This is a genomic window from Streptomyces pinistramenti, from assembly GCF_020564935.1.
Taxonomy (GTDB): Bacteria; Actinomycetota; Actinomycetes; order Streptomycetales; family Streptomycetaceae; genus Streptomyces; species Streptomyces pinistramenti.
On sequence record NZ_JAJCXB010000056.1, the window covers coordinates 1 to 43,182 of the forward strand.

Below are 43,182 nucleotides of genomic sequence, written 5' to 3' on the forward strand. Positions count from 1 at the left end.
GCCGACGGCCGTCTCGACCGCGCGCCGTCGTACCACGCTGCCGGTGGCGCTGCGGCTGGAAGCCACCGGGCGGTCGGACGACGGACTGTGCGGATCAACGCGTGAACATCCGCCCCGGCACGGGCAGGATCGTTCATTCGCTCATTGGTGGGAGCGGCCTCCGCCGGGGGTTTGAAGTGGCGCGGAGGGCTCGGCCAGGGGCGGCGTATGGCGTCCGTGGCGGGGAAGCGATGCGGCGGCGGACGGGGGGCGGGGCGGTGTCGGGTGGGGTGTGGGGAGGTGCCGGGACGGATCGGGTGACCTCTGGGAGGATGGCAGGAGGAAATGCCGCAAAAGGTGATGAATGGGTGAGGTGCGGCGATGCGGATAGCGCTGGCGCAGACGGACTGCGTCCTGGGGGACGTCCCGGAGAACCTTGCCGTCGCCCGGGAGCAGATCGAGCAGGCCGCAGCTCAGGGTGCGGATCTGGTGGTGTTTCCCGAACTCAGCCTGCACGGCTATCACTTGGGCGCCCTGGAGCGTGACATGTCCGTCGAGGCGCGGGATCCGCGGCTGCTGGAGCTGAGCACGCTGGGCCCGGATGTCCAGGTCGGTTTTCACGAGCACACCAGCCTGCGGGCGTACAACACGTCGGCGCACTATGCGGGCGGGGCGCTGGTGCACGCGCACCGGAAGCTCTATCTGCCGAACTATCTCGCCTGGGAGGAGCGCAAGCATGTGAGCCCTGGGCAGTCGCTGCGGGCGTACGACCTGACGAAGTCGCCGAGCGGCGGGCGGGGCGCGACGCTGGTCTGCAACGACGCGTGGCAGCCGGTGCTGCCGTGGCTGGCGGTGCAGGACGGGGCGGAGGTGCTGTTCGTGCCGACGAACAGTGCGGCCAGCCTGGATCCGGAGGCGATGGACACCGGCCTGTACTGGGACACCCTGCTGTTCCATACGGCGAAGATGCTTCAGTGCTGGGTGGTCTTCGTCAACCGGGTCGGCAACGAGAACGGGGCGTCCTTCTGGGGCGGCTCGCGGGTGGTGGATCCCCGGGGGTCGGTGGTGGCGCAGGCGCCCAAGTGGGAGCCCGCGCTGGTCACCATCGACATCGATCTGTCCGAGGCACGCCGGCAGCGCCGCTCCGTGCCGTTGGTCGCCGAGGCCCGGCTGGGGCTGATCGACCGCGAGGTGCGGCGGCTGATCGAGGAGGGTGGGGACAGCTGAGCGCTGCCGCCTCCGGGCGGCCGTGTGCGGTCAGTGGCCGGTGGCCGACTCCGGGCGCGGGGTGGTGGCGGCCGGGGTGTGCGGCTCGTCGGTCTGCCGTTCTTCCTTGAGCGCCTTGGTCTCGGACTTGAGGATGCGCATCGAGCGGCCGAGGCCGCGGGCCATGTCGGGCAGCTTCTTCGAGCCGAAGAGCAGCACGAGTGCCGCGATGATCAAGATGAGGTGCCAGGGTTCGAAGGCGTTCCGGAGCATGTCGCGCTCGCTTTCGTCGGGGGTGCCTGCGGACGTTCTGCCCAGTATGACCGGAACGGTCCGGCCGTCCGGCCAAGGGGTCGCACCCCCCGGTCCGGACGGCCGGGCGGGGGCTACCAGCTGGGCTTGCGCACTCCCGGGAGGTGGCCGGCGTGGGCCTGCTCACGCACCCTGGCGCGGGAGAGGCCGAAGGCGCGGAGGTAGCCGCGGGGGCGGCCGTCGACGCTGCCGCGGTTGCGTACCCGGGTGGCGTCGGCGTCGCGCGGCCGGCGGGCCGGTTCGTGCCGGGCGGCCAGCCGCTCCTCGTCCGGGGTCTGCGGGTTGCGGATGACGGCCTTCAGCAGGGCGCGGCGGGCGGCGTAGCGGGCCACGGTCGCGCGCCGCTTCTCGTTCTTGGCGATCTTGCCCTGCTCGGCCATCAGATCTTTTCCCCTCGTGCGCGGATCCGGGCGACGGCCGCCTCGATCCCGATCGTGTCGATGGTCCTGATGCCCTTGGCGCTCAGCGTGAGCCGGATGTGCCGGCCCTCGCTCTCCAGCCAGTAGCGCTTGCGCTGGATGTTCGGGTCGAAGCGGCGTGCGGTGCGCCGGTGCGAATGGGAGACGGAGTTGCCGAAGCCGGGCTTGCGGCCGGTCAGCAGGCAGTGGGCGGACATGGTGATGCGGTCCCTTCGGTGGGGGCTCCCGATGAGAGCCTATTGAAAATGGAAATCATTTCCGTATGCTAACCACATGGCCCGCAACGAACTACGTCAGGTGGTGAGGCTCCGGTCCGCCGCCGGCTTCACCTACGTCACCCGCAAGAACCGCCGGAACGACCCCGACCGCCTCGTGCTGCGCAAGTACGACCCGGTCGCCCGCCGGCACGTCACCTTCCGAGAGGAGCGCTGAGCTTCATGAAGCCCGGAATCCACCCCGCGTACGGGCCCGTCGTCTTCCGTGACCGGGCCGCCGACTTCGCCTTCCTGACCTGTTCGACCGCCACCGGCGACCAGACGATCGAGTGGGAGGACGGGCGGACCTATCCGCTCATCGACGTCGAGATCTCGTCGGCGAGCCACCCCTTCTACACCGGCACCGCCCGGGTGCTGGACACCGCGGGGCGCGTCGAGCGCTTCGAGCGCCGCTACGGCAAGGGCGGAGCCCGCTGATGGAGCGGCGCGCTGTCGTCCTCGTCGGCGGCCTGCACGCGGACGCGCGGCGGGCCGCCGACGAGCGGCTGCTGCGCACCGTGCCGGGCGGCGTCGCCCTCCTCCGCCGCGATCTGGCGTCGGCGGCCGACGGCACCCTCGTGCGGACCGTCAGGGACGCGTCGGGCACGTTCGGCACCGGTGAGGCGCCGCCGGTCAACGACTGCGCGTGCTGCGCGCTGTGCGAGGACCTGGTGCCGACAGTGCGAACCTCGGACTGGCCGGGGTGACCACCGCGGTCAGTCCGGCGCCGCTGCTGCCCTACCTCGGGTGCGGCGACGATCTGGCCGACGCGGGTCTCGCCGCGGCCGCCTCCGACCGGCGCACCGCCGCCGACACCTGGGCGCGGCAGCTGGGGTGCTCGCCGGTGCTCGTGCTGGTGCCGGGGGAGGAGACGGCGGACGAGGCCGACCTGGCGCTGTTACGGCAGCTGCACCCGATGGCGCGCCAAGTGGCCGTCGATTCTCCGGAGTTGGCGGCCGCGGCGGTCGCCGGGTTCGGTGTCGAGGCGGCCGCTGACCGCCAGCACCCGGCGTGCGCCCTGCTGCCGCAGGAGGCCGACGAGGGCGGGGTGGCCACGCTCGTCCGGCAGCACACCAGGCCGTTCCACCCCGGGCGGCTCCATGCCGCGCGCTGGAGGACCTGACCTGCGCGGCGGCGCGCAGCCGTGGCCGCTTCTGGCCGGCCGACCGGCCCGACGCGCTGCTGTCCTGGGACGCGGCCGGCGGCGCGCTGTGCGTCGAGAACGCCGGGCCGTGGCCGGCCTCGCTGCCGGACGCCGCCTGGGAGCTGGTGCCGCCGGTGCGCCGGGCCGCCGCCGCGCTGGACCGGCATCCGGAGCGCGGCGGCCGCGGGCAGCACCTGCTCTTCACCTCGCCCGGCCCGGACCGGGAGGGGCCGGCCTCGCTGCCGGACTTCTGCCTGCTCGCCGACGCGGAGTTCGCGGGCGGCCCGTCGGTCCGGAAGAGCCTGCCGCCCGCCTTCGACGCGCTGCTCGATCCCGTTCCGTAGCCGCGGGTTCCGCCCGTCCGCCGCGCCCCATATCCCATATCCCGTACCCCGTAAGGAAGTTCCCCGCCATGGCCCGTCGGTCCGACCCGCGCCGGACGTCCGCCCCCCCGCCCCGGTCCGCTCGACGCGGCGGGCGTCACCTGCATCGATGACAAGGAGGCCGATCTGCTGCGGAAGTTCCTCTCCGGCCGCGGGAAGATCCGGAGCCGCCGGGTGACCCGGGTCACCGCGCAGCAGCAGCGGCGGCTGGCGCGGGCGATCAAGAACGCCCGGGAGATGGCGCTGCTGCCGTACGCGTCGCGGTGAGGGAACCCGCGGGGCGTGGCGTACGTCTCTCCACCGGCTCGCCCCCGCGCCGTGCCGCCGCGCCCCGCGCCGCCGCGTCGTGCGCCGGACAGCAGGGGCGGTTACCGGCCGAATGTGCGTGCAGGTGTACGGCAGGGCAGGCGCTCGACGTGCAGTAACGGCGTCGGCACCCCCTGTCGTGCACTTGCATATGCGCATGCATCTGCATGTGAACGCAGCTATGATCCCGGGCAGTTGAACACCAGTCATCACCCGGGAGACTCCTGTGCCCCACGCATACAACGGCATGGCCGCAACGGATCTCCGTGCGGCGGCCTGGCAGAAGAGCCGGCACAGCAACTCCCAGGGCTCCTGCGTGGAGTTCGCCAAGCTTCCGGGCGGGGAGATAGCGGTACGCAACTCCCGGTTCCCGGACGGGCCCGCGCTCATCTACACGCCGGCCGAGGTCGAGGCGATGCTGCTCGGCGTCAAGGACGGGGAGTTCGACCACCTGGTGCGCGACTGAGCCCGCCGCGACTTGCGGGGGGGGGCGGACCTGCGGGCCGCCGTGCCCGTACGGGGAGCGGCCGGGCTACGGCAGCCGGAAGAGCGCCCACACGATCTTGCCGTGCGGGGCACCGGACAGCGGGTGCCAGCCCCAGCTGTCGCTGAACGAGTCGACGAGGTGCAGTCCGCGCCCGGACTCCGCGCCGGAGTCGGCCTCGCCCGCGACCGGCGAATCGTCGCTGGGATCGCGCACCGCGCACACCAGCCGCGAGGACCAGCGCATCAGATGGAGCCGGGCCGGCGGCGGGGTGTCGGAGAGCGCGGGGGCGGCGAGCAGCGCGTGCCGCAGGGCGTTGGTGACCAGTTCGGACACCACCAGGCCGACTCCGTCGAAGAGGTCGTCCAGGTCCCAGCCCCGGAGCGTCTCGCGGGTGAACTTCCGTGCACCGCTTACCGATTCGTAGTGTGGCGGGAGGATGCAGGAGGCGGATCCGGAGGCTGCCCAGGGATCGACGGGAGGAAAGCCCTGCCACAACGGCTCGAGCATGGTCAAAACCTTGGTCCCCATGCGAGGCACTCCTGGCGTTCGCGGACGTCATGACCCTGGCCGGTCAGCCGGATCTGGCGGATCTTTCACGAGCGTGCATGCGTGCGACGCCCATGGTTCCGAATGCGTACGTCAGATGCAAGGGCAGATGCACGTGCACGTGCCGCGATTGCGGGGGAGCGTTCCGGTTCGCGGGCAATTCTTCTTGGCTTCTTCTTGTGGAGAGCTAGGACGGGCCTCACATATCAGTAACCGTATGAGCACTCAACGACGTGGGAACGTGGCAGACTGCGGCGCACTATTGAGCGGGTGGGGGCCACGGGAGGGTCGGAGAGGTGTCCGCAAGTGAGTCGAGCGGGTCGGTGGTGCGGCGCATCCTGCTGGGATCGCAGCTACGCCGGCTACGGGAGTCGCGCGGGATAACCCGTGAAGCGGCGGGTTATTCGATCCGCGCATCCGAATCGAAGATCAGCCGCATGGAGTTGGGCCGGGTCAGCTTCAAGTCGAGGGATGTGGAAGACCTCCTCGCGCTGTACGGCGTCGGCGACGAGAAGGAACGCGAGGCGCTCCAGTCCCTCGCGCGCGAGGCCAATGTCGCGGGCTGGTGGCACAGTTACTCCGACGTGCTGCCCGGATGGTTCCAGACGTACGTCGGCCTGGAAGGCGCCGCATCCGCGCTCCGTACCTATGAAGTCCAGTTCATCCACGGCCTGTTGCAGACCGAGGAGTACGCCGACGCCGTCGTCAGACGCGGGATGCCGGACGCGCCGGCGGCGGAGGTGGAGCGCCGGGTCGCGCTACGGCTCGAACGGCAGAAGTTGCTGCTGGCCGAGCGGCCCGCGCAGTTCGACTGCGTGCTCGACGAGGCCGCCCTGCGCCGTCCGTACGGCGAAAGACAGGTGATGCGGGACCAGTTGAGACATTTGATAGCGGTATCGGAGCGGCCGAACGTGCGCCTCCAGATCATGCCCTTCGGTATCGGCGGGCATGCCGGTGAGAGCGGGGCTTTCACCATGCTCGGCTTCCAGGAGTCGGGCCTGCCGGACATCGTCTACCTGGAGCAGCTGACCAGCGCCCTGTATGTGGACAAGCCCGAGGAAGTGGCGCTGTACGCCCGGGTGATGGCCCGCTTGCAGGAAGAGGGCCCGAATCCGGCCGAGTCCCGGGACCTCCTCCGTGGTCTACTCCAATTGATGTGACGCGTGGGTAGGATGACAAACCATCAGGAGTCAGCACCCCCCAATGCGGCGCCCTGAGCGCCCTGTTCTCCAGATCGGGTTCGTATGTCCTTCTTCGACGACGTGGCATTTCAGTTCATCGACGGCGAGTGGCGCTCGGGTAGCGGCTCTTGGGACATCGTCGATTTCAACCCCTACAACGGGGAAAAGCTGGCCTCCATCCCGGTCGCCACGGCCGAGGAGATCGACCAGGCGTACCGTGCGGCCGAACGTGCGCAGCGCGAATGGGCCGAGGTCAATCCGTACACCCGGCGGCTGGTTTTCGAGCGGGCGCTGAAAATCGTCGATGCGCGTGAGGCTGAGCTGTCCGACGCGATAGCCGCGGAGGTCGGCGGCACCCACGCCAAGGTGGGCTTCGAACTGCACCTGGTCAGGGAATTCCTGCGGGAGGCCATGCAGCTGGCGCTGCGCGCCGAGGGCCGCATCCTGCCGTCGCCCATCGACGGCAAGGAGAACCGCCTCTACCGGCTGCCGGTCGGGGTCGTCGGGGTGATCAGCCCGTTCAACTTCCCGCTGCTGCTGTCGATGAAGTCGGTGGCTCCGGCCATCGCGCTGGGCAACGCCGTGGTGCTCAAGCCGCACCAGAACACCCCGATCTGCGGCGGCGGTCTGGTCGCGAAGATCTTCGAGGAGGCCGGGCTGCCGGCCGGTGTGCTCAACGTCGTGGTCACCGACATCGCCGAGATCGGTGACGCGCTGATCGAGCATCCGGTGCCCAGGGTGATCTCCTTCACCGGCTCGGAGAAGGTCGGCCGGCACGTCGCGACGGTCGCCGCCGCGCACTTCAAGCACGCGGTCCTGGAGCTGGGCGGGAACAGCGCGCTGGTCGTCCTCGACGACGCGGACCTCGACTACGCGGTGGACGCGGCGGTCTTCAGCCGGTTCGTCCACCAGGGCCAGGTCTGTATGGCGGCCAACCGTGTGCTGGTGGACCGGGCGGTGGAGCGGGAGTTCACCGAGAAGTTCGTGGCGAAGGTCGCGTCCCTGAAGGTGGGCGACCCGGTGGATCCGCAGACCCACATCGGGCCGCTGATCAACGAGGGGCAGGCCGAGGCGGTCTCCGCGATGGTCGGCAGGGCCGTCGCCGAGGGTGCCACCGCGCTCGTCCACGGTGAGACCCGCGGCACGCTCGTCGCGCCGAGCGTGCTCGGTGACGTGCCGCAGGACTCGTGGATCCTCGGGCAGGAGATCTTCGGCCCGGTGGTGCTGCTGGTGCCGTTCGACGGTGACGAGGAAGCGGTGCGGCTCACCAACGCGACGCCGTACGGGCTCAGCGGCGCGGTGCACACCGCGGACATCGAGCGCGGGGTGCGGTTCGCCAAGCGGATCGAGACCGGCATGATCCACATCAACGACGGCACGGTGCACGACGAGCCGATCGTGCCGTTCGGCGGCGAGAAGAGCTCCGGCGTGGGCCGGCTCAACGGCGACGCGGTGGTGGAGGCGTTCACCACCACCAAGTGGATCTCCATCCAGCACGGCAGGTCACGCTTCCCGTTCTGAGGTCACTCCCGGCCGGGTGTCCCCCGTCTCCAGGCGGCGGCCCGTACCGGGGTTTCCGTGCGACACCGGAGCCATGCGGACAGCGGCTGTCCGCATGGCTCCGTAGCGTGCGGGGGGTCGGAAGGCGGGCGGCGGACGGCCGCGCCGCACCGGGACTTCACGAAAGGCGGCTGTCATGCCGACTCACGTTCCTGCCGAGGCCCATGGTGACGAGCGGGGCGCGCTCCTGGCCTTCCTGGAGGCGCAGCGCGGCGGGCTGCGGCGCGCGGCGCTCGGGCTGAGCGAGGAGGGCGCGCGGCGGCAGCCGACCGCGGGGGAGCTGTCGCTGGGCGGGCTGCTCAAGCACGTCGCGGAGACCGAGCAGACCTGGGTGGAGACGGCCCGGGAGGTGCCGCACTCCCTCGTCAGGACCCAGGAGACCTGGCCGCTGAGCTTCCGGCTGGCGGAGGGCGAGACGGTCGCCGGAGTCCTGGCGTTCTGGGACGAGGTCGCCCGCAGGACCGAGGGGTTCATCCGGTCCGTGCCGAGCCTGAACGACACCTTCCCGCTGCCGGAGGCGCCGTGGTACCCGCCGCGGGCCACGCAGTCGATGCGCTGGCTCGTGCTGCACCTGATCGAGGAGACGGCCCGGCACGCGGGGCACGCCGACATCATCCGCGAGTCCCTGGACGGCAAGACGGCCTTCGCCCTGGTGGACGAGGAGCGGGCGGCGCAGCAGGGGGCGTAACGGGTGGCCGCCGCCCGCGCCCGGTGGGCGTCTAGGCTGGCCGCACCGGGTGCGGAGGCTCGCCCGGTGCGGCCAGGGGCGGAGGGACGATGTCGGCGATCCGGCTGCTGGTGCTGGGCGCGGTGCGGCAGCACGGGCGGGCGCACGGCTATCAGGTGCGCAACGACCTGGAGTTCTGGGGCGCCCACGAGTGGTCCAACGCCAAGCCAGGGTCGATCTATCACGCGCTCAAGCAGATGGCGAAGCAGGGCCTGTTGCAGGCGCATGACCTCGCGCCGAGCACGGTCGGCGGCCCGCCGCGCACGGAGTACGAGCTGACCGCGGCGGGCGGGACGGAGTTCTTCACGCTGCTGCGGGCCGCACTGTCGCAGCCCGACCGGAAGACCGACGAACTGAGCGCCGGCATCGGCTTCGTCGTCGACCTGCCGCGCGCCGAGGCGGTGGCGCTGCTCAGGGAGCGGGTGCGGGCGCTGGCGGAGTGGCGGGCCACGGTCACCGGGTACTACACGCCCGATGACGGCCCCGAAGCGCTCGGCCACATCGGCGAGATCATGAACATGTGGGTGCACGCGGCGGACAGCGGCGCCGCGTGGACGCGCGGCCTGATCGAGCGGATCGAGGCCGGTGCGTACGTGTTCGCCGGCGAGGGCGAGCCGTTCGTCGGGGTGCTTCCTGACGGCGCCGCCAATCCGTACGCGGCCGGGGAGCACGGCCGGCCTGGCGGCGCGGGGAGGGACGCCGAGGGGGACGACGGGCCGGGCGGGGGCTGAGCGGGACGTGGCGATGTGCCCCGGAGCCGCACCGGTCAGTGGTGGAACGCCGTCGCCACCGACTCCGGACGGTCCAACGGGCCTTCCTGGCGCCGTAGTTCGGGCAGCAGCTGGGTCAGGTCGGCGAGGAAGAGGTCGGCGAGGTCGAGCGAGAAGCCGTTGCGGCAGACCACCCGGAGCACGGACAGGTCCTCGCGGTGCGGCGGGAAGGTGTACGCGGGCACCAGCCAGCCGCGTTCCTTCATCCGCCGGGACACGTCGAAGACGTCGAAGGCGGTGACGTCGTCGGCGGTGGTGAAGGCGAAGACCGGCAGCTGGTCGCCGTGGGTGAGCAGGCGGAAGTCGCCGAGCGCGCCGATGCGTTCGGCCAGCGAGCGGGCCACGTCGCGGGTGGCCTGCTGGACGGCGCGGAAGCCGTCCCGGCCGAGCCGCAGGAACGTGTAGTACTGAGCGGCGACCTGCGCGCCGGGCCGGGAGAAGTTCAGGGCGAAGGTCGGCATGTCGCCGCCCAGGTAGTTGACGCGGAAGACCAGCTCTTCGGGCAGGGCGCCGGCGTCCCGCCACAGCGCCCAGCCGACGCCCGGGTAGACCAGGCCGTACTTGTGGCCCGACGTGTTGATGGAGGCGACCCGCGGCAGCCGGAAGTCCCAGGTCAGCTCGGGGTCGAGGAACGGCGCGACCATGGCGCCCGACGCGCCGTCCACGTGCACCGGAATGTCCCACCCGGTGCGCTCCTGGAGGCCGTCGAGCGCCGCGCACACCTCGGCCACCGGCTCGTACGACCCGTCGAAGGTCGAGCCGAGGATCGTCACCACGCCGATGGTGTTCTCGTCGCACAGTGCCGCGGCCGACTCGGCATCGAGGTGGAAGCGGTCGCCCTCCATGGGGACTTGGCGCGCCTGGACCTCCCAGAAGTTGCAGAACTTCTCCCAGCAGACCTGGACGTTGGCGCCCATCACGAGGTTGGGCCGGGCGCTGCCGGGATAGCGGTCCTTGTTGCGCAGCGCCCAGCGCCGTTTGAAGGCCATCCCGGCGAGCATGCACGCCTCGCTCGATCCGGTCGTCGAGCAGCCGACGGTGGCCGACGGGTCGGGCGCGTGCCAGAGGTCGGCGAGCATCGCCACGCAGCGCTTCTCCAGCTCGGCGGTGCGCGGGTACTCGTCCTTGTCGATCATGTTCTTGTCCCGGCACTCGTCCATCAGGACCCCGGCCTGCGGCTCCATCCAGGTGGTGACGAAGGTCGCCAGGTTGAGCCGGGAATTGCCGTCCAGCATCAGCTCGTCGTGCACGAACTGGTAGGCGGTGTGCGGGGAGATGGGGCCTTCGGGCAGGGTGTGCCGGGGCGGCGAGCTGCTCATGCCGGCGACCGGGTCGGCCTCGCCGTAGAACGGGTTGACCGGGCGCCCGGCCCGGTCGCGGTCACTGCCGGGCGTGCCTTTGTGGAGAGTCATCTGCTGCGGCTACCCGTCAATCCGTCGCGGAAAGGCCGGACTTGAGGGCCCGGGTGAACTTCACCACCCGCCGGGCCTGGATCGCGGCCGCGGCGCGGGCATCGTCGTCGAGCGGGGTGTCGGGGCCGCCGACGTGCGAGGTGCCGTACGGATTGCCGTCGGTGAACTTCGCCGGATCGGTGTAGCCGGGGGCGATGAGGATGCCGCCGAAGTGGTGGACGGTCTGGTAGAGCGCGAGCAGGGTGGATTCCTGGCCGCCGTGCCGGGTCGCGGTCGCGGTGAAGCCGCTGTAGACCTTGTCGGCCAGCCTGCCCTGCTGCCAGAGGCCGCCCAGCGTGTCGATGTACTGCTTGAGCTGGGACGTCACGTTGCCGAACCGGGTCGGGCTGCCGAAGATCACCGCGTCCGCCCAGAGCATGTCCTCGGGGACGGCCTCCAGGATGTCGGCGGTGGCGGCGGCGTTGGCCGCCCAGGCCGGGTTGGAGTCGATGGCGGCCTGCGGCGCCAGCTCGGTGGCCCTGCGCAGCCGTACGTCGGCCCCTGCGTGCTCGGCGGCGTCCGCGATGAGCTGGGCGAGCTGGGCGACGGTACCGGTCGACGAGTAGTAGATGACCGCCACGTTCACGGCGGGACCGTCGTGTCCTTCAGGGGCGTCGGGCGGGGACATGGCGCACCTCCTGAGCCGAACATAGGGGCGCAGGAGGTGCGGTGGCCTGCGGTGTACGGCCAAAGGGCGCAGGCCCCGGGTCAGCCCGCGCCGGCCATCGACAGCTTCGCCGCGAAGCCCAGGAACGCCGCGCCGGCGCCCGCCGACAGGCCGGCCGTCAGCTTCCGGCGGCGCCGGAAGGTCGCCGCCAGGTACGTCCCGCTGAAGATCAGGATCGACAGGTACGTGAAGCTGAACAGCTGCGCCCAGGCGCCCAGCGTCAGGAACGACAGGACCGGGTGCGCGTAGGACGGGTCGACGAATTGCACGAAGAAAGAGATGAAGAACAAGATCGCCTTCGGGTTGAGCAGGCTGACCACCAGCGCCCTGCGGTACGGCCGCTCGACGGCCGCCTTCGGCCCGTCGCTCTCTTCGCGGCGCGCCTCACGGCCGCGCCACAGCGCCACCGCGCCGCGCAGCATCCCGAACGCCAGCCAGGTCAGATAGCCCGCGCCCGCGAACTTGACGACCGTGAAGAGCACCGGGCTGGCCTGGAGCAGCGAGGCCACGCCGCCCGCCGACAGCGTCATCAGCACCGTGTCGCCGCAGAGCACTCCGGCCGCCGCGCGGTACGCGACGCGCGGGCCGCGCCTGGCCGCCACCGAGACGACGTACAGCGAGTTCGGGCCCGGCAGCAGAATGATCAGCGCGAGTCCCGCCAGATACGTGGAAAGGTCCGTTATCCCCAGCATGGGACGAAGGATCGCACCCCCGGGCCCTTTCCCCGCACGCCTTTTCAGGATGCGGACTTGCACCTCACGCGGCGGGAGGAGGGAACGTGGCACACGTACCGGGAAGGGAGCGGAAATGAGCTACTCGGTGGGACGGACCGCGGGCGTCGCCGGGGTCACGGTGCGCACCCTGCACCACTACGACGAGATCGGCCTGCTGGTGCCCGGCGCGCGTAATCACGCAGGTCACCGGCGGTACACCGATACCGATCTGGACCGGCTCCAGCAGATCCTGTTCTACCGGCAGCTCGGCTTTCCGCTCGACGAGGTCGCGGTACTCCTGGACGACCCGGACGCCGACCCGCAAGAACACCTGCGGCGTCAGCACCGGCTGCTCGGCGAGCGGATCGGCCGGCTCCAGGAGATGGCCGCGGCCGTCGAAAAGGCGATGGAGGCACGACGGATGAACGTACGGCTCACACCGGAGGAGAAGTTCGAGGTCTTCGGCGACTTCGATCCCGACGTGTACGAGGACGAGGTCCACGAGCGCTGGGGGCAGACGGACGCGTACCGCGAGTCCCAGCGCAGGACGGCCGCGTACACCAAGGACGACTGGAAGCGGCTGACGGCCGAAATGGACGCCGTCCACGCGCGGCTGGCCGCGCTGCTCGACGCGGGGGTGCCCGCCGCATCCGACGAGGCGACGGCGGTCGCCGAGGAACACCGGCAGTTCATCTGCGGTGCGTACTACGACTGCACCTACGAGATCCACACCGGGCTCGGCAGGATGTACGTCGACGATGAGCGATTTACGGCCACTTACGAGGCGATCCGACCGGGCCTGGCCGTCTACCTGCGCGACGCCATCCTGGCCAACGCGGAGCGGCGGGCGTGAACTGCGGCACAGGCACAGCCGCCGCAGGGCGGTGAGGCGGACGGGCCGGGGAGCGCGCCCCCGGCCCGTCCGCGCGGGCGGCCCGTGCCGCTCCGGTCAGCTCTGCGGCGCGAGGACCACCGCGGTGCCGTAGGCGCACACCTCGGTGCCGACGTCGGCCGCTTCGGTGACGTCGAAGCGGAACATCAGCACCGCGTTCGCGCCGCGCGAGCGGGCCTGCTCGACCAGGCGCTCCATGGCCTGGTTACGGGTCTCGACCAGGGTCTTGGTCAGGCCCTTCAGCTCGCCGCCGATCATCGACTTCAGCCCGGCGCCGATCTGGCTGCCCAGATGACGGGAGCGGACGGTCAGCCCGAAGACCTCGCCGATGACCTGCTGCACGGTGAATCCGGGGACGTCGTTCGTCGTCACCACCAGGACGTCGGACTGGGGTTGCTGTCCGCCGCCGTACTCCTCGATGCCCATGTGTGCACCTCCTTGGCGATCAGCATCGCGTGGCAGGGCCCGGTGAGCCAGTCCGCCGGGGGAGGCCGCGGGGGTGCGGCCGTCCCGGGGCCGGACGGAACCACGGGGTGTCATCCGGCGTTGATAGCTTTGGGCCGCACACCGCGCCCGTATCCCCGTCGCTTCCCCGTCGCACCGCGCGATCCGGCGCCCTCGACCCAGGAGCCTGCACCCCGTGAACACTCTCGCGCTCGGCCCCCAGTGGCTGGACCCGGATTACCTGATCGCCACGTACGGCCTGATCGGCGTCCTGGTCATCGTCTTCGCGGAGTCCGGCCTGCTGATCGGCTTCTTCCTGCCGGGTGACTCCCTGCTGTTCACCACCGGCCTGCTGGTGACCACGAACAAGATCGACCTGCCGCTGTGGGCGGTGTGCGCGCTGGTCGTGCTGGCCGCGGTGCTCGGTGACCAGGCGGGCTATCTCTTCGGGCGCAAGGTCGGCCCCTCGCTGTTCAAGCGGCCCGACTCCCGGCTCTTCAAGCAGGAGAACGTCGAGAAGGCGCACGACTTCTTCGAGAAGTACGGCCCCAAGTCGCTGATCCTGGCCCGCTTCGTACCGATCGTGCGGACGTTCACGCCGATCATCGCCGGTGTGAGCCGGATGAACTACCGCTCGTTCCTCATCTTCAACGTCATCGGCGGCACCCTGTGGGGCGCGGGTGTCACGCTGCTCGGCGCCGCGCTGGGCAACATCGCGTTCGTGCACAAGAACATCGAGGCCATGCTGGTCCTGATCGTGCTGATCTCGGTGGTGCCGATCGCCGTCGAGTTCCTCCGGGCCCGCGGCAAGGCCAAGAAGGCGGCCGCCGCCGAGGTCCCCGGCCAGGCCGCCGCCCTCCAGCCGAACGGCGGCGACGGCCGCCGCGGACGGCACGCCAAGCGCTGACACCCGTACGGGCGCCGCGCCGCCCCGCGTCCTGCGGCGGCGGGCGCACCAGGGGCGCGCAGCCGTGGCCGGCCCCGCCGCCGGAGCGCGGCCCGCACCTCTGCGGCACGCCGGCGCACCCCCGAACCACCCCCGCCGGCCCGTAGGGCGGCCGGGAAACACCCCCCGGCCCGCGCGCACCGGCACGCCATCAGGCATCGTGTCCTTGACGGTCGCATGAGGCGTACGAGGAGCGAAGAGACGTGGCGTCGGACCCACAGCGCGGCCAGCGCGGCACCAACGGCACACCGCACTCCCACAACGGCTCGAAGAGCGGGCGGAACGGCAACGGCGGCACCGCGTCGGGCAACGGCCCGGAGCCGTCCGACGAGGACCGGAGGCCGTCGGCTGACGAGGCGCGCAGCGCCTTCACGCCGCCGATGGGCGTGCCGTACCCGCCGCTGCCCGAGGACGAAAGCAGCACCACATCCGAGTTCGCGCTGCCCGAGGGGCTGCGCCCGGAGGTGTCCGCGGAGCAGGAGGGCTCGGCGTTCGCGCCGCCCGGTGGCACCACCACGGGCCAGACGCCGCTGCCAGGTGGCGGATTTCCGGCCTTCACGCCGCCGCACGGTATCCCCGTCATCAGCCTCACCAAGGAGGCGCCCTGGCAGGACCGGATGCGCACCATGCTGCGGATGCCGGTCCACGAGCGCCCGGTCCCCGAGCGCGCCGAGCGGACCGACGAGACCGGTCCCGCGGTCCCGCGCGTGCTCGACCTGACGCTCCGTATCGGCGAGATCCTGCTGGCCGGCGGCGAGGGCGCCGAGGACGTCGAGGCCGCGATGTTCGGCGTCGCGCACGCCTACGGCCTGGAACGCGTCGAGCCGACCGTCACCTTCACACTGCTGTCCATCTCGTACCAGCCCTCGCTGGTCGACGACCCGGTCACGGCCAGCAGGACGGTGCGGCGCCGCGGCGTCGACTACACCCGGCTGTCCGCGGTCTTCCGGCTCGTCGACGACATCACGTCCGAGGGCATCACCCTCGAAGAGGCGTACCGCGGGCTCGCCGAGATCCGCCGTAACCGCCACCCGTTCCCCAGCTGGGCGCTGACCCTGGCCTCCGGGCTGCTGTCCGGCGCCGCCTCCATGCTGGTCGGCGGCGGGCTGCTGGTGTTCGTCGCGGCCGCGGTCGGCTCGATGCTCGGCGACCGGCTGGCGTGGCTGGCGTCCGGGCGCGGGCTGCCCGAGTTCTACCAGTTCGTGGTGGCCGCGATGCCGCCCGCCATGATGGGCGTGGGGTTCGGCCTCGCGCACGCCAACGTGCAGGCGTCCGCCGTGATCACCGGTGGGCTGTTCGCGCTGATCCCGGGACGGGCGCTGGTCGCCGGCGTCCAGGACGGCCTGACCGGCTACTACATCACCGCGTCCGCCCGTCTCCTGGAGGTCGGCTACCTCATCGTCGGCATCGTCGTCGGCGTGCTCAGCGTGCTCTACATCGGGCTCCAGGTGGATCCGGGCCTTGAGCGCCTCAACCCCGAGCAGGCGTTGCACGTCTACAACGCGCCGCTGGTGCAGATCGTCGCGTCCATGATGCTGGCGCTCGCGTTCTGTGTGCTGCTTCAGCAGGAACGTCACACCGTGGCGTTCGCGACGCTGAACGGCGGGGTGGCGTGGGTCGTCTACGGCGCGCTCGCCAACGTCGCCAAACTCAACGCGGTGCCCGCCACCGCCATCGCCGCGGGACTGGTCGGCCTCTTCGGGCAGCTGCTCTCCCGCTACCGCTACGCCTCCGCGCTGCCCTACGTCACCGCGGCCATCGGCCCGCTGCTGCCCGGTAGCGCCACGTACTTCGGGCTGCTCAACTTCGCCCAGGGCAACCTTCTCGACGGCATCTCGTCACTGATCAAGGCGGTCTCGCTGGCGCTGGCCATCGCCGTCGGCGTGAACCTCGGAAGCGAGGTCGCCCGGCTGTTTCTCCGCGCCCCCGGCATCGAGACCGCAGCCGGCGGCCGCCGCGCCGCCAAGCGCACCAGGGGCTTCTGACCCGGGGCCCGATGGCCTTCCGACGGCCCCGCCGTACGCGAACGGCGCCGGGTCCGGGGAACGGCGAAGGACCCCGGGACGGCCACCGTCAGTGGGCGCCGCCCTGCGCCTCCAGGCGCTTGTAGGACGCCTCGATCTCGGCCTCGGCCTCGGTGCGGCCGACCCAGTTCGCGCCCTCGACGGACTTGCCGGGCTCCAGGTCCTTGTAGACCTCGAAGAAGTGCTGGATCTCCAGGCGGTCGAACTCCGAGACGTGGTGGATGTCCCGCAGGTGCTCCACGCGCGGGTCGGACGCGGGCACGCACAGCAGCTTGTCGTCGCCGCCCGCCTCGTCCGTCATCCGGAACATGCCGATGGCGCGGCACTTGATGAGGCAACCGGGGAAGGTCGGCTCGTCCAGGATGACCAGCGCGTCCAGCGGGTCGCCGTCCTCGCCCAGGGTGTTCTCGACAAAGCCGTAGTCGGCCGGGTAGCTGGTCGAGGTGAAGAGTCGACGGTCCAGGCGGATCCGACCGGTCTCGTGGTCCACCTCGTACTTGTTCCGCGAACCCTTCGGGATCTCGATGGTGACGTCGAACTCCACGGGTGGCTCCTCCATGATCAACACATAGGTCTGGTGATTAAGTGTCCCCCACGCAGGTGTGTGGTGGCGAAAGGGGCTGGTCCGAGGTGCCGGAGACCGGATCGTGGCAGGTCAGATGGCAATCGGCGCAACGGTCGGCGAAGTCCGCCGCGCGCACCGCGTCGCGCACCGCACGGGCGGCCGGGCGTGACGTACAGCAGGCGTGGCGGTCCGCGCCGCTGCGTACGCGGCAGACCTGGCGGCTGACCACGGTGTCCGCCGTCGCAGGTCTGGCGGTCGCGACCGCCGCGGTGGCGACGGCCGGGCCGTGGGACTCGGGTCAGCGTACGGCCGAGCGGGCACGCGCAGGGGCGGCGGCCGGTACAGGTGGCGAGCATCACTCCGGCGCCCCCGGCCCGGGTGCGGGCCCGGGGCCCGGCACCCCGCAGGTCCTGCCCGCGGCCGGCGCCTTCGACCGGGCCGCATCAGGACGCGGCGCGGCGCCCGCGCCCACCGGAGCCGGGCTCGCCCACGCGCTCACCCCGCTGCTCAAGAGCCGGGCGCTGGGCCCGCTGCGCACCGCGTCCGTCCTCGATGTCGCCTCCGGGCGCGAGATCTTCAGCGCCAAGCCGGGCGCCGCGTCGACCCCCGCGTCCACCGTCAAGCTCGCCACCGCCGTTGCCGCGCTGTCCACGCTCGGGCCCGACCACCGCATCGCGACCACCGTCGTGGCGGGCTCCGGCAAGAGCGAGAAGGGCGAGAAGGGTGAGAAGGGCAAGGGTGCCGGGGGGGACCGGATCGTGCTCGTCGGCGGCGGCGACCCGACGCTCACCGCCCGCCCGCCCAAGGGCGACGCCGACCAGCGCCCCGCCAACCTGCACACCCTCGCCGACGACACCGCCCGCACGCTCAAGAAGCGCGGCACCACCGAGGTTGCCCTCGGCTACGACACCTCGCTCTACTCCGGGCCCCCCGAGCACCCCATCGGCCCCAACGAGAACATCGCCCCGGTCAGCGCCCTGATGGCCGACGAGGGACGGCTCGACGACAGCGACCACGGCACCGCGCCGCGGGACGCCGACCCGGCCGCCGCCGCGGCCCGCGCGTTCGCCGGCCTGCTCCGGGCCCGCGGCATCGACGTCCAGGGCGACCCGGCCGCGGCCCACGCCCCCAAGGAGGCCGACCGGATCGCCGCGGTCCGCTCCCTGCCGCTGTCCGACCTCGTCGAGCGGATGCTGACCTACAGCGACAACGACATCGCCGAAGGACTGGCCCGGCAGACCGCCGTCGGCGCGGGCGAGCCGGTGAGCTTCGCCGGCGCCGCCACCGCCGTACGCAAGGCGCTCGCCGCCCGGCAACTGCCGCTGGCCGGCGCGAAGTTCGCGGACGGCAGCGGCCTCGACCGTGACGACAAGGTCACCGCGGGACTGCTCTCCCACCTCCTCCTGCGCGCCGCCGCACCCGACCACCCCGAGCTGCGCCCGATCGTCACCGGCCTGCCCGTTGCCGCTTTCACCGGCACCCTCAGCGACCGCTACGGCCACACCGCCGGCGCCGGTGCGGTACGGGCCAAGACCGGCACCCTCACCGGCGTGAACACCCTGGCCGGCACCGTCGTCGACGCCGACGGACGGCTGCTCGTCTTCGCCTTCATGACCAGCGGCACCACCGACGCCCAGGGCGCCCAGAAGGCGCTGGACACCCTCGCGTCGGCGGTCGCCAACTGCGGCTGCCGCTGAATCCGGACGGCGCGGCAGGCGCCCGCCCGCACTGCAAAACCCCGGTCGGCTATGCCCGAGCCAACGGCCCACGTACCGTGAACGCATGACGAGCATCGGTGGTGTCGAGATGGTCGACTGGAATCTCGCGGTGGCGACCGCGACCCGGTTCGTGCGGCCCGGTCCAGAGGTGAGCCGGGACGAGGCGCGGGCGATCGTCGCCGAGCTGCGCAGGCACGCCAAGTCCTCCGAGGAACACGTCCGCGCCTTCACCCGGATGGCGCAGCCGGGCCCCGAGGGCGAGGCGCCGCACGACACCCCGGTCCTGGTCGTCGACCGGCCCGGCTGGATCAAGGCCAACGTCGCCGGGTTCCGGGCGGTGCTCAAGCCGCTGCTGGACAAGATGGAGGACCGCCGCTCCAACGTCCCCGGGGGCGCCGTGCTCGGTGCCGTCGGCGGCAAGGTGACCGGCGTCGAGCTGGGCATGCTGCTGTCGTTCCTGTCCTCCCGCGTGCTGGGCCAGTACGAGACGTTCGCCCCCGCGTCCCGCGAACTGCCCGCCGCGGCCCAGGGCGGCAGGCTGCTGCTCGTCGCGCCGAACATCGTGCACGTCGAACGGGAACTGGAGGTCGACCCGCACGACTTCCGCCTGTGGGTGTGCCTCCACGAAGAGACCCACCGCACCCAGTTCACCGCCGTCCCCTGGCTGCGCGATCACATCGAGGGCGAGATCCAGTCCTTCCTCGCGGAGACCGACATCGATCCCGGCACCCTCCTGGAGCGGCTGCGCGAGGCCGCCCAGTCGCTGTCCGGCGCCCGGCCCGAGGGCGAGGAGGGCGAGGACGGCGGCCGCTCGCTCGTCGACCTCGTGCAGACGCCCGTCCAGCGCGAGATCCTCGGCCGGCTGACCGCCGTGATGTCGCTCCTGGAGGGCCACGCCGACTTCGTCATGGACGGCGTGGGGCCCGACGTGGTGCCCTCGGTCGCGGAGATCCGCGAGAAGTTCCAGAAGCGCAGGGCCAGCGGCGCCGGGCGGCTCGACCTGGCCCTGCGCAAGCTCCTGGGCCTGGATGCCAAGCTGCGGCAGTACCGCGACGGCGAGCGGTTCGTACGCGCCGTCGTCGACGACATCGGCATGGACGGCTTCAACCGCGTCTGGACCTCGCCGAACACCCTCCCCACCAAGCAGGAGATCGCCGCGCCCGCCGACTGGGTCGCCCGCGTACGGGGTCAGGGCGCTTCTGGGGGCGGGGCACGGTAAGGCAGCTGGGAGCCGCGGGCACGTCGCACGGCAGATGAACGCCCTCTCAATCACCCTTCTGAGGGACCGTGACCGGTGGATAGGCGTGCAATGCTCGGGGAACTGCTCACCTCTGTCACCATCTAGGCACTCTGTGTGACGAATTGCTCGTCGCGCACCGAGGCTCCCCAGCTGAACGATTGGAAACGGACATGGGTCCCCATCCAGCGGTCGCCGCGATACGCCTGGCGGTCCGCCGCGTACTCCACGACGTGTTGAACCAGCACTGCACGCAGGGCACGGCCGAGCCCCCGCTCGTGCTCGTCGCCTGCTCCGGCGGCGCCGACTCCACGGCGCTCGCCTCCGCCCTCGCCTTCGAAGCGCCCAAGCTGGGCGTCCGGGCGGGCGGCGTGACCATCGACCACGGCCTCCAGGCGGGGTCCGACGTGCGCGCGGCCGAGGTCGTGCTGCGGCTGCGGGGCCTGCGGCTCGACCCGGTCGAGTCGGTGGCCGTCTCCGTCGGCAAGGAAGGCGGCCCGGAAGCCGCCGCCCGTGACGCCCGCTATGCCGCACTCGACGCGACCGCCGACCGCCTCGGCGCCGCCGCCGTCCTCCTCGGCCACACCCGCGACGACCAGGCGGAGACCGTACTGCTCGGCCTCGCCCGCGGCTCCGGCACCCGCTCGCTCTCCGGCATGGCCGCCACCACCGGCCGGCACGGTCGCTACCGCCGGCCCTTCCTGGAGCTGGACCGCCAGACCGCCCGCAAGGCGTGCCTGATCCAGTCGCTGCCGGTCTGGGACGACCCGCACAACGCCGACCCCTCCTACACCCGCTCCCGGCTGCGCCACGAAGGGCTGCCCGCGCTCGAAAAGGCGCTCGGCAAGGGCGTCGTGGAGGCCCTGGCCCGTACCGCGCAGCTCTCCCGTGACGACGCCGACGCCCTGGACTCCTGGGCGGCCGACGCGGAGCGCACGGTCCTCGTCGGCGGCGGCGTTCTGGACGTCGCCGGGCTGTTCGCGCTGCCCGCCGCGGTACGCCGCCGAGTGCTGCGCAGGGCCGCCATCGCGGCGGGTTCGCCCGCCGGTTCGCTCTTCGCCCGCCACATCGAGGAAGTGGACCGGCTGATCACGGCCTGGCGTGGTCAGGGCGCCATCAACCTCCCCGGGCGCGTCGGTGTTCGACGGCAGGGTGGCAGACTGGTCATTCGGCAGGGCTGAGCCGCAGGACTGCCCCGCTTCATGAGTCTCACGACTGACATGAACACCGAACCGAGCGAGAGTGGCACGGGTGGACGACAAGGACATGGGCTCCGACCTTCAGTCGGTACTCATCAGCAAAGAAGAGATCGACGCCAAGCTGGCCGAGCTGGCCGCGAAGATCGACGCGGAGTACGCGGGCAAGGACCTGCTCATCGTCGGAGTCCTCAAGGGCGCCGTGATGGTGATGGCGGACCTGGCGCGCGCGCTGTCCACCCCGGTCACCATGGACTGGATGGCCGTTTCCTCGTACGGCGCGGGCACCCAGTCCTCCGGTGTGGTCCGCATCCTCAAGGACCTCGACACCGACATCAAGGGCAAGCACGTCCTGATCGTCGAGGACATCATCGACTCCGGCCTGACGCTGTCGTGGCTGCTGTCCAACCTCGGCTCGCGCGAGCCGGCCTCGCTGGAGGTCTGCACGCTGCTGCGCAAGCCGGAGGCGGCCAAGGTCGCCCTCGACGTGAAGTGGGTCGGCTTCGACATTCCCAATGAGTTCGTCGTCGGCTACGGCCTGGACTTCGCGGAGAAGTACCGGAACCTGCCGTTCGTCGGCACCCTCGCGCCGCACGTGTACGGCGGCTGAGGAACGCAATCCCACTCGCCGGTCACCATCGGCCGGCGAGGGCCCGGAGCAGCTGCTGTGCCGCGGCGGGAACCCCTCGGGGCCTCCCGCCGTTGAAGCAGGGAGAACGGAATCCGAGGCTTCATTGTTAACCGTGGGCGGCGGCGTCGGGTGACAATGCTGGGGTACCGTCCGAAGGCACTCATTTTTCGGGCCAGTAATACACCGTACGCACGACCAGCCCTCCACGGGGCTGTTGTGCCTCACTGTGGCAGGAGGGACGGGGCCGTGTCGGCTCCGTATGGATGGACGTGAAGCGATACTTCCGTGGGCCGGTCATGTGGATCGTGCTGGCCGTCCTCGCCGTGGTCGTGTTGATGCAGGTCGTCGGCTCGTCCGGCGGCTACAAGACGGTGGACACCGGTCAGGTCGTCAAGGCGATCACTGACAACCAGGTGAAATCCGCCGAGCTGACGACCGGCGACGAGAACAAGATCAAGGTCGAGCTGTCGGGCGACCACAAGATTCAAGGCTCCAACAAGCTCCAGGCGAGCTACATCGGCGACCAAGGCGTCGATGTGGCCAAGAACCTGCAGGCCAAGTACCAGACCGGCGAGATCAAGGACGGTTACACCGTCTCCCCGTCGAAGCAGAACCCGTTCGTCGGTGTGCTGCTGTCGCTGCTCCCCTTCGTCCTCATCGTTGTCGTCTTCCTGTTCCTGATGAATCAGATGCAGGGCGGCGGCTCCCGGGTGATGAACTTCGGGAAGTCGAAGGCGAAGCTGATCACCAAGGACACGCCCAAGACGACGTTCTCGGACGTCGCGGGGTCGGACGAGGCGGTCGAGGAGCTCCACGAGATCAAGGAGTTCCTCCAGGAGCCGGCGAAGTTCCAGGCCGTCGGCGCCAAGATCCCGAAGGGCGTGCTGCTGTACGGCCCGCCCGGAACGGGCAAGACGCTGCTGGCGCGCGCCGTCGCGGGCGAGGCCGGCGTGCCGTTCTACTCGATCTCCGGCTCCGACTTCGTCGAGATGTTCGTCGGTGTCGGTGCCTCCCGGGTGCGCGACCTCTTCGAGCAGGCCAAGGCGAACGCCCCGGCGATCGTCTTCGTCGACGAGATCGACGCCGTCGGCCGGCACCGCGGTGCGGGTCTCGGCGGTGGCCACGACGAGCGCGAGCAGACGCTCAACCAGCTGCTCGTCGAGATGGACGGCTTCGACGTGAAGGGCGGCGTGATCCTCATCGCCGCCACGAACCGCCCGGACATCCTCGACCCGGCGCTGCTGCGCCCCGGCCGTTTCGACCGGCAGATCGCCGTCGACCGTCCGGACATGCAGGGCCGGCTGGAAATCCTCAAGGTGCACCAGAAGGGCAAGCCGGTCGCCTCGGACGTCGACCTCACGGCCGTCGCCAAGCGCACCCCCGGCTTCACCGGTGCCGACCTGTCCAACGTCCTCAACGAAGCCGCTCTGCTGACGGCCCGTAGTGACGCGAAGCTGATCAACAATCACTTCCTGGACGAGGCGATCGACCGCGTCGTGGCCGGCCCGCAGAAGCGGACCCGGATCATGTCGGACAAGGAAAAGAAGATCACCGCGTACCACGAGGGCGGACATGCCCTGGTCGCGGCGGCCTCCCCGAACTCCGACCCGGTCCACAAGATCACGATCCTGTCCCGCGGCCGGGCCCTGGGCTACACCATGGTCCTGCCCGACGAGGACAAGTACTCCACCACCCGCAACGAAATGCTCGACCAGCTGGCATACATGCTGGGCGGGCGCGCGGCGGAGGAGCTGGTCTTCCACGACCCGACCACGGGTGCGGCGAACGACATCGAGAAGGCCACCGCCACGGCCCGCGCGATGGTCACGCAGTACGGCATGACCGAGCGGCTCGGTGCCATCAAGTTCGGCACCGACAACTCCGAGCCCTTCCTGGGCCGCGAGATGGGTCATCAGCGTGACTACTCCGAAGAGGTCGCCGCGCTGGTCGACGAGGAAGTCAAGAAGCTCATCGAGACCGCGCACAACGAGGCGTGGGAGATCCTGGTCGAGAACCGTGACGTGCTCGACAACCTCGTCCTGACGCTCCTGGAGAAGGAGACGCTGGGCAAGGAGGAGATCGCCGAGGTCTTCAAGCACATCGTGAAGCGCCCGGCCCGCCCGGCGTGGACCGGCTCCTCGCGGCGTACGCCGTCGACCCGCCCGCCGGTGCTGTCCCCCCGGGAGCTGTCACCGGCCAACGGCACGGTGCAGCCGACCGCCACGGTCTCCACGGAGAAGGCGGAAGCTCCGGAGGAAAACCGACCGGAGAGCTGATCGCCAGGGCCCGACAGGACCCGGAATGAATGCCGCGCCTCACAGGTTCTAGCCTGGAGGCGCGGCATTCCGCGTGGGGGAGCCGGCGCAGAAGGAACGAGGCACCACATGACCGACCCTGTGACGCTGGACGGCGAAGGCGCGATCGGCGAGTTCGACGAGAAGCGCGCCGCGGACGCCGTCCGCGAGCTGCTCATCGCCGTCGGCGAGGACCCGGACCGCGAGGGCCTGCGGGAGACGCCGAACCGGGTGGCGCGGGCGTACAGCGAGATCTTCGGCGGGCTGTGGCAGAAGCCCGAGGACGTGCTGACGACGACGTTCGATCTCGGTCATGACGAGATGGTGCTGGTCAAGGACATAGAGGTCACGTCGAGCTGCGAGCACCACCTGGTGCCGTTCGTCGGCGTCGCGCACGTCGGCTACATCCCGTCGTCCGACGGCAAGATCACCGGCCTGTCGAAGCTGGCCCGGCTGGTCGATGTGTTCGCCCGCCGCCCGCAGGTGCAGGAGCGGCTGACGACGCAGATCGCCGACTCGCTGATGAACATCCTGGAGCCGCGCGGCGTCATCGTCGTCATCGAGTGCGAGCACATGTGCATGACCATGCGCGGCGTCCGCAAGCCCGGGGCCAAGACCACCACGTCGGCGGTGCGCGGTCAGCTCCGTGACCCGGCCACCCGCGCCGAGGCGATGAGCCTGATACTGGCCCGCTGAGCGCACGGAAAGACCGCACGGCCCGTACGGGGGAAACGTACGGGCCGTGCGGTCTTTCCGCCCGCGCGGGCGGCCGGCGGGGTCAGACCTTGAGGCGGCCGCCGAGCCATTCCATGGCGGCCGGGATCTCCCGGCGCCAGGTGTTGAAGTTGTGGCCGCCGCTGTCGAGGATGATCGACGAGACGTGCGAGGGGGACTTCGTTCCCTTGATGAACTTCAGGGTGTCGCGGAAGTTGCCCTCGCCCTGCTTGCTGCTGGTGACCAGGAAGCTCGCCTTCGGGGCCGGCAGGTTCTTCTGACGCCACAGCAGGTTGTTCTCGCGCTCCAGCTGCTTGTCGCCGCCGAAGAGCGCGCCGGTGGTGGCGTCGAGCGGGGCCTTGTAGCTGCCGGAGAGCGCGACGGCGCTGGAGAACGCCTCGGGGTGGCGCATGGTCATCTTCAGGGCGCAGTAGCCGCCGGTGGAGTCGCCCATGACGCCCCAGCTCTTGGCGTCGGGGCCGACGCGGTAGTGCCCGGCGATGTCGCGGCGCAGGTCCTTGGTGAAGAACGTCTCGGTCTGCGGGCCGCCGGGGACGTCCACGCACTCGGTGTCCCGCGGCGGGGCCACGGTCGGGCGCATCATCACCAGGACGGTCGGCTGCATCCGGCCGTGCTTGTGCAGCTCGTGCTGGGTCTGCGGGAAGTGCAGCTTCTTGTAGAGCGCTTCGGCGGTGCCGGGGTAGCCGGTGAGCACGACGGCGGCGGGGAACGTCTGGTGTGCGTGCGCGCGCTGGAAGTACTGCGGCGGCAGGTAGACGAAGGCCGGGCTGGTGATGCGGGACTGCTCGCCGCGTATCAGGACCTTGTCTATGCGGCCGGCGACGTCCGGCCGGCCTGCGCCGCGGACGCTGAAGCGTTCGCTGCCCAGCGTCTGGAGCTGGGTGCCGTCCGGTCCCGTCTTGTAGTTGGTCACCACGCCTGGTTCCTGCTCCTGGCCGAGGAGGTCGGCCCAGGAGGCGTAAAAGCCGAACGCGTTGTTGGCGAAGAGGCCGACCGCGGCGAACAGCGATATCTGGGTGACGAGCAGCAGCCCGACGCGGCCCAGGACCGGGCGCCAGCTGCGGCCGGAGAGCCGTGGCCAGACCCAGATTGTGACGATGAACAGCGCCACGGCGATGACGACAGCAAGAATCAGCACTTTTTTGCTGGTGAGACCCATGAGGTGCTTTCTTCCGAGCGGCCGGCCCATCCGTCCGCTGATGGAACCCCGAGCCCTGAAACGCCGTCATACAGGGCGCAAAAAGTCCAGATGCTGCGACAAGGCTCGCACGTTCTCTCGACCCGGGCGACGGGAAAGTGATGTCTGACAGGCTAGATGGCGAAAAGTCGGAGACGGTTGCGTGGCGCACGCCACGCTGGCTCCGCGGGCCGCGGCCCGAGTCGGTTCCGCGGATCGTCGGCACGGCCGGTGCCTTCATCGGCCTGCTCAACCTCGTGGCGGGTATCTTCCCGCGGTTCCGGCACAGCAGGATGCACGCACTGGCCGAGGTGCTGCCGGGCGCGGTCAGCCCGCTGGCGGCCGCCGCGTCCCTCGTCGTCGGCATTCTGCTGCTCCTCCTGGCGCACGGCCTCAAGCGGCGGAAACGGCGGGCCTGGGCGGCCGCCGTGGCGCTGCTCCCGGTCGGTATCGCCGCGCAGCTCGTCTACCGCCACTCCTTCATCGGGGCGGTGCTCTCGCTGGCACTGCTGACGTTCCTGCTGTGGCACCGCAAGGAGTTCGCCGCGCTGCCGGACCCGCGCAGCCGCTGGAAGGCGGTGGCCAACGCCGTGGTGCTGGGCGGCGCCAGCTTCGGCATCGGCCTGGTGATCGTCAGCTCCCACCCCGGCAAGATCGTCGGCTCGCCGTCCCTATGGGAGCGGGTGCAGCACGTGCTGTGGGGCCTGTTCGGCTTCGAGGGCCCGGTCGCCTACACGCACCGGGTCGACTACACCGTCGGCTATTCGCTCGGCGCGCTCGGCCTGCTCACCCTCGCCACCACCGCGTACCTGGCGTTCCGCCCCGAGCATCCGGCGGCCCGGCTCACCGACGAGGACGAGTCGCGGCTGCGGGAGCTGCTGGCCAGGCACGGCGGCCGCGACTCGCTCGGCTACTTCGCGCTCCGCCGCGACAAGGGCGCGGTCTTCTCGCCGACCGGCAAGGCCGCGGTCTGCTACCGGGTGATCTCCGGCGTGATGCTCGCCAGCGGCGACCCGATCGGCGACGTCGAGGCGTGGCCCGGCGCGATCGAGCGGTTCATGGAGGAGGCGCGGGCGCACTCCTGGACTCCGGCGGTGACCGGGTGCAGCGAGACCGGCGGCCAGGTGTGGACCCGGGAGACCGGCATGGACGCGCTGGAGCTGGGCGACGAGGCGATCGTCGACGTGGCGGACTTCACTCTCTCCGGGCGCGCGATGCGCAACGTGCGGCAGATGGTCAAGCGCATCGAGCGCAACGGCTACGAGACCCGGGTGCGCCGGGTGCGCGATCTGGAGCCGGCCGAGCTGGCGCTGGTCCAGCGGGCCGCGGACGCCTGGCGGGACACCGACACCGAGCGCGGCTTCTCCATGGCGCTGGGGCGGATCGACGCGGTGACCGACGGCGACGCGGTGATAGCCACCGCGCACCAGGCGCCCGCCGAGGGCGAGGAGCCCGGCCCGTTCGGCGACCTGAAGGCCATGCAGCACTACGTGCCGTGGGGCGGCGACGGCATCTCGCTGGAGTTGATGCGCCGCGACCGCAGCGCCGACCCCGGGATGAACGAGCTGCTGATCGTCGCCGCGCTGCAGGCCGCGCCGGAGCTGAAGATCCAGCAGGTGTCGCTGAACTTCGCGGTCTTCCGCTCCTCCCTGGAACGCGGCGAGAAGCTGGGCGCAGGGCCGGTCATCCGGGTGTGGCGCGGGATGCTGATCTTCCTGTCCCGCTGGTACCAGATCGAGTCGCTCTACAAGTTCAACGACAAGTTCCGGCCCCGTTGGGAGCCCCGTTTCGTGGTGTTCCGCAACAGCCGGGACATCCCGCGGATCGGCCTGGCGGCGCTCCAGGCCGAGGGCTATCTGGAGCTGGGCCTGCCGCGGGCGCTGCGCCGCCGCAAGTCCGCCCCGCCGCGGCCCTGCGCGCACACGGCCGCGCCCCGGCAGGCCGCGGGCGCCATGGAGAACGTGGCCTGAGCGGGCCGCACCGGGTGCGCGTGCGGTGGCCGGTGGCCACCGCGTAGGCGCTCGGTGCACCGCCTACGCTGGTGACATGAGTACCTTGCGTGACCGGGTGGCCGGACTTCCGGACTGGGACCGCTGTGCGGTGATGGGCGTGGTGAACGTCACGCCCGATTCGTTCTCCGACGGCGGCCAGTGGTTCGACACCGAGCTGGCCGTCAAACACGGTCTCGATCTGGTGGCGCAGGGCGCCGACCTGGTGGACGTGGGCGGCGAGTCGACCCGGCCCGGCGCCGCGCGGGTGGACGAGGCCGAGGAGCTGCGCCGCGTCGTCCCCGTCGTGCGGGAGCTGGCCGCCGCGGGTGTCGTGGTCTCCGTCGACACGATGCGGGCCGCGGTCGCCGAGCAGGCGATCGAGGCGGGGGCGCGGCTGGTCAACGACGTGAGTGCGGGCGCCGCCGATCCGGCGATGGTGCCTGCGGTGGCCGCCGCGTACGTCCCGTTCGTGGTGATGCACTGGCGCGGCCGGTCCATCGACATGAACAACCGTGCCGTCTACGCGGACGTCGTCGGCGAGGTCGTGGACGAGCTGGGCCGCAGCATGGAGCGGGCGGTGGCCGGCGGGATCGATCCGGAGCGGATAGTGATCGACCCGGGTCTCGGTTTCGCCAAGGAGGCCGGGCACGATCTCGCGCTGATCGCCCAGCTGGGCAGGCTGCGCGCCCTGGGACGCCCGCTGCTGGTGGCCGCTTCGAGGAAACGGTTCCTGGGCAGGGTGCTGGCGGGCGGCGAAGGAGCCGCCCCGCCGCCGGCCCGGGAGCGGGACGCGGCGACGGCGGCGGTGTCGGCGATCGTGGCGCGAGAGGGGGCCTGGGCGGTGCGGGTGCACGAGGTGCGGGCGAGCGCGGACGCGGTGCGCGTGGCCCGTGCGGTGGAACGCGCGGCGGGCGCCGCCGGCCGCGAGGACAAGACGGCGAACGCGACGGGAACGGTGTGAGCGGCTTGCGCCCACGTACGGACATCGAGCTGGTCGAGCAGGCGAACACGACCCTGTACGAGACCATCGAGCGCGGCGATCACGAAGCCATGTCCGGGTTGTGGCTGGACGGCCAGGTCAGCGTGGTCCATCCGGGCTGGCCGGTGCTGCGCGGGCGCGGTGAGGTGCTGCGCTCGTACGCGCTGATCATGGCCAACACCGAGTACATCCAGTTCTTTCTCACCGATGTCGAGATCGATGTGATCGGTGACACGGCGCTGGTGACGTGCACGGAGAACATCCTCAGCGGCGGGCCCGCCGAGGACGACGGATCGGTGGGGCCGCTTATCGGCCAACTGGTCGTGGCGACGAATGTCTTCCGGCGTACCGAGGACGGCTGGCGGGTGTGGTCGCACCACGGCTCGCCGGTGCTGACGGACGGCGAGGGCGAGGGCGACGAGGACGGCGAGGACGAGGACGGCGCCGCCGGGTCCGGCGGGGCTCCCGGCGTGGTGTGACGGGCCGTCGGGCCGTCGCCGTTCGGGGTCTTCGGGTGCGCGCCGGGGCGGTGACGGGCGTCAGCGGGGTGATCGGGAGCGCACCCGTTCGAGCCAAGTGAGGTGTGGGTAGGGGTGGGGAGCGCGGTCCGGGGTAACGGGGGTAGGAGGCCGCGCAGGCGGCCTCACAGCTGTCCGGGCCCGGCGTGCCGGGTGGGTTCCTAGCAGCAGCGAGGGGCCTTGTCCATAGCCCCCATGGGCGAGCGCTGTCGGTGTTCGCAGGTAGATTCGACGACGGGCGGTGTGCCGGACGGTTCGGCGCATGTCCGGAATTCCGACGAGCAGTGGCGCCAGAGGTGCCAGTGGGACCAGTGGGAGTGATTCGCGTGGATCGTGTCGCGCTGCGTGGGCTGAAGGCCCGAGGGCACCACGGGGTGTTCCCCCGAGAACGCGAGGAGGGCCAGACCTTCATCGTGGACCTGGTGCTGGGTCTTGACACCCGTCCGGCAGCGGCCACCGACGACCTCGCGAAGACCGTGCACTACGGCGTGGTGGCCGAGGAGGTGGTGGCCGTCGTCGAGGGCGATCCGGTCGACCTCATCGAGACCCTCGCGGAGCGGATCGCCTGCCAGTGCCTGAAGCACGAGGGGGTGCAGGAGGTGGAGGTGGTGGTGCACAAGCCGGATGCCCCGATCACCGTCCCCTTCGACGACGTGACCATCACCATCACCCGGAGTCGAGTATGACCAGCAGTGACCCGACCGTTCAGCCGGTGCCCGCCTCCGTGGTGGAGCAGGTCGATGCGGCGGATGTGACCCTGTCCAACCCGAAGCGCGCCGTGATCTCCCTCGGCAGCAACCTCGGCAACCGCCTGGAGACGCTCCAGGGGGCTGTCGACGCACTGGAGGACACCCCGGGACTGCGGGTCAAGGCGGTCTCCCCGGTATACGAAACCGAGCCGTGGGGCGTGGCTCCGGGCTCGCAGCCCTCGTACTTCAACGCCGTCGTACTGGTCAAGACGACGCTGCCGCCGGACTCCCTCCTGGAGCGCGGGCACGCGATCGAGGAAGCCTTCGAGCGGGTACGGGACGAGCGCTGGGGCCCGCGCACCATCGACGTCGACATCCTCGCCTACCAGGACGTGGTCTCCGACGACCCGCGGCTGACGCTGCCGCACCCGCGCGCCCATGAGCGTGCCTTCGTGCTGGTGCCGTGGCACGACGTCGACCCGTCGGCCGAGGTCCCCGGGCACGGCCCGGTCGCCGAACTGCTGGCCTCGGTCGGCAGCCAGGGCGTGCAGGCGCGCGCCGACCTGGAACTGCACCTGCCCGAGTAGTCGTTAGGCTTGCGGGTCGCGTACGGCGTCCGGGCCGCGCGATGTGGTTGCGTACGGCGTGACGCACGGCGTGATCGCCGAGGCCGCGGTGGCGCGGGATGCGGGTGTACGTGACGGACGAGTCGATCAGGACAGCGGGGCAGCCATGAGGGCGCAAGGGGCGATGGCTCGGTGAAGCAGCTACGAATCAAGGTGCTGGTCGGGCTGTTTCTGGTGGCCGGGGTGCTGGCGTGGGCCGGCGCCAGGCTGTGGGACAGCATGGGCAGCCTGCCGAGCGTGCCGCTGGCCGCGCCGATCGTGCTGGCGCTGATCGCGGCCGTGCTGGCCGCCACCGCCTTCTCGTTCCGTGCGCGGCTGCGGGCGCAGCGTGAGCGCCGTCCGGGTGCGAAGGGCGTGGAGCCGCTGGTCGCCGCCCGCGCGGTGGTGTTCGGGCAGGCGAGCGCCCTGGTGGCGTCGCTGGTCGCGGGGCTGTACGGCGGCGTCGGCGTCTTTCTGCTGACCTCGGGCATGGATGTCGCGCCGCGCCGGGACCAGGCGATCTACGCCGGTCTCTCGGTGCTGGCGGGCGCCGCCGTGGTCGCGGCGGCGATCTTCCTTGAGCGGGTCTGCAAGCTGCCGGAGGACGAGGACGAGGCGGGCGCCCCGGCCGCGTAGGCGGGCGCGGGCGGGCCGCTCGCGTACGTCCGGCGCGTATCCGGGACCGTGCGTAACCCCGGCCCGCATCCGGGACGTGCGCAACCCCGGCCTGTATCCGGGACCTGAGCCGTTCGTCAGTGGCTTCCGGGTACCGCGTCCAGGGACACCTCGTCGCGCGGGATGTTCGCGGCGTCGGCGCCGGTGGAGCGGCGCAGGGCGGCGTGCAGCCGGCCGGGGGTGAGGACGCCGCGGTAGTCCGTGCCGTCCAGGACCGCTATCCAGCCGGCGTCGTGCTGGAGCATCGCGCTGAACGCCTCCTTGAGGGGCGCGCCCAGGGGCAGCGCGGCGTCCATCGGGCGGGCGTGGTCGCGGACGGTGCCGACGGCGGACTTCGTGGTTCCGGACGGGGCGCCGGTGAGCGCGGTGGCGGACACCCAGCCGTACGGGGACGCGTCGGCGTCCAGGACGACCGCCCAGGAGGCGTCGTCGGCGGCGAGAAGGGCGGCCGCCCCGTCCGCGGGGTCGTCGAGGCGGACGACCGGCGGCGTATCGAGGTCGCCGCTCTCGACGGGGGTGACGGAGAGCCGCTTGAGGCCGCGGTCCGCGCCGACGAAGGAGGCCGCATACGGGGTGGCCGGTGCGCCCAGGACCGTTGCCGGGGTGTCGAACTGCTCGATCCTGCCCTCCCCGTAGACGGCGATGCGGTCGCCGAGGCGGACCGCCTCCTCGATGTCGTGGGTGACGAAGAGGACCGTCTTGTGGAGGGTCGACTGGAGGCGCAGGAACTCGTTCTGGAGGTGTTCGCGGACGACCGGGTCGACGGCGCCGAAGGGTTCGTCCATGAGGAGGACGGGCGGGTCGGCGGCGAGGGCGCGGGCCACGCCGACGCGCTGGCGCTGGCCGCCGGAGAGCTGGTCGGGGTAGCGGTCGCCGTAGACGGCAGGGTCCAGACCGACCAGGTCGAGGAGTTCGGCCGCCCGCTCGCGGGCCTTCTTGCGCTGCCAGCCGAGGAGATGCGGGACGGTCGCGGTGTTGTCCAGGACGGTTTTGTGGGGGAAGAGCCCGACCTGCTGGATGACGTAGCCGATCCGGCGGCGCAGTTCGACGGGGTCGATGGCGGATATGTCGTCGCCGTCGAGGTGGATGCTGCCGCCGGTGGGCTCGATGAGCCGGTTCACCATCTTCATCGTCGTCGTCTTGCCGCAGCCCGACGGGCCGACGAGCGTGACGAGTTCACCCTTTGCGACCTCGAAGGAGAGGTCGTCGACGGCGGTGGTGCCGTCGGGGTAGCGCTTGGTGACGTGCTCGAAGCGGATCATGCTTTCCCCCAAGGTGGACGGTTCCATTGTGATCAGGCAGTTGTGAACGCGGTGTGGCGGATGAATGGCGGGCCGGGCCGATTGTCAGTGGTGGGGGATAGGGTCGCAGACAGTCACCGAAAATGTGAGCGACAGGGGCGGGGGAGGTGACGACGGGTGAGTGTGCCGTGGGGTACGCAGCTGATGGCACAGCTGCCGGCGAGCCTGCCGACGCAGCTGACCGGACATCACGTGGTCTTGGCGGCCGCGCGGCCGGGCGGCCCGAGCTGCCTGGAGGCGAACGACTGGATCTGCGGTGAATATGTCCGCACCCGGAGCCAGGAGTTGCTGGACGCGACGCTGCAGCACATCGGGATCACCGCCGCGTCCGTCGTCATCGGGCTGCTGATCGCCTTTCCGCTGGCGCTGATCGCCCGGCGCTGGCGGGCCGCGGCCGGGCCGGTCCTGGGGCTGACGACGGTGCTCTACACCGTCCCTTCGCTGGCGATGTTCGCGTTGCTGACACCGGTCTTCGGGGTCTCCGTCTCGGTGGTCGTCACGGGCCTGGTGCTCTATTCGCTGACGATCCTGGTGCGCAACATCCTCGCCGGGCTCGAAGCGGTGCCCGGCGAGGTCCGGGAGGCCGCCCGCGGGATGGGGTACGGCTCGCTGCGGCTGCTGTTCGGCGTGGAACTCCCGCTGGCGATACCGGCACTGGTGGCCGGGCTGCGGATCGCCACGGTCTCGACGGTGGCGATGACGACGATCGGTTCCGTTGTCGGATACGGCGGCCTGGGGAATCTCATCGCCAGCGGCATGGAGGGCTTCTTCAAGGCGGAGGTGCTGACGGCGTCGGTGCTGTGCGTGCTGCTGGCGCTGGTGGCCGACCTGCTGCTGCTGGCACTCCAGCGGCTGCTGACGCCGTGGACGCGGACGCAGGCACGGGCCAGGTCCCGTGCGCGGCGCGCGGCACGGGTGACGAAGGCGGTGGCCTGAGCGATGGATGCGATCACGGGCGCCTGGCAGTGGCTGACGTCGGCCGCCAACTGGGCCGGGGAGAAAGGCGTATGGCACCGCCTGGGCGAGCACGTCCAGCTCAGCGCGGTCTGCCTGGTCATCTCCTGCCTGATAGCCCTGCCGGTGGCGCTCTGGCTGGGGCACATCGGCAAGGGCGGGACGCTGGCGGTCAACCTCTCCAACGTCGGGCGGGCGGTGCCGACCTTCGCGGTACTGGTGCTGCTGACGCTCAGTCCGCTGGGGAAGCAGGGCGAGTGGCCGACGGTCATCGCGCTGGTGCTGTTCGCGATACCTCCCCTTCTGACCAACGCCTACCTGGGGATGCGGGAGGCGGACCGCGACGTGGTCGAGGCGGCCCGGGGGATGGGGATGTCGGGCCCGCAGCTCCTGCTCCGGGTGGAACTGCCGCTCGCCTACCCCCTGATCATGACCGGACTGCGGTCGGCCACGGTGCAGGTCGTCGCGACCGCCACGCTGGCCGCGCTGGCCGGCGGCGGCGGGCTCGGCCGGATCATCACCGCGGGCTTCGGCAACTACGACACCCCGCAGGTCGTCGCGGGCGCCGTACTGGTGGCCGTACTGGCACTGACCGTTGAGGGCGCGCTGATCCTCGCGGACCGGCTGTTCGACCCGATGCGGGGACGGCGGCGCCGCACCAGGGGCCGCGGGCGGCGCGGCGGCCGCGGTGACGATGCGGTCGCGATAGGGAAACCCGCCTGACGCGGTGCCGGCGCTTTGCCAAGCTGCCTTCCGCACGATCCGCGCTCCATCCAGCACATCCGAACTCAACGAACCGAATGGTGAATCCCATGAGCAGCACGACGCGCATGGCGCGCACCGCGCTTGTCGCGGGCACAGTGATCGCAATAGCGACCGGGCTGGCCGCATGCGGCGGCCAAAGCCTGGAGGACAAGGGCGGAGCGCACGGCAAGGGGGGCGGCAAGGGCGAGATCGTCGTCGGCTCTGCCGGTTTCACCGAGTCGAAGGTGCTCGCCGAGATCTATTCCAAGATCCTTGACGATGCCGGATACGACGCACGCGTACAGACGCTCGCCAATCGCGAGCTGTATGAACCGGCCCTGGAGAAGGGCCAGATCGATGTCGTTCCGGAATATGCGTCCACCCTCGCCGAATTCCTCAACGCGAAGAAGAACGGCGCCAAGGCGAAGCCCGTCGCCTCCAGTGACATCGACAAGACCGTGACGGCGTTGAAGAAGCTCGCCGGGCCGCGCGGACTGACGGTGCTGCCGGTCGGTGAGGCAACCGACCAGAACGCCTTCGCCGTTACCGAGGAATTCGCCGCGGCGCACAAGCTGAAGACGCTCTCCGATCTCGGCGCCTCCCGGCAGAAGATCACCCTGGCCGCCGGCGAGGAGTGCGAGACCAGGCCGTTCTGCAAGCCGGGCCTGGAGAAGTCCTACGGCATAGACGTCAAGGGCATCGATCCGAAGGGCGTCGGCACCCCGCAGGCCAAGCAGGCGGTCAAGGACGGCACCGATCAACTGGTGCTGACCACGACGACGGACGCCACCCTGGACAACTTCGGACTGGTGCTCCTGGACGACGACAAGAAGCTCCAGAACGCCGACAATGTGCTGCCCGTGGTGAATGCCAAGAGCGCCGGCGGCAAGGAGATCGAGTCGGCCCTCGGCAAGCTCACGAGTGTGCTGACGACCAAGGACTTGATCAACTTGAACCGCAAGGTCGACGCCGAGCGACTCAAGCCCGCGGATGTCGCTCAGACATTTCTGGAGTCGAAGGGCCTGGTGAAGAAGTAACCACAGGGAAACGGATCGGTGGGCGGGGCCCCATAGGCCCCGAACGCACGGTAAGTTTCTGGCCATGCCACGAGGACGCCACCGCCATTCACCACCCCTCCACCGGCTGCTTCCTCCCTCCTCGGTCGCCGCAACGTCGATCGCCTGCGCCGCGGGCGCGTGGTTCGTCGGCGACGACCTGGTGCAGCGGGGGCTCGCAGCGGGTGCCGCGGTCGCCGCGGTCACCGGCTCCGTCCTGCTGCGCGTCTGGGACCGCAGGGCCGGCAAGCGGGTCGCCGAGTTGAGCCGCGCCCGGGTCCGTGACGAATGGCGGACCGAGGAGCGGATCGCCGAACTCGAAACGGACGTCGAGGAGGCCCGCGAGATACGCGCCGCCCTGGACACCAAGCTGCGGGCCAAGCGCGCCGAACTGGCCCGGCTGCGCACCGAACACGCCGACCTGCTGCGCCGCTATGCCACCGCCGAGACCGAGCGGGCCAGCGCCCTGGAGGGCCGTCGGCTGCTCGCGATCGAGGCGGCGGCCCCCGCCAAGGCGCTGCCCGCGCCCGGCAGCGGCCTGCCCCGGCAGCCGCACGTACCCACCGCCTCCGGTGGCCGTCACGCGGCGAACGGCCGCCCTGCGACCGACGCGCGGGCCACGGCCGGCGCGTCGGCGGCGGACGGCCGGCCCGCGGCCACCGCCACCTTCGCGCAGGCCGACCTGGCCCTCCAGCGGCTGGCCCGCAACGCCGCCCGCCAGCGCGGCAACGGCGGCACCGGCCAGGACGCACGCGGCGGCCAGGGCGGCAGCCGGAACCCCGCCCAGGACCGCCCGGAGCAGTCCGGCGGCCGGGGCGGTGAGGACGGCCAGGGGAAGCCCGCGGCGGCCGCCGCGCGCACTGCCGCGGCCGCCACCCCCGCACTCCGCCACATCCCGGCCGCGGCCGCCGCCGTCGCACCCCCCGCGGCACCCCGCCCCCGGGCGTCCCGTGCCATCGGCGGCTTCGACTTCTTCGGCAACGCGGCGCCGCGCGAGCTGCCCGCCCCGCTGGAGGAGGACCTCGCGGACGTCGTGGGCGACGAGGCCGTCGCCGAACAGTCGGCCCACGCCACCGCCCGCCTCCGCCCCGGCCAGGCCCCCGACGAGGCGGCCCAGGAGGCGCGTACGGAGGAGGCAGGGGACGGTCGTACGGCGGCCGCGCCGGACGGATCAGGGGATACGGCCGAGGTCGGCGACGGGACCGGTGACGAGGCCGGTGCCGGAGTCCCCGCGGAGGGTGTCGGCGAGGTCATCGACCTCACGGCGCACGACGAGACCGAACAGTTCGACGTGGCGGAGCTGCGCAGCGCCATCTCGTAACCGGCACCGCCCGCGGCGCCCGCCCCCGGCCCCGTCCCCGCCCGTCTCCCGGGCCGGGGCGGGGCCGGACGCATGAGCCGTACGGTCGGCCGCGGAGGGCCAAAGGCATACGGCCAAGACCCTCCCCGGAGCGGACCGTTGGCCCGGAGCCCGCGGCAAGGGCGGAGACATCCCCGCCCCGCCGCGAAAGGAAGCCCACCCCTGCGAAGCCTCCGGCCCGCGTCCCCGTCCGCATCCGGGTCCTCCGCCTTCAAGGGTGGGAAGCCGCCGTCCCAGTGCGTCAAGGGCAAGCCGCAGATGACGGCCGACCGGTTCCCGGAGGGCATCGGGAAGAAGGCCGACATACGGTGCGGCACCTGGTCGGGCGCCACGGTCGACGGCACCTTCTGCGCGTGGCAGGACAAGGGCACCGTGTTGCGCCCGGGGCCGAAGTGACGGCACGGGCGTAGGGGCGGGGCATTCGCCGCGTCGACGGCCGTTGCCCGTAAGGCCCCGACTCACCCCCCGCCGCGGCTACTTGTCGATGTCGCCGACGACGAAGAACAGCGACCCCAGGATGGCGACCATGTCCGCGACCAGCGTCCCCGGCAGCAGTTCGGTCAGCGCCTGGATGTTGTTGTACGAAGCGGACCGCAGCTTGAGGCGGTACGGCGTCTTCTCGCCCTTGGAGACCAGGTAGTAGCCGTTGATGCCGAGCGGGTTCTCCGTCCAGGCGTAGGTCGCGCCCTCCGGGGCCTTGAGGACCTTCGGGAGCCGCTGGTTGATCGGCCCCGGCGGCAGCTCGGCGATGCGGTCCAGGCAGGCGTCCGCGAGATCCAGCGAGTTGTGGCTCTGCTCCAGGAGGCACTCGAAACGCGCCAGGCAGTCGCCCTCGTCCCGGGTGACGACCCGGAGGGTGTCCTGGAGGTCCGGGTACGCGAGATACGGCTCGTCGCGCCGCAGGTCGAAGTCGACCCCCGAGGCGCGGGCGATCGGCCCGGAAACGCCGTACGCGTGCACCGCCTCGCGGGACAGCACGCCGACGCCGCGGGTACGGCCGCGGAAGATCTCGTTGCCCAGGACGAGGTTGTCGAAGACGTCCATCCGGGAGCGGACGTCGGCGATGGCGTGCCGGACCCGGCCGAGCCACCCGGCCGGCAGGTCCTCCTTGAGGCCGCCCACCCGGTTGAACATGTAGTGCATCCGGCCGCCGGAAATCTCCTCCATGACGGTCTGCAGCTCTTCGCGCTCGCGGAAGGCGTGGAAGACCGGCGTGATGCCGCCCAGTTCCAGCGGGTAGGAGCCGAGGAACATCAGGTGGTTGAGCACGCGGTTCAGCTCGGCGAGCAGCGTACGGGTCCAGACGGCCCGCTCCGGCACCTCCATGCCCAGCATCCGCTCGACGCCCATCACCACGCCCAGCTCGTTGGAGAACGCCGACAGCCAGTCGTGACGGTTGGCGAGCATGACGATCTGCCGGTAGTCGCGCGCCTCGAAGAGCTTCTCGGCGCCGCGGTGCATGTAGCCGATCACCGGCTCGGCGTGCCGGATGCGCTCGCCGTCCAGAACGAGGCGCAGCCGCAGCACGCCGTGCGTGGAGGGGTGCTGCGGGCCGATGTTCAGCACCATGTCGGTGCTCTCCGCCGCGCCGCCGATGCCGACCGTCGTCTCCGTCATGGGAACAGTCTCGCAGTTCGGCGGGGAGGGGACGGGGGGAGGTGGCAGGGACGGACGAGGGGCGCGGACGGTCCGCGCCCTACCCGTCCCCGTGCTCCCGCCGGTCCACGAGTTCGTCCAGGATTCCGGCACAGGCCGGGCCCACCGGCTCGACGAGCCAGCCGAAGCCGCCGAGCCCCGAAGGATCCGTCAGCTCCGCGGCCTCGCCGGCGGTGGCCAGGGCCCGTACGTAGGCGGCGGGGTCGGCGGAGGCGAGGGTGAGCGGCGGGCGGCGGCCGGTCACACCGAGGGCGCGCAGCGCCTCGCGCTGGGTCAGCAGCCCGGCCGCAGGGCCCGCGCAGGCGTCCAGCGCGACATGCGCGGTGATGTCGCAGCCACCGTCCGGGACCGGGGACACCTCCCGGCCCGCCCGGAACCCGGTGAGCGTGCCGAAGAGCGGACGGGCGTCCCGGTGGTGCGCGTAGTCGGCGGTGACCGCGAGCCCGGCGTGCAGCGTGCGGACGGCCCGTGCCCAGGCGGCGTCCCGCGGGCGGCCCACCTCCGCGCGGAGGCCGGGGGAGGGGGAGTCCCGGCCGGGTTCCGGGGCGAGCCCAGGCCACCAGCGGGCCAGCCACTCCGCGTCCGCGCCGTCGACCGGGCCGCCCAGCCGCTCCGTGCCGTCCGCGCCGACCAGCACCCGGCGCGGCACCCCGTCCTGATCGGCCTCGACGACGTCCACCGGAACGTTGTCCAGCCACTCGTTCGCGAACAGCAGACCACTGAGCGAACCGGGCGCCGGCAGCTCGGCCAGCCAGCCGATGCGCGGATCCAGACCGTCCGGACGCCCGGCACGCTCCACGGCGCAGGGGCGCAGCCTTGTGTGGAGGGGGGCCGGGGGGTTGGGAGTGTGTGGCGTGGCGGCCGGGGGCGACGGTGCGGTCCCGCTCGCCGACGTCTGCGGATTCGTCTGCGGATTCGGCCGGGTACGCGTCGGCCGGGTGCGGTCCGCCAGAGCGTCGAGCACGCCCGTCAGCAGTTCGCCGCGGCCCGCGCCGACGTCGACCAGCGCCAGCTCGTCCGGATGCCCGAGCGCCGCGTCGACCCGGCGCAGGAGCCCGGCGACGGCACCGGCATAGAGGGGCGAGGCGTGCACGGAGGTACGGAAATGACCCGCGGGGCCGGGGCCGCCGGGCCGGGTGTAGAAACCGTCAGGGCCGTAGAGGGCCGCTTCCGCCGCGTCCCGCCAGCCACACCACTCGCTCGTCACCGCACCACGGTACGCACGGCGGGGCGGGGCAGGGGCACTGTGGGGCGAGGGAGCGCCAGGCAGACGGCGCGGGCGCGCCCCGGGCAGGGCGGAGAGGCGCGTTCCGGTCTCCACCTTCTGGAGTAGACGCGGCCCACAGGATCGCTCCTCCGGTTGACCCGTACACCTATACGGCCTGCATACGCTGGGTTACGTGCAGCGCCTTTACGACTTCTTCCGCAGACACCCGACAGGGGTGGACACCTTCTGGGCGTTCCTCCTCTTCGGGTTCAACTGCCTGTGGGTCGTCTCGCTGCCGGGCGGAGCCGTCGCGCAGGCACTCGGCGCGCTCTTCACCGTCGGCCTGTGCACCGTCATCGCGCTGCGCCGCAGGTGGCCTGAGTGGATGCTGCTGCTGGCCACCGTGCTCGGCGTCGGGCAGCTGATCGCCGACGTGCAGAGCAACCCCGCCGACTTCGCGATGATGGTGATCATCTACACCGCGGCCTCCGGCACCACCCGCTGGGCCTCCCGGCTTGCCCTCATCGGCGCGCTCATCGGCCCCGCGCTCTCCCTGATGCGCTTCGGCGAGGCATCCGACAGCCGCGCGACCTGGGAGGGTGTCTTCCTCACTGTGCTGCTCACCGGCCCGTTCGTGCTGGCCTGGGTGCTCGGCGACTCCGTCAGGACCCGGCGCGCCTACTGGGCACAGCTGGAGGAGAAGGCCACCCGGCTGGAGAAGGAACGGGAGGCGCAGGCCCGCATCGCCGTGGCTGCCGAGCGCGCCCGGATCGCCCGCGAACTGCACGACGTCGTCGCCCACAACGTCTCGGTGATGGTCGTCCAGGCCGACGGCGCCGCCTACGTACTCGACAGCGCCCCGGAGCAGACCCGGCAGGCGCTGGAAACCATCTCGGGCACCGGGCGGCAGGCACTGGCCGAAATGCGCCGCCTGCTCGGCGTGCTGCGCACCGGGGAGCAGCCCGAGAGCGGCGAATACGTACCGCAGCCGGGCATGGAACAGCTCGCCGACCTCATCGACCAGGTGCGGGGCGCCGGGCTGCCCGTCGACTTCCGGGTGGAGGGCGAGTCGCGGCCGCTGCCCAGCAGCGTCGAACTCACCGCGTACCGCATCGTGCAGGAGGCGCTGACCAACACGCGCAAGCACGGCGGCCCCGACGCCGGCGCGACCGTCCGCCTCACCTACCGGGACGCCGACCTGGGCCTTCTCGTCGAGGACGACGGGCGGGGCGCGCAGCACGAACTGTACGAAGAGGGCGGCGCGGACGGCCTCGGGCACGGCCTCATCGGGATGCGCGAGCGGGTCGGCATGGTCGGTGGCCGGCTGGAGGCCGGGCCGCGCGAGGGCGGCGGCTTCCGGATCAGCGCCGTCCTGCCGCTCAAGCCCGAAAGGTGAGGACGGCGGACGCAGCACGCACGGCCGGGGCAGCCGCCCCGGAGCGCCCACGACCGGTCCTTTCCTCCGCCGCAGCCGCCCGGCCGCACCGCTTGGCCGCCGGGCTCGCCGCCCCGGCGGCTCCTCGATCCGCGCGCCCGCGCCGGTACGTCGGCCCGCAACCTGCCCGCTCCGTACCCTGGAGCCCCACCCCCGAAGGGATCCCCTTGCCATGACCATCCGCGTGATGCTCGTCGACGACCAGGCGCTGTTGCGCACCGGCTTCCGGATGGTGCTCGCCGCGCAGCCCGACATGGAGGTCGTCGCCGAGGCGGGCGACGGTGTGCAGGCGCTGGAAGTGCTGCGCTCCACGAAGGTCGACGTCATCCTCATGGACGTCCGGATGCCGCATCTGGACGGCGTCGAGGCCACCCGCCGGATCTGCGAAGACGGCCGGAACGAGGACGCGCCCAAGGTCCTCATCCTGACCACGTTCGACCTCGACGAGTACGCGTTCTCCGCGCTGAAGGCGGGCGCCAGCGGTTTCATGCTCAAGGACGTGCCGCCGAGCGAACTGCTCGGCGCCATCCGGGCCGTGGAGAGCGGCGACGCCGTCGTCGCCCCCTCCACCACCCGCCGGCTGCTGGACCGTTTCACCCCGATGCTGCCCGCCACGGCGGCCGAGCCGGACCGGCCCGAGCTGGGGCGGCTGACGGAACGCGAGCGCGAGGTGCTGCTGCTGGTCGCGCAGGGGCTGTCGAACGGCGAGATCGCGGCGAAGCTGGTGCTGTCGGAGGCGACGGTCAAGACACATGTCGGCCGAATCCTCACGAAGTTGAGCCTCCGGGACCGCGTCCAGGCCGTGGTCCTCGCCTACGAAACGGGCCTGGTACGGGCCGGCGGCTCGGGGTCTTAGCGGGCCGGCTCCGAGCCCAGGGAGGCGAGAGGCGCGAAGTCTCGCCGGGCACCCGGGGGTGAGGCCGGGCCGGGTGCGGGCGGCGAACGGTAGGGCAGGCCGCGTGAGCTGGGGAGACGAGCGGGAGCCGACCGGGCGAACGGTCGGCCGGGAGAGCACGTCGGGCGGGGCGCGCGGACCGGCCGAGGGCAGACTCGGGCCGGGAGAAGACTGCGCCTGGCCGGAACCGCATCACCCAAAGGGTTGACGTGGACACGTAACGGGAGCAGATTGACCCCGCTCGGTAAGGAAACCTTCCTAATAGAGAGGTTCCCCAGTGCGGACACGCATCCTGGCACTCGCCACCGCCTCCGGCGCGGCGCTCCTCGCCGCAGCCGCCCTGCCCGCCGCAGCCCAGCCGGCCACCACACCCCCGACCCCCGCAGGAAAGACGCACCGCCTCCAGGAGGGCACGGTCGGCGCATCCGACCTGCTGGCCAAGCTCAACGGCTGCAACCAGCTCTCCAAGGGCAAGTACCGCACCGACGAAGAGACTTCGGCCACCGTCCCGGTCTGCGGCAAGAACGGCGCAGTCTTCTGGAAGGCCGACATGGACATAGACTGCGACGGCCAGATCACCACCCAGTGCAACGCCGACACCGACCCCTGGTTCCAGGACAACACGGCGTTCCACCAGTCCAACGGCAAGCCGCTCAGCGCCGAGAAACTCCCGTACATCGTGGTGCCCGGCGTCAGCGACATCTGGGACTACGGCGCGGCCGGCATCAAGGGCGGCGGCGTGGTCGCCATCATCTACAACAACCAGGTCGAGTACGCGGTCGTCGGCGACACCGGCCCGAACAAGATCATTGGTGAGGCGTCGTACGCGGCCGCCAAGAACCTGGGCATCGACCCCAACCCGGAGTCCGGCGGCGCCGATTCGGGCGTCACCTACCTCCTCTTCAAGAACTCCAAGGCCGACCCCATCGAGAGTCACGCCGACGCCGTCAGCCGCGGCGACGCCCTCGCGAAAAAGTTCCTGCAGGACAACTAGAAAAGGTCCTGCGGGACAACTGAAGGCGGGGGACTGGAAGCGGGGCGGCTGGTTGGAGGGGGGAGAGGGAGGGAGAGAGCGGGAGCCTGCGGGCTGCAAGCTGCTGCTTCCCCGGGTGCCCCTCCCCCCGCCCCACCCCCTCCACCCGCCCCACCCCTAC

The 43,182-nt window shown here is 71.4% G+C and carries 45 protein-coding genes and 1 pseudogene; 33 read left to right on the forward strand and 13 right to left on the reverse strand.

Annotation, left to right across the window (positions count from 1 at the left end; translation table 11 throughout):
- Window positions 1-360 precede the first annotated feature (360 nt).
- Window positions 361-1,206 (forward strand): nitrilase-related carbon-nitrogen hydrolase, encoded by an 846-nt coding sequence (locus LIU39_RS28230; protein WP_227049743.1) that lies wholly within the window; start codon window positions 361-363, stop codon window positions 1,204-1,206.
- Window positions 1,207-1,236: 30 nt separating this feature from the next.
- Here the strand turns inward: LIU39_RS28230 and tatA are convergent, their stop codons facing one another.
- The 3 genes from tatA to rpmB all read right to left on the reverse strand — a co-directional run bounded on the left by tatA (window position 1,237) and on the right by rpmB (window position 2,113).
- The gene (gene tatA, locus LIU39_RS28235) at window positions 1,237-1,458 is read right to left on the reverse strand and encodes a Sec-independent protein translocase subunit TatA (RefSeq protein ID WP_227049744.1); all 222 of its coding nucleotides are present in this window, start codon (window positions 1,456-1,458) and stop codon (window positions 1,237-1,239) included.
- Window positions 1,459-1,571: 113 nt separating this feature from the next.
- Window positions 1,572-1,877: a 30S ribosomal protein S14 gene (gene rpsN / locus LIU39_RS28240; protein ID WP_227049745.1), complete on the reverse strand. Its 306-nt coding sequence runs from the start codon at window positions 1,875-1,877 to the stop codon at window positions 1,572-1,574.
- Complete coding sequence (gene rpmB / locus LIU39_RS28245; protein ID WP_227049746.1) at window positions 1,877-2,113, reverse strand: 50S ribosomal protein L28; 237 nt, start codon at window positions 2,111-2,113, stop codon at window positions 1,877-1,879. Before rpmB ends, rpsN begins: the two co-directional genes overlap by 1 nt.
- 76 nt (window positions 2,114-2,189) lie before the next feature.
- Here rpmB and rpmG point away from each other — a divergent pair, with 76 nt between their 5' ends.
- The 5 genes and pseudogenes from rpmG to LIU39_RS28270 all read left to right on the forward strand — a co-directional run bounded on the left by rpmG (window position 2,190) and on the right by LIU39_RS28270 (window position 4,469).
- Window positions 2,190-2,348 carry a 50S ribosomal protein L33 gene (gene rpmG, locus LIU39_RS28250; protein ID WP_227049747.1) on the forward strand — a complete coding sequence of 53 codons (159 nt, stop codon included), beginning with the start codon at window positions 2,190-2,192 and terminating at the stop codon, window positions 2,346-2,348.
- 5 nt (window positions 2,349-2,353) lie between these two features.
- Window positions 2,354-2,608, forward strand: coding sequence for a type B 50S ribosomal protein L31 (locus tag LIU39_RS28255; protein WP_227049748.1), 255 nt, complete (start codon window positions 2,354-2,356; stop codon window positions 2,606-2,608).
- Window positions 2,608-3,658: pseudogene (locus LIU39_RS28260) on the forward strand (GTP-binding protein). Before LIU39_RS28255 ends, LIU39_RS28260 begins: the two are co-directional and overlap by 1 nt.
- Before the next feature lie 144 nt (window positions 3,659-3,802).
- Window positions 3,803-3,964 (forward strand): 30S ribosomal protein S18, encoded by a 162-nt coding sequence (gene rpsR / locus LIU39_RS28265; RefSeq protein ID WP_372464074.1) that lies wholly within the window; start codon window positions 3,803-3,805, stop codon window positions 3,962-3,964.
- Between the two features lie 265 nt (window positions 3,965-4,229).
- The gene (locus tag LIU39_RS28270; protein WP_227049749.1) at window positions 4,230-4,469 is read left to right on the forward strand and encodes a DUF397 domain-containing protein; all 240 of its coding nucleotides are present in this window, start codon (window positions 4,230-4,232) and stop codon (window positions 4,467-4,469) included.
- Between the two features lie 66 nt (window positions 4,470-4,535).
- Here the strand turns inward: LIU39_RS28270 and LIU39_RS28275 are convergent, their stop codons facing one another.
- Complete coding sequence (locus tag LIU39_RS28275; protein WP_227049750.1) at window positions 4,536-5,018, reverse strand: ATP-binding protein; 483 nt, start codon at window positions 5,016-5,018, stop codon at window positions 4,536-4,538.
- A gap of 314 nt (window positions 5,019-5,332) precedes the next feature.
- Here LIU39_RS28275 and LIU39_RS28280 point away from each other — a divergent pair, with 314 nt between their 5' ends.
- The 4 genes from LIU39_RS28280 (at window position 5,333) to LIU39_RS28295 (ending at window position 9,235) form a co-directional block, all read left to right on the forward strand.
- The gene (locus LIU39_RS28280) at window positions 5,333-6,196 is read left to right on the forward strand and encodes a Sco1979 family transcriptional regulator (RefSeq protein ID WP_227049751.1); all 864 of its coding nucleotides are present in this window, start codon (window positions 5,333-5,335) and stop codon (window positions 6,194-6,196) included.
- A gap of 84 nt (window positions 6,197-6,280) precedes the next feature.
- The gene (locus tag LIU39_RS28285; RefSeq protein WP_227049752.1) at window positions 6,281-7,738 is read left to right on the forward strand and encodes an aldehyde dehydrogenase family protein; all 1,458 of its coding nucleotides are present in this window, start codon (window positions 6,281-6,283) and stop codon (window positions 7,736-7,738) included.
- Window positions 7,739-7,913: 175 nt separating this feature from the next.
- Complete coding sequence (locus LIU39_RS28290) at window positions 7,914-8,465, forward strand: DinB family protein (RefSeq protein WP_227049753.1); 552 nt, start codon at window positions 7,914-7,916, stop codon at window positions 8,463-8,465.
- An 89-nt stretch (window positions 8,466-8,554) separates the two neighbouring features.
- The gene (locus LIU39_RS28295; RefSeq protein WP_227049754.1) at window positions 8,555-9,235 is read left to right on the forward strand and encodes a PadR family transcriptional regulator; all 681 of its coding nucleotides are present in this window, start codon (window positions 8,555-8,557) and stop codon (window positions 9,233-9,235) included.
- A 35-nt stretch (window positions 9,236-9,270) separates the two neighbouring features.
- Here the strand turns inward: LIU39_RS28295 and gad are convergent, their stop codons facing one another.
- The 3 genes from gad to leuE all read right to left on the reverse strand — a co-directional run bounded on the left by gad (window position 9,271) and on the right by leuE (window position 12,084).
- A complete protein-coding gene (gene gad, locus LIU39_RS28300) occupies window positions 9,271-10,686 on the reverse strand; it encodes a glutamate decarboxylase (RefSeq protein WP_227049755.1) in 1,416 nt (471 codons plus the stop codon).
- A 16-nt stretch (window positions 10,687-10,702) separates the two neighbouring features.
- The gene (gene wrbA / locus LIU39_RS28305) at window positions 10,703-11,353 is read right to left on the reverse strand and encodes an NAD(P)H:quinone oxidoreductase (protein ID WP_227049756.1); all 651 of its coding nucleotides are present in this window, start codon (window positions 11,351-11,353) and stop codon (window positions 10,703-10,705) included.
- Window positions 11,354-11,433: 80 nt separating this feature from the next.
- Window positions 11,434-12,084 carry a leucine efflux protein LeuE gene (gene leuE, locus LIU39_RS28310; protein ID WP_227049757.1) on the reverse strand — a complete coding sequence of 217 codons (651 nt, stop codon included), beginning with the start codon at window positions 12,082-12,084 and terminating at the stop codon, window positions 11,434-11,436.
- A gap of 115 nt (window positions 12,085-12,199) precedes the next feature.
- On the opposite strand from leuE, the gene LIU39_RS28315 reads away from it, so the two are divergent.
- Window positions 12,200-12,958: a MerR family transcriptional regulator gene (locus tag LIU39_RS28315; protein ID WP_227049758.1), complete on the forward strand. Its 759-nt coding sequence runs from the start codon at window positions 12,200-12,202 to the stop codon at window positions 12,956-12,958.
- A 96-nt stretch (window positions 12,959-13,054) separates the two neighbouring features.
- Here LIU39_RS28315 and LIU39_RS28320 read toward each other — a convergent pair whose 3' ends face one another.
- Complete coding sequence (locus LIU39_RS28320) at window positions 13,055-13,423, reverse strand: YbjQ family protein (protein ID WP_227049759.1); 369 nt, start codon at window positions 13,421-13,423, stop codon at window positions 13,055-13,057.
- A 214-nt stretch (window positions 13,424-13,637) separates the two neighbouring features.
- On the opposite strand from LIU39_RS28320, the gene LIU39_RS28325 reads away from it, so the two are divergent.
- Both LIU39_RS28325 and LIU39_RS28330 read left to right on the forward strand, forming a co-directional pair.
- Entirely contained in the window at window positions 13,638-14,348 is a 711-nt protein-coding gene (locus LIU39_RS28325; RefSeq protein WP_227049760.1) for a DedA family protein, read from the forward strand.
- A 242-nt stretch (window positions 14,349-14,590) separates the two neighbouring features.
- Window positions 14,591-16,372, forward strand: coding sequence for a threonine/serine exporter family protein (locus LIU39_RS28330; protein WP_227049761.1), 1,782 nt, complete (start codon window positions 14,591-14,593; stop codon window positions 16,370-16,372).
- A gap of 88 nt (window positions 16,373-16,460) precedes the next feature.
- Here the strand turns inward: LIU39_RS28330 and LIU39_RS28335 are convergent, their stop codons facing one another.
- Window positions 16,461-16,955: an inorganic diphosphatase gene (locus tag LIU39_RS28335; RefSeq protein ID WP_108151010.1), complete on the reverse strand. Its 495-nt coding sequence runs from the start codon at window positions 16,953-16,955 to the stop codon at window positions 16,461-16,463.
- A gap of 86 nt (window positions 16,956-17,041) precedes the next feature.
- Between LIU39_RS28335 and dacB the strand changes: the two genes are divergently transcribed.
- The 6 genes from dacB to folE all read left to right on the forward strand — a co-directional run bounded on the left by dacB (window position 17,042) and on the right by folE (window position 24,748).
- On the forward strand, window positions 17,042-18,673 hold the full coding sequence (dacB, locus tag LIU39_RS28340; protein ID WP_227049762.1) for a D-alanyl-D-alanine carboxypeptidase/D-alanyl-D-alanine endopeptidase: 1,632 nt from the start codon (window positions 17,042-17,044) through the stop codon (window positions 18,671-18,673).
- A gap of 85 nt (window positions 18,674-18,758) precedes the next feature.
- A complete protein-coding gene (locus LIU39_RS28345; protein ID WP_227049763.1) occupies window positions 18,759-19,913 on the forward strand; it encodes an Rv3626c family coenzyme F420 biosynthesis-associated protein in 1,155 nt (384 codons plus the stop codon).
- A gap of 191 nt (window positions 19,914-20,104) precedes the next feature.
- Window positions 20,105-21,112, forward strand: a complete 1,008-nt coding sequence (tilS, locus tag LIU39_RS28350) for a tRNA lysidine(34) synthetase TilS (protein WP_227049764.1) — start codon at window positions 20,105-20,107, stop codon at window positions 21,110-21,112.
- Between the two features lie 85 nt (window positions 21,113-21,197).
- The gene (gene hpt / locus LIU39_RS28355) at window positions 21,198-21,737 is read left to right on the forward strand and encodes a hypoxanthine phosphoribosyltransferase (RefSeq protein WP_227049790.1); all 540 of its coding nucleotides are present in this window, start codon (window positions 21,198-21,200) and stop codon (window positions 21,735-21,737) included.
- A 284-nt stretch (window positions 21,738-22,021) separates the two neighbouring features.
- Complete coding sequence (gene ftsH / locus LIU39_RS28360) at window positions 22,022-24,034, forward strand: ATP-dependent zinc metalloprotease FtsH (protein ID WP_227049765.1); 2,013 nt, start codon at window positions 22,022-22,024, stop codon at window positions 24,032-24,034.
- Window positions 24,035-24,142: 108 nt separating this feature from the next.
- Window positions 24,143-24,748 carry a GTP cyclohydrolase I FolE gene (folE, locus tag LIU39_RS28365; RefSeq protein WP_227049766.1) on the forward strand — a complete coding sequence of 202 codons (606 nt, stop codon included), beginning with the start codon at window positions 24,143-24,145 and terminating at the stop codon, window positions 24,746-24,748.
- 82 nt (window positions 24,749-24,830) lie between these two features.
- Here folE and LIU39_RS28370 read toward each other — a convergent pair whose 3' ends face one another.
- Window positions 24,831-25,946 (reverse strand): alpha/beta hydrolase, encoded by a 1,116-nt coding sequence (locus tag LIU39_RS28370; RefSeq protein ID WP_227049767.1) that lies wholly within the window; start codon window positions 25,944-25,946, stop codon window positions 24,831-24,833.
- A gap of 140 nt (window positions 25,947-26,086) precedes the next feature.
- Between LIU39_RS28370 and LIU39_RS28375 the strand changes: the two genes are divergently transcribed.
- The 6 genes from LIU39_RS28375 (at window position 26,087) to LIU39_RS28400 (ending at window position 31,382) form a co-directional block, all read left to right on the forward strand.
- The gene (locus LIU39_RS28375; protein ID WP_227049768.1) at window positions 26,087-27,934 is read left to right on the forward strand and encodes a phosphatidylglycerol lysyltransferase domain-containing protein; all 1,848 of its coding nucleotides are present in this window, start codon (window positions 26,087-26,089) and stop codon (window positions 27,932-27,934) included.
- 76 nt (window positions 27,935-28,010) lie between these two features.
- Window positions 28,011-28,916 (forward strand): dihydropteroate synthase, encoded by a 906-nt coding sequence (gene folP / locus LIU39_RS28380; protein WP_227049769.1) that lies wholly within the window; start codon window positions 28,011-28,013, stop codon window positions 28,914-28,916.
- A 5-nt stretch (window positions 28,917-28,921) separates the two neighbouring features.
- On the forward strand, window positions 28,922-29,413 hold the full coding sequence (locus LIU39_RS28385; RefSeq protein WP_227049770.1) for a nuclear transport factor 2 family protein: 492 nt from the start codon (window positions 28,922-28,924) through the stop codon (window positions 29,411-29,413).
- 365 nt (window positions 29,414-29,778) lie between these two features.
- Entirely contained in the window at window positions 29,779-30,138 is a 360-nt protein-coding gene (folB, locus tag LIU39_RS28390) for a dihydroneopterin aldolase (protein ID WP_227049771.1), read from the forward strand.
- The gene (folK, locus tag LIU39_RS28395) at window positions 30,135-30,728 is read left to right on the forward strand and encodes a 2-amino-4-hydroxy-6-hydroxymethyldihydropteridine diphosphokinase (protein WP_227049772.1); all 594 of its coding nucleotides are present in this window, start codon (window positions 30,135-30,137) and stop codon (window positions 30,726-30,728) included. Before folB ends, folK begins: the two co-directional genes overlap by 4 nt.
- A gap of 171 nt (window positions 30,729-30,899) precedes the next feature.
- Window positions 30,900-31,382, forward strand: a complete 483-nt coding sequence (locus tag LIU39_RS28400; protein ID WP_227049773.1) for a DUF3180 domain-containing protein — start codon at window positions 30,900-30,902, stop codon at window positions 31,380-31,382.
- Window positions 31,383-31,498: 116 nt separating this feature from the next.
- Here LIU39_RS28400 and LIU39_RS28405 read toward each other — a convergent pair whose 3' ends face one another.
- On the reverse strand, window positions 31,499-32,683 hold the full coding sequence (locus tag LIU39_RS28405) for an ABC transporter ATP-binding protein (RefSeq protein WP_227049793.1): 1,185 nt from the start codon (window positions 32,681-32,683) through the stop codon (window positions 31,499-31,501).
- Window positions 32,684-32,839: 156 nt separating this feature from the next.
- Between LIU39_RS28405 and LIU39_RS28410 the strand changes: the two genes are divergently transcribed.
- The 5 genes from LIU39_RS28410 (at window position 32,840) to LIU39_RS28430 (ending at window position 37,231) form a co-directional block, all read left to right on the forward strand.
- Entirely contained in the window at window positions 32,840-33,658 is an 819-nt protein-coding gene (locus LIU39_RS28410) for an ABC transporter permease (RefSeq protein WP_227049774.1), read from the forward strand.
- 3 nt (window positions 33,659-33,661) lie between these two features.
- Window positions 33,662-34,399 (forward strand): ABC transporter permease, encoded by a 738-nt coding sequence (locus LIU39_RS28415; RefSeq protein ID WP_227049776.1) that lies wholly within the window; start codon window positions 33,662-33,664, stop codon window positions 34,397-34,399.
- A gap of 89 nt (window positions 34,400-34,488) precedes the next feature.
- Window positions 34,489-35,457 carry an ABC transporter substrate-binding protein gene (locus LIU39_RS28420; protein WP_227049777.1) on the forward strand — a complete coding sequence of 323 codons (969 nt, stop codon included), beginning with the start codon at window positions 34,489-34,491 and terminating at the stop codon, window positions 35,455-35,457.
- Window positions 35,458-35,521: 64 nt separating this feature from the next.
- Window positions 35,522-36,796: a hypothetical protein gene (locus LIU39_RS28425; protein WP_227049779.1), complete on the forward strand. Its 1,275-nt coding sequence runs from the start codon at window positions 35,522-35,524 to the stop codon at window positions 36,794-36,796.
- 297 nt (window positions 36,797-37,093) lie between these two features.
- Window positions 37,094-37,231 carry a hypothetical protein gene (locus tag LIU39_RS28430; RefSeq protein WP_227049780.1) on the forward strand — a complete coding sequence of 46 codons (138 nt, stop codon included), beginning with the start codon at window positions 37,094-37,096 and terminating at the stop codon, window positions 37,229-37,231.
- Between the two features lie 78 nt (window positions 37,232-37,309).
- Here LIU39_RS28430 and LIU39_RS28435 read toward each other — a convergent pair whose 3' ends face one another.
- Both LIU39_RS28435 and LIU39_RS28440 read right to left on the reverse strand, forming a co-directional pair.
- The gene (locus LIU39_RS28435; protein ID WP_227049782.1) at window positions 37,310-38,452 is read right to left on the reverse strand and encodes an NADH-quinone oxidoreductase subunit D; all 1,143 of its coding nucleotides are present in this window, start codon (window positions 38,450-38,452) and stop codon (window positions 37,310-37,312) included.
- Between the two features lie 79 nt (window positions 38,453-38,531).
- On the reverse strand, window positions 38,532-39,698 hold the full coding sequence (locus LIU39_RS28440; protein WP_227049783.1) for an SAM-dependent methyltransferase: 1,167 nt from the start codon (window positions 39,696-39,698) through the stop codon (window positions 38,532-38,534).
- A gap of 193 nt (window positions 39,699-39,891) precedes the next feature.
- Between LIU39_RS28440 and LIU39_RS28445 the strand changes: the two genes are divergently transcribed.
- The 3 genes from LIU39_RS28445 to LIU39_RS28455 all read left to right on the forward strand — a co-directional run bounded on the left by LIU39_RS28445 (window position 39,892) and on the right by LIU39_RS28455 (window position 43,022).
- A complete protein-coding gene (locus LIU39_RS28445) occupies window positions 39,892-41,094 on the forward strand; it encodes a sensor histidine kinase (RefSeq protein ID WP_227049784.1) in 1,203 nt (400 codons plus the stop codon).
- Between the two features lie 211 nt (window positions 41,095-41,305).
- Window positions 41,306-41,989, forward strand: a complete 684-nt coding sequence (locus LIU39_RS28450; protein WP_227049786.1) for a response regulator — start codon at window positions 41,306-41,308, stop codon at window positions 41,987-41,989.
- A 316-nt stretch (window positions 41,990-42,305) separates the two neighbouring features.
- Window positions 42,306-43,022 carry a glycoside hydrolase family 75 protein gene (locus tag LIU39_RS28455; protein WP_227049788.1) on the forward strand — a complete coding sequence of 239 codons (717 nt, stop codon included), beginning with the start codon at window positions 42,306-42,308 and terminating at the stop codon, window positions 43,020-43,022.
- Window positions 43,023-43,182: the final 160 nt, after the last annotated feature.

Coding starts and splice junctions, on each gene's coding strand:
- LIU39_RS28315 (WP_227049758.1), top strand. CDS start 12,200: ATGAGCTACTCGGTGGGACGGACCGCGGGCGTCGCCGGGGTCACGGTG.
- LIU39_RS28345 (WP_227049763.1), top strand. CDS start 18,759: ATGACGAGCATCGGTGGTGTCGAGATGGTCGACTGGAATCTCGCGGTG.
- tilS (WP_227049764.1), top strand. CDS start 20,105: ATGGGTCCCCATCCAGCGGTCGCCGCGATACGCCTGGCGGTCCGCCGC.
- folP (WP_227049769.1), top strand. CDS start 28,011: ATGAGTACCTTGCGTGACCGGGTGGCCGGACTTCCGGACTGGGACCGC.
- LIU39_RS28430 (WP_227049780.1), top strand. CDS start 37,094: ATGACGGCCGACCGGTTCCCGGAGGGCATCGGGAAGAAGGCCGACATA.
- LIU39_RS28295 (WP_227049754.1), top strand. CDS start 8,555: ATGTCGGCGATCCGGCTGCTGGTGCTGGGCGCGGTGCGGCAGCACGGG.
- folK (WP_227049772.1), top strand. CDS start 30,135: ATGACCAGCAGTGACCCGACCGTTCAGCCGGTGCCCGCCTCCGTGGTG.
- LIU39_RS28290 (WP_227049753.1), top strand. CDS start 7,914: ATGCCGACTCACGTTCCTGCCGAGGCCCATGGTGACGAGCGGGGCGCG.
- LIU39_RS28285 (WP_227049752.1), top strand. CDS start 6,281: ATGTCCTTCTTCGACGACGTGGCATTTCAGTTCATCGACGGCGAGTGG.
- rpmG (WP_227049747.1), top strand. CDS start 2,190: ATGGCCCGCAACGAACTACGTCAGGTGGTGAGGCTCCGGTCCGCCGCC.
- rpmB (WP_227049746.1), bottom strand. CDS start 2,113: ATGTCCGCCCACTGCCTGCTGACCGGCCGCAAGCCCGGCTTCGGCAAC.
- LIU39_RS28450 (WP_227049786.1), top strand. CDS start 41,306: ATGACCATCCGCGTGATGCTCGTCGACGACCAGGCGCTGTTGCGCACC.
- LIU39_RS28375 (WP_227049768.1), top strand. CDS start 26,087: ATGTCTGACAGGCTAGATGGCGAAAAGTCGGAGACGGTTGCGTGGCGC.
- rpsN (WP_227049745.1), bottom strand. CDS start 1,877: ATGGCCGAGCAGGGCAAGATCGCCAAGAACGAGAAGCGGCGCGCGACC.
- LIU39_RS28275 (WP_227049750.1), bottom strand. CDS start 5,018: ATGGGGACCAAGGTTTTGACCATGCTCGAGCCGTTGTGGCAGGGCTTT.
- gad (WP_227049755.1), bottom strand. CDS start 10,686: ATGACTCTCCACAAAGGCACGCCCGGCAGTGACCGCGACCGGGCCGGG.
- LIU39_RS28425 (WP_227049779.1), top strand. CDS start 35,522: ATGCCACGAGGACGCCACCGCCATTCACCACCCCTCCACCGGCTGCTT.
- LIU39_RS28230 (WP_227049743.1), top strand. CDS start 361: ATGCGGATAGCGCTGGCGCAGACGGACTGCGTCCTGGGGGACGTCCCG.
- LIU39_RS28415 (WP_227049776.1), top strand. CDS start 33,662: ATGGATGCGATCACGGGCGCCTGGCAGTGGCTGACGTCGGCCGCCAAC.
- LIU39_RS28320 (WP_227049759.1), bottom strand. CDS start 13,423: ATGGGCATCGAGGAGTACGGCGGCGGACAGCAACCCCAGTCCGACGTC.
- LIU39_RS28435 (WP_227049782.1), bottom strand. CDS start 38,452: ATGACGGAGACGACGGTCGGCATCGGCGGCGCGGCGGAGAGCACCGAC.
- leuE (WP_227049757.1), bottom strand. CDS start 12,084: ATGCTGGGGATAACGGACCTTTCCACGTATCTGGCGGGACTCGCGCTG.
- LIU39_RS28420 (WP_227049777.1), top strand. CDS start 34,489: ATGAGCAGCACGACGCGCATGGCGCGCACCGCGCTTGTCGCGGGCACA.
- LIU39_RS28255 (WP_227049748.1), top strand. CDS start 2,354: ATGAAGCCCGGAATCCACCCCGCGTACGGGCCCGTCGTCTTCCGTGAC.
- LIU39_RS28370 (WP_227049767.1), bottom strand. CDS start 25,946: ATGGGTCTCACCAGCAAAAAAGTGCTGATTCTTGCTGTCGTCATCGCC.
- tatA (WP_227049744.1), bottom strand. CDS start 1,458: ATGCTCCGGAACGCCTTCGAACCCTGGCACCTCATCTTGATCATCGCG.
- hpt (WP_227049790.1), top strand. CDS start 21,198: ATGGGCTCCGACCTTCAGTCGGTACTCATCAGCAAAGAAGAGATCGAC.
- ftsH (WP_227049765.1), top strand. CDS start 22,022: ATGGACGTGAAGCGATACTTCCGTGGGCCGGTCATGTGGATCGTGCTG.
- wrbA (WP_227049756.1), bottom strand. CDS start 11,353: ATGTCCCCGCCCGACGCCCCTGAAGGACACGACGGTCCCGCCGTGAAC.
- folE (WP_227049766.1), top strand. CDS start 24,143: ATGACCGACCCTGTGACGCTGGACGGCGAAGGCGCGATCGGCGAGTTC.
- LIU39_RS28405 (WP_227049793.1), bottom strand. CDS start 32,683: ATGATCCGCTTCGAGCACGTCACCAAGCGCTACCCCGACGGCACCACC.